The sequence below is a fragment of the Pectobacterium sp. A5351 genome (assembly GCF_028335745.1).
Taxonomy (GTDB): Bacteria; Pseudomonadota; Gammaproteobacteria; order Enterobacterales; family Enterobacteriaceae; genus Pectobacterium.
Genome location: NZ_CP116477.1, coordinates 2,881,436 through 2,939,106, shown reverse-complemented (window position 1 = coordinate 2,939,106; position 57,671 = coordinate 2,881,436). Strand labels below are relative to the sequence as shown.

The window sequence follows — 57,671 nt, the reverse complement described above, 5'->3', positions numbered from 1 at the left end:
CGGATGTTACAGAGTTCTCGGTGCAGGGTAAAAAGCTGTACCTGTCGCCGGTTCTCGATCTGTTTAACCGGGAGATTATCTCCTACAGCCTGTCGGAAAGGCCGGTGATGGAGATGGTTAATACGATGCTGCACGATGCGTTCTCAGCGCTCGGACCGGAGGATACACCGCTGCTGCACACGGATCAGGGCTGGCAATACCGAATGGCAGGCTATCAGGCAAAGTTAAAGGCACAGGGTATGACGCAAAGCATGTCACGCAAGGGAAACTGCCTGGATAACGCGGTGATGGAGAACTTCTTCGGCACACTGAAATCGGAGTGTTTTTACCTGAACAGGTTCAGCGATCTGAATGAACTGAGGAAGGCGATAGAGGACTATATCCATTACTATAACAACGAGCGGATCAGCCTGAAATTAAAAGGCCTGAGTCCGGTAGAATACCGAACCCGGGCCCTGATAGCCGCTTAACATGAACTGTCCAACTTTATGGGGTCAGTCCAGAGGCGGGCATTTGAGACTGTTGAAAAACCTATTTGTCGAACGAAAACGGGAGTAGCGGAATAGAAGAGTAAAGCGTTTGCGCCAGGGATGGCGCAATCCGAGCTTACATGGACGTACTCGCAGCGTCTTTACGATCTATCCGTTACTACCGCACTACGGACTTTGTGAATACAGTGAGATCAAAAGCGAATGAATTATTTCTTCGCTTCTTTCTCTTCCATCTCACGCGCCCAGCGTGGGTGGTGTTTACGTGCCCAGCGTTTAGAGACTTTGCCTTCAATCATGCCTTTGATCGACCCTTTGACCCAGAACGCCATGTACATATGGATCAGGATGGCATGGATAAGGACGATAGCCGCAACTGCATGAAGCAGGATGGCGTAGCGCACGACATCAATCGGGAACAGGTGGGCAAAATAAGGGCGCCACATGATAATCCCGGTGATCAGCAGCACCAGCGTCAACCCCATGATGCTCCAGAACATCATCTTCTGACCCGGGTTGTATTTACCCACTTCAGCGACTTCATGCTCATTGCCTTTTAATACCTCAACAATATTGAGGAACCACGGCAAATCGCGTTTCTTCGGGATGTTATGACTAACGAACCGAAAGAACATCGGAATCAGACAAATGACGATCAACACGCCAAAAAACGGGTGCAGAATACGCCCCATTTGTGGCGTACCAAACGTCTGCGTCAACCATTGCAGGGTTGGGAAAAACAAAGCAATACCCGAGAGTGCGACCAGGAAAAAGCTAATCACCACAATCCAGTGACAGATGCGATCGATAAACTTGGTGCGCAAAATCATTTGTGGTTTACTCATGTTTGTCTCCCCCTTCTTTGTCTTCTCCCTCATGCTCCATTTCCTCGGTGTTAGGACCGACACCGACATAGTGGAACATTAACCCGGCGAACGTGGCGACAAACCCTAACGCGGACAGCGGTTTTAGAATGCCTTTCCACAGATTGACCGGCGTGGAAATCTGCGGGTTGTCTGGCAGATTGTGATAGAGCGATGGCCTGTCTGCGTGGTGCAGAACATACATCACGTGCGTACCGCCCACGCCCTGAGGATCGTAGAGACCCGCGTGCTCATAACCACGGTTTTTCAGATCGGTGATGCGTTCTTCCGCCAGATGCTTCATTTCGTCTTTCGTGCCGAAACGAATGGCACCGGTCGGACAGGTTTTCACGCAGGCCGGTTCTTGCCCAACGCTGACTCTGTCGACGCACAGCGTACATTTATAGACGCGGTTATCTTCTTTGTTCAGACGTGGAATATTGAACGGGCAACCGGCAATGCAATAGCCGCAGCCGATACAATGCTCGGACTGAAAATCGACGATACCGTTGGCGTACTGAATAACCGCGCCGGCGGAAGGGCAAGCTTTCAGGCAGCCCGGATCGCTACAGTGCATACAGCCATCTTTACGGATCAGCCATTCCAGACGATCGTTCTCTTCCACTTCGGAAAAGCGCATCAGCGTCCAGGATTTGGCGCTCAGATCCGCCGGATTATCATAAACCCCGAGGTTATGGCCGACTTCATCGCGGATGTCGTTCCATTCTGAGCAGGCAACCTGACAGGCTTTACAGCCGATACAGGTAGTCACATCAATCAGTTTTGCCACTTCGCTTTTGTCATTACGCACATGCGGAGGCGGTGTAAAGCCGTTGGTGGCCGAACGTTTAATAATATCTTGTGATTGCATTGACATAGTTGGCTACCCTTACACCTTCTCTACATTAACCAAAAACGCTTTGTATTCAGGCGTTTGTGAATTAGCGTCACCGACGCTCGGGGTGAGTGTGTTAGCCAGGAACCCTTTACGTGTGGTTCCCTCAAAGCCCCAGTGGCAAGGGATACCCACGGTTTCCACGCTGCGTCCGGCAATTTCCAGCGTCTTGATACGCTTGGTGACTACCGCTTTGGCTTTGATGTAGCCACGCTGGCAGGAGACTTTGATTTCATCGCCCGCTTTAATGCCTTTGCTCTTCGCCAGATTTTCACCGATCTCAACAAACTGTTCCGGCTGCACAATCGCGTTCAGACGTGCGTGTTTTGTCCAGTGACGGAACAATTCGGTAATCGAGTACGTTGTCGCCACGTAAGGGAAGTCCTTCGCGGTGCCCATGGTTTTCGCATCGCGTTCAAACAAACGCGCTGCCGGACTGGACACCACCGATGGATGCAGCGGGTTGGTGCCGATAGGGGATTCGATCGGTTCGTAGTGCTCAGGGAACGGCCCATCGACCAGCTTGTCTACGGAGAACAGACGTGCCAGACCTTCCGGCAGCATGATGAACGGCCCGGTGTCTTTGCCCGGTGGTACGGTCGCGGCGAAATCAGGCACATCAATGCCTTGCCATTTCTGACCATTCCATTCCAGCAATTTACGTTTGCTGTCCCACGGCTTACCTTGTAGGTCGGCAGAAGCGCGGTTATAGAGGATGCGGCGGTTTTGCGGCCAGCACCATGACCAGTTCGGCGTACAGCCCAAACCGGCATCCGCGTTGTCGCGTCTGTCCATCTGGTTACCCGCTTCCGTCCAGCTACCGGCATAGATCCAGCAGAAGCTGGATGTGGAGCCGTCATCACGCAGCTGCGAGAAGTCAGCAACCTGTTGGCCTTTCTTCAGGATCAGTTTGCCGCTGTCATCGTAGATATCGGCCAGCGCCATGCCGTTGGCTTCACGGGCGATCTCTTCCGGCGTCGGATCTTCCGGGTCTTTATAGTTCCAGTTGATGTTCATCAACGGCTCGGGGTATGCACCGCCTTCTTCTTTATACAGCTCACGCAGGCGCATCAGCAGTTTACCGAGGATCTTGCCGTCGTGATGAGCTTCTCCTGGTGGCTCAGCCGCCGCCCAGTGCCATTGCAGCCAGCGGCCTGAGTTGGCGATAGACCCATTCTCTTCGGCAAAACAGGAAGACGGCAGACGGAAGACTTCAGTCTGGATAGACTTTGTATCCACATCGTTGAATTCGCCATAGTTCTGCCAGAACGTGGACGTCTCGGTGACCAGCGGATCGATGATGACCATATACTTGAGTTTGGAGAGGGCTTCAGTCGCTTTATTCTTGTTGGAAAACGCGGCAACGGGGTTAAAGCCCTGAACGATATAGCCGTTCATTTTGCCTTCCACCATCAGCTCGGTTTGCACCATGACATCGTAGCTACGATCCCACTTCGGCAGCCAGTCATAACCCCAGTTATTCGACGCTTGAGCATTATCGCCGTAGAAACTCTTCATCATGCTGATAAAGAATTTTGGCGTGTTCTTCCAATAGTTAACCTGGTCGGGCAGCAGCGCGGTCGGCGTGATTTGTCCCAGATAGGTTTTCAGATCCGTTTGTTTTTCTGACGGCAGCGGCATATAGCCCGGAAGATTTAATGACAGCAGACCAAGGTCGGTATAACCCTGAATATTTGAGTGGCCGCGCAGCGCGTTGATGCCGCCGCCAGCCATACCGATGTTGCCAAGTAAAAGTTGGATCATCGCCGCTGAACGAATGATTTGTGCACCGTTAGTGTGGTGCGTCCAGCCTAAGGCGTACATAAACGTCGCCGTTTTATTCGGTACACAGGTTTCGGCTAGCGTGCGACAGATCGTTTCATAATCTTTGGCGGATGTACCGCACAGGGATGTCACCATTTCTGGCGTATAGCGGGAAACGTGTTTCTTCAGCAGGTTCCACACACAGCGTGGGTGAGATAGCGTGGTGTCGCGTTTGGCAAAGCCGGATTCATCAAGCTCATACTGCCAGCTGGATTTATCATATTGACGTTTTTGTGCGTCGTAACCGCTGAACAAGCCTTCGTCAAAGCTGAAATCGTCTCGTACGATCAGGCTGGCGCTGGTGTAAGACACCACATACTCATGATGAATTTTATCGTGTGTAATGAGGTAGTTAACGATACCTAACAGAAAGGCGGCGTCTGAACCTGCGCGAATGGGAGCGTAGAGATCGGCAACGGCTGCGGAGCGGTTAAAACGTGGATCGACAACGATCAGTTTCGCATTATTGTGCGTTTTGGCTTCAACGGCCCACTTGAAACCGACCGGGTGCGCTTCTGCCGGGTTGCCGCCCATGACGATGATGACGTTGGCGTTTTTGATATCAACCCAGTTGTTGGTCATGGCGCCACGGCCGAATGTCGGTGCCAGCGCGGCGACAGTTGGCCCATGGCATAGGCGAGCCTGGCAGTCGATGGCGACCATGCCCAGAGAACGGGCAAACTTTTGGTCGAGAATACCGGTTTCGTTGCTGGCGGCAGAAGAGCACAGCATACCGGTCGTCAGCCAGCGGTTGACGGTTTCGCCTTTAGCGTTAGTACGCTGGAAGTTGGCGTCACGATCCGCTTTCATCAGACGCGCGATACGTTCGATCGCATCGTCCCAACTGATTCGCTGCCATTTGTCGGAGCCGGGGGCGCGGTATTCAGGGTAGAGCAGGCGGTTTTCGCTGTGGATGTAGTCGACCAGACCCGCACCTTTCGGGCAAAGGGAGCCGCGGCTGACTGGGTGGTCCGCATCACCTTCGATATGGAAAACGGAAGGTTTTGCATTCTTGGCACCATCGCCCAGGCTGTACATGAGCACACCGCAGCCGACTGAACAGTATGTGCAATTGTTACGTGTCTCTTTCGCGCGTAACAGCTTATATTGACGTACTGATGCCATTGCTTCTGTGGGTGTAAAGCCCAATACCGCGAGAGTGGTTCCAGCCATTCCCCCCGCGCAAACTTTAAAGAAACCTCTTCTATTGAGTTGCATTAGTTTCCCTGTGTAATTATGTGTCATTTTTGTTGCGAGCAATTTAACAACACATAAAATGTGGGTTTTGCGCGAAATCAAAATTTAAGTATTTAACCCCCCATTACACCCATAAAGAGGTATATTTTTTATTCGTTATATATTGTAATGCATAACGATTTTGTTATTTCATGGTTACAAATCATGCGAAGCAGCGAGTCAACCAGAAAGAAATAAGCGGGGATTTGTGGCGAAATTGTTGCAGAAAAAAGCCGGATTAAAATCCGGCTTGATGTGATGATTATTTGACCTGCATACCCGGCTGAGCGCCGCTGTCTGGGCTCAGGAGGAAGATATCTTTTCCGCCCGGCCCTGCAGCCATCACCATCCCTTCCGATATGCCGAAGCGCATTTTACGCGGAGCCAGATTGGCGACCATGACGGTTAAACGGCCTTCCAGCTTAGCCGGATCGGGATAAGCTTCACGAATGCCGGAGAAGACCTGGCGGGTTTCGCCACCGAGATCCAACGTCAAACGTAATAGTTTGTCAGAACCATCAACCAATTCAGCCTGTTTAATCAAGGCGATACGCATATCGACTTTAGCAAAATCGTCAAAGTTAATCGTGTCCTGCACCGGATTGTCCGCCAGCGGACCGGACACGACTTTTTGCGCCGTGACCATGTCTTCTTTGGACGCGTCAACCATCGCGTTGACTTTATCTAGATCGATGCGGTTAAACAGCGCTTTGAATGGGCTCACCTGATGGTTCAGCAGCGGGGCGGTGATAGCGTCCCAGCTCAACTCCGTGTTCAAAAACGCTTCTGTCCGCTGTGCCAGCGATGGCAGTACCGGCTTTAGGTACGTCATCAGCACGCGGAACAGGTTGATGCCCATCGAGCAAATGGCCTGTAGATCGGCATCCCGACCTTCTTCTTTCGCCACAACCCACGGTGCTTGTTCGTCAACATAGCGGTTGGCGATATCCGCCAGTGCCATGATCTCACGAATGGCACGGCCTGATTCACGGCTGCTATAGGCTTCCGCAATGCTGGTGGCAGCGTCAGTAAAGGTTTTGTACAGCTCGGCGTCGGCCAGTTTGTCCGCCAGTTTGCCGTCAAAGCGTTTGTTAATGAAACCAGCATTACGTGATGCCAGGTTCACGACCTTGTTCACGATGTCAGCATTCACGCGTTGCACGAAATCTTCCAGATTAAGATCGATGTCATCAATGCGAGAAGACAGTTTTGCCGCGTAGTAATAACGCAGACAATCAGCATCCAGATGCTGAAGATACGTTCCTGCTTTAATGAAGGTGCCGCGTGATTTAGACATCTTGGCACCGTTGACCGTAACGTAACCGTGCACGAACAGGTTCGTCGGTTTACGGAAACCGCTGCCTTCCAACATCGCCGGCCAGAACAGGCTGTGGAAATAAACGATGTCTTTACCGATGAAGTGATACAAATCTGCGTCTGAGTCTTTCTTCCAGAAATCATCAAAATTCAGATCGCCACGCTTGTCGCACAGATTTTTGAACGACCCCATGTAGCCGATTGGCGCATCCAGCCAGACATAAAAATATTTGCCCGGCGCATCAGGAATTTCAAAACCGAAATACGGTGCGTCGCGGGTAATGTCCCACTGTTGCAGACCAGAGTCGAACCACTCCTGCATCTTGTTGGCGACTTGCTCCTGCAATGCGCCAGAGCGCGTCCAGGCTTGCAGCATCTCGCTGAATGCGGGCAGATCGAAGAAAAAGTGTTCGGTTTCACGCATCTCTGGCGTAGCGCCAGACACCACTGATTTTGGTTCGATCAGTTCTGTCGGGCTGTAAGTCGCGCCGCAGACTTCGCAGTTATCGCCGTATTGATCGGCAGCCTTACATTTCGGGCAGGTGCCTTTAACGAAACGATCCGGCAGGAACATACCTTTCTCTGGATCGTACAGCTGAGAAATCGTGCGATTTTTAATAAAGCCGTTCTCTTTCAGACGGCGATAAATCAGACCAGACAGCTCGCGGTTCTCTTCGCTATGCGTAGAGTGGTAGTTGTCATAGCTGATATTGAAACCGGCAAAGTCTTGTTGATGCTCTTGACTCATTGCCGCAATCATCTGTTCCGGCGCAATCCCCATCTGCTGTGCTTTCAGCATGATAGGCGTGCCGTGGGCGTCGTCCGCACAGATAAAATGAACCTGGTTGCCGCGCATTCGCTGGTAACGAACCCAAATATCGGCCTGAACGTGTTCAAGCATATGACCGAGGTGGATTGAACCATTAGCGTAAGGCAGCGCGCACGTTACCAGGATTTTCTTTGCGACTTGAGTCATGAGGAACTTGCTTTCTTTTGTGAATAGAGGGAAATCGATGTTAACCGATAGCGCCTTGCTGCGTAAACCGCTGGCGTGAGTAAAACGGCAGGAAACACCCTAGCTGATTTTAATTTGCGTAGTGTTTCCACGTTTTTGACGCCGAAGGGCGTCAGGCTTTCCTCGCTCTGGTATGCTATATACGATCTCAACGGTCAACTATGAGAATTTCAAGGAGCCGGAATGAACGCGACAGTCCCCGAACAACGCCCTGAAGCACTACGTGCGATGGTCGCCGGGGTTTTATCTACTTTTCAGCACCCGACACTGAAAAATAATCTGACGACACTCAATGCGCTGCGCCATTGTGCGCTGCTGGATAACGTGTTGCATATTGAACTAACGATGCCGTTTGTCTGGCTGAGCGGTTTGGCTGTATTAAAAGAAACGGTTAGCGATGAGTTATTACGTTTATCTGGCGCAAAGGCGGTCGAATGGCGTTTAACGCATGACATCGCTACGCTGCGCCGGGTTAACGATCAGGCTGGCGTGAAGGGCGTTAAAAACATCATTGCCGTCAGTTCCGGCAAAGGCGGGGTCGGCAAATCGAGCACGGCGGTCAACATGGCGCTGGCGCTGGCGGCTGAAGGCGCGAATGTAGGCATTCTGGATGCCGATATCTATGGTCCTTCTATTCCAACGATGCTGGGTTCAGCGAGCGAGCGCCCAACCTCGCCGGACGGTCAACATATGGCACCGATTACCGCGCACGGTCTGGCAACCAACTCGATTGGTTATCTGGTCACAGACGATAACGCGATGGTGTGGCGTGGGCCGATGGCCAGCAAGGCGTTATTGCAACTGTTGCAGGATACGCTCTGGCCGGATCTGGATTATCTGGTGCTAGATATGCCGCCGGGTACGGGCGATATTCAACTGACACTGGCGCAAAATATTCCTGTCACTGGTGCCGTCGTCGTGACGACCCCGCAGGATATCGCGCTGATGGATGCCATGAAAGGCATCGCGATGTTTGAAAAAGTCAGCGTGCCAGTACTAGGCATCGTTGAGAATATGAGCGTACATATCTGTAGCAACTGTGGACATCTGGAGCCGATTTTTGGTACGGGCGGCGCGCAGAAACTGGCGGAGAAATATCATTGTTCCCTGTTAGGCCAGCTTCCGCTGCACATTTCCCTGCGTGAGGATCTTGACCGCGGTGAGCCGACGGTCGTCAGTCAGCCGGACAGTGAATTCACATCTCTGTACCGTGAACTGGCGGGGCAGGTTGCCGCACAGCTTTATTGGCAAGGTAGCGTTATTCCTGGCGAAATTTCTTTCCGCGCGCTGTAGTCCGCTATAAGGCCGGGCTCTGTCCCGGCTTGACCCTGTGCCAGTCCTCGCTTCTCTGGGCGCAATACGCGGAAAGGGTGGCGTGACGGGGGCTAACTCCCTATAATTGCGGCGTAAAAGCGCCTATTGGCGCATTCCCCTCTCTTTATTTATGTTAATCAGGTCGTTAATACCATGACTGATCAGTCTCACCAGTGCGTCATCATCGGGATCTCAGGAGCATCCGCTTCAGGTAAAAGTCTTATTTCCAGCACCTTGTATCGGGAATTACGCGATCAGGTCGGCGATCAGCATATCGGGGTGATATCTGAAGACAGCTATTATAAAGATCAAAGCCACCTGACGATGGAAGAGCGGGTAAAAACCAACTATGACCACCCAAGTTCAATGGATCACAGCCTGTTGCTGAAACATTTGCAGATGCTAAAAGCGGGTCAGGCGATTGAAGTTCCGCAGTACAGCTATGTTGAGCACACTCGCAAGCAGGAAACGGTGCATATCGAGCTGAAAAAGGTCATTATCCTGGAAGGTATCCTGTTGCTGACGGATGCACGCCTGCGCGATGAGATGAATTTCTCTATTTTTGTCGATACGCCGCTGGATATTTGCCTGTTGCGTCGCATGCGCCGCGATGTGAATGAACGCGGACGTTCCATGGATTCCGTGATGGAACAGTATCAGAAAACCGTGCGTCCGATGTTCCTGCAATTTATTGAGCCATCCAAGCAGTACGCCGATATTATCGTGCCGCGCGGCGGGAAAAACCGTATTGCGATTGATATTTTGAAAGCCAAGATAAGCCAGTTCTTTGAGTAAGATATCCTGAAGTATTCAGGTTGCGTGACCGATGTTGACGTTTGGTACACGCCGCAGCAATGTGATGTATGACGGAGATAGATGAGGTTTATCTGATAGATACCGGTGTCGAATGGAGAATAAGATGAGACTGTGTGACCGTGACATTGAAGCCTGGCTGGATGATGGCCGACTGGTGATTACGCCCCGTCCGCCGACTGAGAGAATCTCTGGCGCGACGGTTGATGTTCGCCTGGGAAATCAGTTTCGCGTCTTCCGCGGACACACTGCGCCTTTCATTGATTTAAGCGGCCCGAAGGATGAGGTCAGTGCGGCGCTCGATCGCGTCATGAGTGATGAAATCAATTTACCGGAAGGCGAAGCGTTCTTCCTGCACCCAGGAGAGTTAGCGCTGGCGGTGACGTTGGAATCAGTGACGCTGCCGGATGATTTGGTCGGCTGGCTGGATGGTCGTTCTTCACTGGCTCGTCTGGGATTGATGGTTCACGTCACCGCGCACCGTATTGATCCAGGTTGGCAAGGAAGAATTGTGTTGGAGTTCTATAATTCAGGTAAGTTGCCGCTGGCGTTACGCCCCGGCATGATGATTGGCGCCCTGAGTTTTGAACCGCTTTCTGGGCCGGCTGCTCGTCCTTACAACCGCCGTCAGGATGCCAAATATAAAGACCAACAGGGTGCGGTAGCGAGCCGGATCGATAAAGACTAAGCACCTTAGGCTAGGTATCTTAGGGCTAGGCATCTGGCGACAGGCTTGCAAGGTAAACAGCAGGTGGCCGTGCGTTTCGCAATGAGGATGGCATGAGAAGATTTCTGACGACGCTGGCAATTCTGCTTGTCGTGCTGATAGCAGGAATGACGGCTTTGGTCGTACTGGTTAATCCTAATGACTTCCGCGCCTACATGGTGAAGCAGGTTGAGGAACGTAGCGGCTATCGCCTCCAGTTGGATGGCGATCTGCGTTGGCATGTGTGGCCGCAACTGAGCATATTATCTGGTGGGATGTCGTTAAGCGCGCCGGGATCCAATGCGCCGATTGTCAGCGCCGAGAACATGCGTCTTGATGTGCAACTGTGGCCGCTGCTGTCACACAAGCTAGCAGTCAAGCAGGTGATGCTGAAAGGTGCCATTATTCGCCTGACGCCGGAAAGCGAAGCCAAACAGGCCAACAATGCGCCTATTGCCCCTGCGGGATCGCAGACTCCATCTGAAGAACGGCGCTGGCGGCTGGATATTGATAAGATCAAAGTCGCTGATAGCCTGTTGATTCTGCAACGCAGCAATAATGAACAGATTAATGTGCGCGACATTAATCTTGCGATGGAGCAGAACAGTGACCGTCAGGTCAGCATCGAATTATCAAGCCGTATCAATCGCGATCAGCGCGATATCGCTTTCTCCCTTGCAGCAGATGTCGATTTGCTGCATTTCCCCCAGCAGGCTAATGCCAACATTACCAGGCTAGATTACCAGCTTCAGGGGGCAGGAATACCAGCAAACGGTATCAGCGGAACGGGGAGTGTTCAGGCCAGTTATCAACAGCAGCCTGAAAGAATCACGTTTAGCCAGCTTTCACTCAATACCAATAATAGCCAACTGTCGGGAGCGGGTAGCGTGACGCTGGGGGACATCCCCCATTACGAATTAGATCTGTTGTCTGAGAGGCTGGATTTGGATTCCCTGCTGGGGATCGCATCGGTGAAAGAGAACAATGCCTCTGTCGTGCCAGCTAAATCATCGGCCCCTGTGATTTCAAATGAAAGTGGGTTAACCAAACCAGAAGACAGCTTACAGACATTCACAGCACGTCTGTCGCTACAGGCCGCGACGGTGATCTATCGTGGGCTCGATGTCCGCCAATTTACACTACGGGCAGACAATCAGCCGGGGCTGCTGGATGTGACGACCTTGAGCGGTGAACTGGGCGGTGGACATTTCTCATTACCTGGTAAAGTTGTGACGAAGTCATCGACCAACATCACGTTACGGCCAGAACTCAAGGATGTTGAGTTATCCCAGTTGATGTCCGCATTTGCGCTGCCCGCTGAGACGGTCAGTGGGAAATTGTCGATGGCAGGACAGTTCAACGGTAACAGTTTTACGCTACCTGCGTTGCTCCAACAGTGGCAGGGAACGGCGACGCTGCAAGGCAATAACGTTCGTCTACAGGGTTTGAATATCCAGCAAATGGTGCAGATGGCCGTTGCGCGTAGCAATGGGAATATCCGAGGACAAGAGCGCTACGAGCGCTATACCGAACTGCAACAGCTGACTGGGAAAGTACAACTGAATGCGGGTAAGTTACGCCTTACCGATCTCAATGGCCGTTCAGAACTGCTATCACTCAGTGGGGGGGGGCAATTCGATCTGCCTGCCCAGACGTGTGACGTCAACTTGAATGTTTCTATCACGCAAGGGTGGCAGGGGGATGAGCAGCTAGTCAGCGTGCTGAAAAATACAGCGATCCCGTTACGTATCTATGGCGAATGGGATAAATTGAATTACCAATTACAGGTAGATCAACTGCTGCGTAAACGCCTGCAGGACGAATTGAAAAAACGCCTGAATGATTGGGCCAGCCAAAATCAGCAAAGCCAGAAGGGTAAAGACCTGAAGCAGCTTCTCGATCGTCTTTAATGTTCTAAATACGGTATTTTCTGAATATTGTATTTTCTGAATGTTGTGCTTTAGCCAGTTTGCTGATTCCTGCCAGCAAACTGGCCGCGTCTCACCACGGTTTCCCTCTGGTTTGTCATCCTCCTCCAGGCCGGCTTTGTGCTCGGTGTCTCTTTTTTAATGCTACATATTAATATTTTTCTCTTTTTTTATTTTCTAAAGCAGTAAACTTCGCTCCCTATTTTCGGTGCGGTGCGGTGCGACTCCGTTGCCGGAGAATGTCTGTCAGATAATTTATTACTCAGGTATCGAAACACACTATGCTCGAACTTTTGATTGGTGTTGCTGTAACGATTCTGGTCGGTCGTTACATTATAAAAGGGTACTCCGCGACTGGCGTGTTGCTGGTAGGAGGCCTCTTACTTTTGGCAATCAGTGCCATGCTGGGGAAAAACGTATTGCCAGCCAGCGCGAAGGCGACAGGCTGGAGCGCAACGGATATTGTTGAATACGTAAAAATTTTGCTGATGAGCCGCGGTGGCGATCTCGGCATGATGATTATGGTGCTGTGTGGTTTTGCCGCTTATATGACGCACATCGGTGCCAATGATGTCGTCGTGAAGCTGGTTTCCCGCCCGCTGAAAATGATTAACTCACCTTACTTACTGATGATCGCGGCCTATTTTGTCGCCTGTCTGATGTCGTTGGCGGTGTCATCGGCCACGGGACTCGGTGTGCTGTTGATGGCAACGCTGTTCCCCGTCATGGTGAACGTCGGTATCAGTCGCGGTGCTGCTGCTGCAATCTGTGCTTCCCCTGTGGCGTTGATCCTGTCGCCGACGTCGGGCGACGTAGTACTTGCTGCACAGGCATCACAGATGAAATTAGTGGATTTTGCCTTTAAGGCCACGCTACCTATTTCCATCATGGCGATCGTGTGTATGGCCGTCGCGCATTTCTTCTGGCAGCGCTATCTGGATAACAAAGCGAATGTTAGCCATGAGATTCTGGATGTCAGCGAGATCACGACCGATGCCCCGCGTTTTTACGCCATTCTGCCGTTTACGCCGATCATGGGTGTGCTGGTGTTTGATGGCAAATGGGGGCCGGAACTCCACATTATCACTGTACTGGTTATCTGTATGGTGCTGGCCGCTGCGCTGGAATTTGTCCGTTCGTTCAGTGCGCAAAAAGTGTTTGATGGGCTTGATGTGGCTTACCGTGGGATGGCCGATGCCTTCTCTAGCGTCGTCATCCTGTTGGTCGCAGCAGGTGTCTTTGCCCAGGGGCTTGGCACTATTGGCTTTATCAGCGGTTTGATTGGCCTTGCGCAGTCATTTGGTAGCGGCGGGCTGGTGATTATGCTGGTTGCGATCACGATGTTGGCTGCGATGACTACGGGCTCGGGTAATGCGCCGTTCTATGCGTTTGTTGAGCTGATTCCAAAGCTGGCGTCACAAATGGGCATCAACCCTGCTTATTTAGCTATTCCGATGCTTCAGGCTTCCAACTTGGGCCGTACCATTTCTCCGGTATCCGGCGTAGTGGTTGCTGTGGCCGGGATGGCGAAAATCTCTCCGTTCGAGGTGGTGAAGCGCACATCGGTTCCGGTTCTGGTTGGGCTGATTGTTGTGGTGGTTGCTACCGAAATTATGGTGCCTGCCTGATAGCAGAAATTAGGTAAACAGCAGCACCTTTAGGCTATGTGCTCTAAAGGTGCTGGCTGTCGCTGTACCGGGCTATTTGTTTGATAAAATGTTCAAAGTCGCTTAAACGATGAGAAATGACGTGGATGACAATATCCAGATTGAGCGCCTGATAGTCATGTACGGCAATATTTCTTAATCCCACCATTTTTTGCAAATTGTCAGACAGATCAACCGTAATAATCTGGTTTGCAGCAAGAAGCGCGAAGCTATCACGGCTACTTTGTGGTATGCCTAGCTGCTTGATACGGATAAGATAATTAGCGATATCAATAGCGGCTTCACAGGCACGCTGTATGTTAAGTATGACGGAATCTTGCTTGGTGAAGTTTTGACGAAACCCTTCCTCAGTATCGAATTCCTCACGAATACGACGTAGGCATCTTTGTATGGTGCTGCTTTTGTTGAGCAAGATATCTGTCATGCTTTTAGATCCTGATTAAAGCTACGAATGATATCCGCACGCTCTTTTTGCAGATGCTGGTACATCGAAAGTGTTGTCATTTCAAATTCCCCCGCTGCTGTTTCCGCATCATAAAGCAGCTTGCCGTTACGAACGATCTCCATTTTTAATACCGTTGAAGCCTGCAATAAATCGATAAGATCGACGTCATGACCCACTTCCTTTGCTAATTGATTAGATAGCTCCCAGCGTTTAACGGGATCCAGTGCTCTTGTAGCCATGATGGCGATATCAATGTCGCTGTCCGCTCTGGCATTGCCTGTAGCCTGGGAGCCAAAGAGATAAATAATTTTGATGTCGGGCATCTGTTTTTTCAGTGTCAAAACGATCTTATCGAACATGTGATAGCCCCCGTTCCTACGATTCTCTTATTGTCTGATAGGATTGCTCGAACATCAATGTATTGCCCGTCAGGGGAGGGGAACAGATAAGTCATCCCCCAGCCCCGATTTCATCACACTTCAAAATCAGTCTGTGGTTCGTCGTTCGGTGTGATACGGACCTCCACAATACGATGACTTTCCACTGCCAGAATGGTGAACTGATAGCCATCGATTGATAGTGTATCGCCCACCTGTGGAACCCGCTGTGCGTGCTCCATTAACAGCCCTGCCAATGTGTAGTATTCGCGCTTTTCATCCAGCGTCAGCGGAACATACATCGTTAAGTCTTCCAGTGGAATATAGCCATTTACGATCCAACTGCCGTCGTCATTCTGCTGAATGCTGTGGCGTGCATCGCGATCTTCTCCTTCGCGCGGCAGGTTGCCCGCGATGGTTTCCATCACGTCGCTTAATGTCACTATCCCTTCCATCGAACCGAATTCATCAACGACAAACGCAAAGTGCGTTCGCGCTTCTCTAAACTGTTCCAAAGCCTGTAAAAGTGAAAGCTGTTCAGGAAAGACCAGCGGCTGACGAATCAGAATACGTGGATTGAACGACTCGCGGTTTAGCTGCTGTTGGAGTAAATCGGCAACATGTACGATACCCAATGGCTCGTCGGAGGTATTGCTGTCGGTTACCACCAGTCGGGAATGCTGGTTGGTCGTTAACAGTTTAGCGAGCGCATCCTGTGTAATATTCAGTTCAACGGAGTCAATGTCATGCCGCGACGTCATAATGCTGCTGATGGTTCGCTGTGCCAGCCCCAATACCCGCTTTATCATCCGGCGTTCCTGAAGGTTGAAGACTTCCTGGCCCGCCCGGGTGTTGTCTGCAATCATCGATGAGGTTTGGTTGTCCAACTCAGCTTCTTCATGGTTACCGCGCAAGATACGCAAAACCACTTCTGCGGTGCGCTGGCGCAGTGGAACCGAGGAAGAAAGAAAGCGCCGGCGGTTGAATAGGGAAACCTGATTCAACATCTCAATCATCACCGAGAAGCCTATCGCAGCATAGAGATAGCCTTTGGGAATATGATAACCAAACGCGTCTGCCACCAGACTGAATCCAATCATCAGTAAGAAGCTGAGACACAGGATAACGATGGTCGGGTGTTCCGCAACAAAACGGGTCAGCGGCTTGCTGGCCAGCAGCATGAGGAAAATAGCGATGGTCACGGCGGACATCATGACCAGCAGATGATCGGTCATGCCAACGGCGGTAATCACGGAGTCCAGTGAGAATATTGCATCCAGTACCACGATCTGTGCCACTACCGGCCAGAAGCGTGCGCCTTTACGTTGAGCTTGCTGCTCCTCATCTTTTCCTTCAAGGCGCTCGTTGAGCTCCATCGTGGCTTTAAAGAGTAGGAATAACCCACCAACCAGCATGATGACATCGCGAGCGCTGAACGTGTGCCCAAGGAACGTGAAGAGCGGGGTAGTCAAAGACACCAGCCATGAAATGGACGCCAGCAGACCCAGGCGCATAAGCAGGGCAAGTAACAGACCGACGACTCTGGCTTTATCGCGTTGTTCTTTTGGTAGTTTCTCAGCCAGAATGGCGATGAAGATAAGATTATCAATGCCCAGAACCAGTTCCAGGACAACCAGCGTGGCCAACCCGGCCCATATTGTTGGATCAGCGATCCACTCCATATCTATTTTTTCACCTTTAAATGAAGATAACTCCGCTAGCGTATCAGGGCTGACACTGATGAACCAGAATTTGCAGGGATATTCTTTATGAGAAGAACAATCTATAAGCCAATTTCGAACAGACGAACAGATAAGTACCTGGGCATGCATTGTCATATTTTTGACATGAAACGGTGTGTAGCTTGTTGGAAAGGTCGGTTGAAAAATCGACAATAAGTAAAATTTTAAGAATGATACGTAGGGTAGCGCACGTTAGTATTTGATTGCATGAGCAGGCAACGCTTAGAATAGCTTGCGGATTTAGCAAGATTTTTACGACAGGGATGCGCGTAGTCTTATTCTGAAAAGCTCCTTTTAGGCCATCTTACCCTTGTGCTCTTTACGTCATCGTCAATACTATGGGGTGAAATTTGGCTTTGTCGATTTAGCTATATTTTTATAAATAAATATATTGATTAGTCACTTTTTGTTAGCGAGATCGGTTGGCTAACAAGGAAATGGAATCTTCACACACAAACAGATGGTTTACGGATCCAGGGTGTAGCCACAGGATGGTGTTCCGTACGTTGTTTGACAGCGCATTGGTAGCTATGAGCCAAGGGCGGTAGCGTGTCTGATGCAAAACATTCACATAACGGGTTGATGATGGTGCAAAAATGCAAGAATTCATGATGGTCTTCCTGAGTGCTTTTATTGCGCTATTCTTGGCAAGAAAAGTAGCAATAAAGGTCGGTCTTGTGGACAAACCTAATGACCGCAAGCGACACAGTGGTCATATTCCACTTGTTGGCGGTGTTTCTATCTATATAGCCCTGTGGGTTATGTATGCATTTGATCCTACATGGCTCCCCAATTTTTCTCTCTATATGGTTTGTGCGACGGCACTACTGGCAGTCGGTGTGCTGGATGATCGATTTGATCTTCCCGTTCTTCCCCGCGTTGGCTTACAAGCATTAGTAGCGGGCCTGATGATGTATGCGGGGCTATATCTTGCGTCCTTAGGCAAGGTATTATTCGGCTATGAGCTGTTTTTAGGTATTTTTGGTTATACAGTCACGCTGTTTGCGGTGTGGGGAGCGATCAATGCTTTCAATATGGTTGACGGTATCGATGGCTTACTGGGCACACTTTCCTGTGTAACATTTGGTGCTCTGGCTGTCGTTTTTTATCTAGATGGGCGACATGAACTTGCGCAGTGGAGTTTGTGCTTATTAGCTGCGACGATACCCTATATTTTGTTGAATCTTGGTATCCCATGGGGAACAAAATTTAAAATCTTTATGGGGGATGCGGGTAGTACACTTATTGGTTTTACTGTTATTTGGCTGTTGATTTTGGCTACGCAAGGTAGTGACGCTGTGATTCGCCCAGTGACGGCGCTATGGTTGATTGCCATTCCCTTGATGGATATGGTAACGATTATGGTGCGCAGGATTCGCCGGGGAGATAGTCCGTTCAAACCTGATCGGGAGCATTTGCATCATATTTTAATGCGTGCAGGCCTTACGCCGAGACAGTCTCTATTGGCGATTGTCGTTGCTGCATTGGTTTTGGCCGCTATCGGTATTATTTGTGAGTTAAGCGGTGTAACTGAGTCAATTATGTTAAGTGCGTTCCTTGTCGTTTTTGTCGGCTACTTCTGGTCAATTACGCGAGTGTGGCGTTTGCTGACATGGATAAGGCGTGCGAATCATGAGACAGTCGTTGTTACGGAGAAAATGGAACAGCGTCGCTAACAGATAAATTAACGGTTTTTTACGCTTCAGACTGTAGGTTTATTTAACTAAACGTCCTCTATAATCATTTGATATTTTGTAGGGATTTGCGCGATTTTTAATCAGAAAACGATGGCATAAACAGGATGATAAAGCATAAATTGAAATTGATACCAATGGTGGTGTCTGTAGCTTTGCTGAGTGGCTGTACGATAATTCCCGGTAGCCATCTTTCTACGAGTGGCAAAGAGGTTATCGAGCAGCAAGATGCTGATTTTAATATTGATAAATTAGTTAATGTTTATCCGCTAACACCTTATTTAGTGGATAAAATGCGGCCTAAACCGTTGATTGCGCAAACTAACCCTGCGCTAGAGCGTGAATTACAACAATATGAATACCGTATTGGCATTGGCGATGTCATTATGGTCACCGTATGGGATCACCCTGAGCTTACGACACCTGCTGGTACATATCGTACTGCGGCTGATACAGGTAACTGGGTGCATTCTGACGGCACAATCTTCTACCCCTATATTGGCAAAGTAAATGTTGTCGGTAAGACGGTAACTGAAGTGCGAGAAGAAGTTACCTCGCGTTTAGCAAAATATATTGAATCTCCTCAGGTTGATGTCAGTATAGCCGCTTTCCGCTCTCAAAAAGCCTATGTTACGGGTGAGGTGAAAACCTCTGGTGAACAATCTATTACTAACGTGCCGTTAACTATCCTGGACGCCATTAACAAGGCGGGGGGGTTAAGTGACAATGCCGACTGGCGCAATATTGTTTTAACCCATAATGGTCAGGAAAAACGCATTTCCCTTCAGGCGCTGATGCAAAACGGTGACCTCTCTCAGAATACCCTGCTGTATCCTGGCGATATCCTCTATATTCCGCGTAATGACGATCTGAAAGTGTTCGTTATGGGTGAGGTGAAAAAACAAACCACACTCAAAATGGATCGCAGCGGCATGACCTTGACTGAAGCGCTTGGTAATGCTGAAGGGATGGATCAAACGTTGGCTGATGCAACGGGCGTGTTTGTTATTCGTCCTCTTAGAGGAACTCAGGGGCCAAAACTAGCGAACATCTATCAACTTAATGCTGCCGATGCAACCTCCCTTGTTATGGGCGCTGAATTCCAATTGCAGCCTTATGATGTCGTTTATGTCACCACTGCGCCAATTGTTCGTTGGAACCGTTTGATTTCGCAGCTTGCACCGACCATCTCCGCCTTTAATGATCTTAGTGAAGGTAGCTTGCGTGTTCGCACCTGGCCATAGAGATAATTATGTTTGATTCAATACTTGTAGTTTGCGTAGGTAATATTTGCCGCTCCCCGACAGGGGAGCGTTTACTAAAGCAGGCATTGCCTACAAAGAAAATTGCGTCTGCAGGATTAGGTGCCCTAGTAGGGAAACCTGCAGATGAGACAGCCAACAATGTTGCAAACCAGCACAATCTTTCTCTGGATGGGCATGAGGCACAGCAACTGACTTCAGCGCTATGTAGGCAATATGATCTCATTCTGGTTATGGAGAAAGAGCATATTGATGGAGTATGCAGCATTGTACCTGAGGTTCGTGGTAAAACGATGCTTTATGGGCATTGGATAAATCAGCAGGAAATTGCTGATCCCTATCGTAAAAGCCGTGAAGCCTTTGAATTCGTCTATTTGCAACTTGAAAAATCAGCGCAGAAATGGGCGCAGGTATTAAGCCGTTAATAAGTCAGGGAACCCCATGGCAGAGAAAATTTCAGGAAAAACGTCCGAAACGAACGCGGATGAGATCGATTTGGGTCGGTTATTAGGAACGTTGTTGGATCATCGTTGGTTAGTTATTGGTGTTACCGCAATTTTTACTATTATTGGTATTCTTTATGCGACTTTTTCGACTCCGATCTATAAAGCTGACGCATTGATTCAGGTTGAACAAAATGCAGGGAATTCTTTGCTGAAAGATATTTCTAGCGTGCTACCTGATGCTAAACCAGAATCGGCTGCTGAAATTGAGTTGATTAAATCGCGCATGGTAGTCGGTAAGACGGTTAACGATCTTTCTTTGGATATTATTGCTCAACAAAAATATTTCCCTGTTTTTGGTAAAGGTTTTTCTCGTTTAATGGGGGAGGAATCTGGCAAAATCGCAGTCTCGAGATTAGAAGTTCCTCAATCATGGGAGGATGAGACAATTAATCTTTATGTTATTGATGACCAAAATTATTTAGTCGAGGCGGGAGATGCTATAAAATTTAATGGAAAAGTTGGGCAGATAGAGAAAAATAATGGTCTTTCTTTGCTGGTTAGTGATATTAACGCGGATGAAGGAACTGTTTTTCGTATTAAGAAGCTAAACACAATTACGGCAATCAATAATATATTGAGTAGCCTAACAGTCGCTGATAAGGGTAAAGATACTGGGGTTCTATCTCTCAGTTATGAAGGTGAAGATCCAGAATTAACTAATAAGGTATTAAATAGTATCAGCCAAAATTATCTGCAGCAAAATGTTGAGCGTAAATCGGAGGAAGCAGGGAAAAGTCTGGAGTTTCTTAAAGAGCAACTTCCAAACGTACGGTTGACGCTTGATGAAGCGGATAATAAATTAAATAACTATAGGCAAAAGAATGAATCGGTTGATTTGTCACTAGAAGCTAAAGCGGTTCTGGATACGATGGTGTCAGTTGAATCTCAGCTTAACGAGTTAACATTTAAAGAAGCCGAAATATCAAAACTATACACCAAAGAGCACCCCGCCTATCGTGCGTTAATGGAAAAAAGAAAAACTCTGGAAGAAGAACGAGAAAAAATTAACAAGCGTGTAGGTGTGATGCCTAAAACACAGCAGGAAATATTGCGTTTAACGCGAGATGTTAATGTAGGGCAAGAAGTTTATATGCAACTGTTGAATAAACAACAGGAGCTCAGCATTAATAAAGCTAGCACTGTGGGCTATGTGCGAATTATTGATGCAGCAGCTTTGCAGCTTAAACCAGTGAAACCTCGAAAATTGGTTGTTATAGTATTCGCAATGATTGCCGGTTTGATAATATCAACGATATTTGTCCTATTGAAAACTTTTCTACACAAAGGAATTGAAAGTCCAGAACAACTGGAAGAACTGGGCATTAATGTTTATGCCAGTGTTCCTTTATCTGAATGGCAGCAGAAGAAAGACAGAGCGTTATTAGGAAAAGGCAAGAAAGGCAATACGCGCTCGACAGAGTTACTGGCTGTGGGAAATCCTGCTGATCTCGCCATTGAAGCTATAAGAAGTCTACGCACCAGTCTGCATTTCGCCATGATGGAAGCCAAAAACAATGTGCTGATGATCTCTGGTGCCAGCCCTGCGATTGGTAAAACATTCGTCAGTGCAAATCTCGGAGCTGTCATCGCTCAGTCTGGGCAGCGAGTACTCATTGTTGACTGTGATATGCGCAAAGGTTACGCCCATGAACTGATGGGTACTCATGGCACGGATGGTTTGTCGGACATTTTGTCTGGGCAGTGTGAAGCAACGAAAAGTGTGCGTAAAACTGCAGTGGAGAATATGGACTTTATCCCTCGTGGGCAAATCCCACCGAATCCTTCTGAACTATTGATGCATAGCCGTTTTGCTGAGTTTATCAAGTGGGCTGGAGAGCATTATGATTTGGTGCTGTTAGATACGCCGCCGATTCTGGCTGTGACAGATGCCGCCATTATTAGCCGCCATGCTGGTACATCTTTACTGGTAGCGCGTTTTGAAGTGAATACGCTGAAAGAAATAGAGGTAAGTGTTCGTCGCTTTGAGCAGAATGGTACGGAAATTAAAGGTGTTATTCTGAATGCGATTGTAAAACGTGCTGCTAGCTATTATGGATATGGAAATTATAATTATTATACTTATGACTATAAATCTGAGAAAAATAGTTAGTATTTCCTAACCTAAGAATTCTAGTCATAGCAAGTATCGAATCTAAGTATTCGATATTTGCTGCATGCCATAAATTCTTTATAAGTTTCTGTTTTGATAAATAATGTTTTCTTCATTTATACCCGTCATACTTCAAGTTGCATGTGCGTTGGCTAGGTTCAGTCATCCGAATCACTTACCTGAGTAAGCTCATCGGGATTCCTTCGCTTGCTGCCTTCCTGAAACTCCAATTATTTAGGGTGTAGATGTGTGTTTAAATGTGGACTAATTCATCATTGTTTAATTAGCTGGATTTTTATTAAATAATAGACAAGTAGATATGATTTTTTAATATATTTTTGTCGTTTAAAACAGCATGCAACGATGATTTTTTATCAATTTCTAACTGAATCCAATTTAATGAATATATCAAATATCCCATCAACGAATTATGGAATTATTTTATGCAAGTAAAAGTCATACAACTGCAAACACACGGTGACGACCGTGGTGCATTAGTTGCGCTAGAGCAAGAAAAAAACATTCCATTTGAAATTAAGCGTGTGTACTACTTGTTTAAAACTAAAGAGGGCGTTCGCAGAGGGTTTCATGCCCATAAAACCTTAAAACAAGTAGCTATTGCTGTTCGTGGTTCATGTCGATTTTTATTAGATGACGGGAATGAAAAAGTTGAATTAGTATTAGACAACCCAGCACAAGGAATAGTTATTGATCCCCATTTTTGGCATGAAATGTATGATTTTTCTGAAGACTGTGTGTTAATGGTATTAGCCGATCAGCCTTATGATGAGTCAGACTATATTCGCGATTATGATGTTTTCTTGGATAGGATAAAATCTAATGATTATTCATCCGTTAAGTGATGTCCAATCAAAAAATATCGGAAGTGAAACTCGAATATGGCAATTTTCTGTAATATTAAAAGGCGCAGTGATCGGTCGGAATTGCAATATATGTGCTCATACATTAATAGAGAATAATGTTATTGTTGGTGATAATGTCACCATAAAGTCTGGTGTTTATTTATGGGATGGTGTCACCATTGAGGATAATGTTTTTATCGGCCCCTGTGTTGCTTTTACTAACGATAAAAAACCTCGTTCAAAAATTTATCCTGAAAATTTTCTAAGAACGACGGTAAAAAAGAATGCTTCTATTGGAGCAAATGCAACGATACTTCCAGGTATTGTGATTGGCGAAAATAGTATGATTGGGGCTGGTGCTGTTGTAACCAAAGATGTTCCTGATAATGCTGTCGTTTTCGGTAATCCAGCGCGAATTATTAAATATATTGGAAATAAAAATGATTAGTTTTCTTGATCTTAAAGAAGTCAATGCGCAATACGAGAGTGAACTGAAAGATAGTTTTTCTAGAGTATTAAAATCAGGATGGTATATTGCTGGAAATGAACTTTCTGCTTTTGAAAAGCAGTTTTCAGTTTATTGCGGGACTAAGCATACAATTGGTGTGGCTAATGGGTTAGATGCTCTAATTCTGACGCTTAGAGCATGGAAAGAGTTAGGGAAATTAAAAGATGGTGATGAAATTATTGTTCAAGCAAATACCTATATCGCATCTGTACTTGCCATCACCGAAAATGATTTAGTTCCTGTGCTAGTTGAACCAAATCCCGTAACCTACAATCTTTTACCTGATACTGTAAGAAAAGCCATTACGCCGAAAACTAAAGCTATTTTACCTGTCCATCTTTATGGTCAAATTAGCCCTATGGATGAAATTATAGCGATTGCTCAAGAACATAAACTTCTTGTTCTTGAGGATTGTGCTCAGGCTCATGGTGCTCTGCTCAATGGTAAGAAAGCGGGGGCGTGGGGTGATGCCGCAGGATTTAGTTTTTATCCTGGTAAGAACCTTGGTGCATTAGGCGATGCTGGCGCTATTACAACTAATGACGATGAATTGGCTGATGCGTTAAAAGCTCTGAGAAATTATGGTTCACATAAAAAATATGAAAATCTTTATCAAGGTGTAAATAGTCGACTTGATGAACTTCAGGCAGCGTTGTTGGCTGTGAAGTTAAAATATTTAGATGAGACTAACTGTAGAAGGCTGAAAATAGCTAAAGCTTACTGTACTGGTATTGCGAATAGCTTTATTTCATTACCTTTTTTTCCAGAGTTTGTTCATGAGCATGTATGGCACCTGTTCGTAATCCAGTGTGACAATCGAGATAAATTACAACAGTACCTTTCAGGGAAAGGAATTCAAACATTAATTCATTATCCCACGCCCCCACACCTTCAACCGGCTTATCGGGAATTAGGCTTCAGAGAAGGTTCTTTGCCCATTACTGAATCTATTCATAGTAAAGTATTAAGTTTGCCTATGGGGCCAACATTGTCTGATGCAGAAGTGCAAACAGTTATTACAGTACTAAATGAGTATCAGGGATGAAAAAGTTACTTTCGGTAACCCTTCTTAGTGGGCTACTGACATTAGCGAGAATGGGAAGTGGATTTGTCATTGCCAAGATAGTTGCTATTTATACTGGTCCGTCTGGTATGGCTATGTTGGGACAGATTCAAAGTATGGTGGCAAGTCTTAATGGTATTGTTAATGCTCCTGTCAGTAGTGGAATTGTGCGCTATACCGCTGAGTTTGAGAAAGAAGGTCTAGATGCATGTGCGCCTTGGTGGAAAGCCAGCTTATGGTGGTTGGTTGTTATACTATGTATCTTGATGCCTACTTGTTTTTTATTGGGACATGAGCTTTCGAATTGGTTGCTCAATGATTCAAATTATGCTTGGATCATTTGGATCATCACGGCGTCATTACCTATTGCGGCTATTGGTACACTAGTTAATTCCGTAATTAATGGATACCAGCAATATCGACGCTTTGTTGCACTAGGCGCAATATCAACGGCCTTCTCATGCATATTAATGATAATGTTTATCGTTAGTTTTGGCATAAAAGGTGCTTTGTTGGCAGCAGCTGTTCAGTCAGGGCTCATTGGATTAATTCTTATTTTTAGTGTTCTACGCCAGCCTTGGATTAAACTAGGCTATTGGTGGGGGAAAACAGATAAAGAACATAAAAAGAAGATCGGTAGCTATGTGTTAATGGCGGCAACTACTGCTTTAACTGCGCCAATAGCTCTAATTGGGATTAGAAATATTCTAATTAGTCATGTTGGTTGGGAAGCTGCGGGGCAATGGCAAGCTGTTTGGCGGATCTCGGAAGTCTATCTTGGTGTTATTACTGTTGCTTTAAGTACTTATTATTTACCTAAATTGTCAACGCTAAAAGGTGTTAAAAATATTCGAAATGAGATTAACCAAACTGCAAAGTTAATAGTTCCTATTGCTGCAGTCATGGCGCTTGGTGTGTATTTTTTTAGGGATCTTGCAATCAGTTTACTTTTTACTGAGGAGTTTAGGACAGCCAGGGAATTATTTGCTATCCAACTTATTGGAGATGTAATAAAAATTACCAGTTGGCTGTATGCATATCCTATGTTATCCCGAGGTGCGACAAAGTGGTTTGTGTCAACTGAGATTGTTTTTTCTATTACCTTAGTTACCTTAGCTTATATACTTGTACCTTTGTATTCTACCGAAGGGGCAAATATCTCTTATGCTATTAACTATTTCTTTTACCTCTTATTTGTCGTGATTTTTTTTGGTCGTTACTCTCGCTAATACGAACTGGTTATAGAGACCTCCTTGTAGAAAATATAGTGATCTGAACAATAGTCTAAAAATAGGTTGTGATGGCGTTATCTCTGCCTACATTTAATTATGGGCTTAATGGTTTTCGAGGAGATGATGTTTGCGATTTTTATTGAGTAACATGGGTGATTTTTTTCAAAAAGTAAATGAATATCTATACTAATAAAAGCAGATATAACTTATATGCTAGCAAGATTCGATTGGAATATTTATGAAATATTAATAATGAAAATCATGGGGCTAATTTTCATATTTCAGTGTGTTACTCTGGAGGGAAATATACGGCTTACGGTTTTTTTAGTGCGTTGAGTAAATTATACTGGAAGTATATGGGAAGTCTAAGAAATGAGAAGAAGTGATATATTAAAAATCCCTGTTATATCTGTATTAATGTTGGTTTTGTCATGTGTCGCTGGAACTAGATTTTTTGGTCCAGATCCTGACTTTTCAAATTATGTTGATATGCTTACTTATCCAAATTACATTGATAGGGTCGTTGATTTATTTTTTCAGTTCATGGTTTTCTTGAATACTAATCTTTTTCCTAATTATTGGGTTGTCTTTTTTATTTATGCAATATTAGGTGTTTCGATAAAAACCATTGCTATATTTAAGTATTCAGAGCATCCAGGTTTGAGCTACTGTGTTTATATAATGATGTTTTACTTGCTTCATGAATATACACAGATTCGCGGTGGTGTAGCTGCTGGTATTTTATTATTCTCTTTTTATTATATTTACATAGGGGATTTTAAAAAATTTATAGCATCAATTTCTATTGCAAGTTTATTCCATTTATCTTCTTTAGTTGTACTTCCTTTTTATTTTTTTGTGCGTAATTACAACCTCCGTTCTTTTTTCTTTGTAGCGATTGTTGCTTTTTTATTTGCTATTTTCTCCTATTTTTCCGGAGACTTTGTAAGATCTATTGTCCATGCTTATATGTCAGCTAATGATAGTGGAATTAATTTAGGAGCGGTTCTTGATTTTAATTTGTTAAATAAAATGAACCTGTCGCATTTTATCATTGCACTGATATGTTACTTCTTTTATGTAAAGGGAATGGTTTTTAAGCAGAGTGAGTTGTCAGTTGTATATATAAAATTATTGTTTGTTGGTGTTGGCTCGTTTTATTTCTTTGGAGCTTTGGGGTTGGTTGCTACAGCATATAGAATCAGTTATATATTCCTGCCTGTGCTTATTTTCATTATTCCGATGCTACTCTATACAATAAAGCCAAGAGTTATACCTTTCGTTTTTATTGTGTTGTATCTTTTAATAAATCTATTATATCTTGTGGATAATGTGATTTGGGTAAATCAATGACGTATGATATTTGTATTATTTGTGTCCTATACTCTAAACGACCAATTGAAACTGCAACTGTTAAGTCTCTATTAAAAAATCAACATTATTTAGAATCAAAAAGGGTTAGTTTATGCTTTTGGGATAATTCACCTCAGGGTTTTAGTGCAGCATCACTACCTGAATTTACTATCCCCATAGAATACTATCACACTGGAGTTAATACGTTTTTATCTAAAGTTTATAATAAAATAATATCTAATATTAATGCAGATAGTTATATTATTTTTGATGATGACTCTGATTTTGACATTGAATATTTTTCTTGTTTGGATGAGTTCTTTCAATCTGATGAGGAAATAGCTTGTCCTACTATATATAGTGGCAATGATTTAATTTCTCCTGGCGTGATCAGAGGAATTAGAGGTGCTAGAATTACTGAGTCTATTCTTAAGACGTCTGCCGGTAACCCTGGGTTGATTTCTCTCATGAGTGGCACTGTTGTGAAGAAAAGCGTATTTGATTTTATAAAATTCGATGAGAGACTTTCTTTATATGGCGTAGATACTAAATTTTATGTTTCTGCTAAAGAAAATGGAATTAATATATATGTTCTGCCTTATCGTATGAACCATAATAGTGCTTTACATGAAATTACTGATGTAGAAAGTCATATAAAACGTTTGGTTGTTCTACAGAAAAGCAAGTGGGTTGTTTTTGAAAATGTTCCTTTTTATAAAATTAAACTAGTATTCTACATTACTGCTCTGAGTATTTACTTGTCTATTAAAAAGGATATAAGATATTTTAAGCTATTAAAATCTATATTTTGACTTTAAAAAATCCACTAGTGCTTTCTACCTTGTTATTCAGGGAGGTATGGTATGGAAGGCTCCATTGCTTTTAATTCTATATGCTATCGGTTTCAATAAGAGTGGGCGCTCCTGCTGTTATTATTATGATTTAATTTGTCCCATGCCAATTAAATTATTCCTTTATTTATTATGAAATAAACTCTGTTTTTCCGTTCTTTTTTATGTATAGGGGCTTTGTTTTGAAAATATTGATTCCAATTCTTGGTTTTGGTAAATCTGGTGGGGAGCGAGTTTTATCCAAGCTAGCAACAGAATTGGTGAATAAAAATCATGATGTTATTTTTATTGTCCCTCAAAATAAAGCCATTCCATATTATCCAACAAAAGCTAAGATAGTTACTATAAAACAGGTAGCCCATAGTAATAAATATATTCAGTTGATACTGTTAATATATCACATGCGAAAATGTTGCAAAAAATTGAATCCCGATATTATCATAGCTAATTTTAATATTACAGCCTACATAGTTGCCTTTTTACCCAAGAAAATAAAAAAATTTTACTATGTGCAAGCATATGAAGTTGTTTTTTTTAAAAATAAACTTCTTAAGTTTGTTGCTTATATGTCATACTTATTGCCATTAAAGAAAATTGTTAATAATGGTTTTATTTTACCAAAAAGAGTAAATAATTATTTATCTATAGTTCCTGCTGGTATTGATACAGATATTTTTTATCCCAATGCAAAAAAACAGCATAGAAAAAAAAATACAATAGGCATTATAGGCAGACAGGAAAAACATAAAGGAACATCAGATATTATTTCTGCATTGCTCAAGTGGGATGGGCGGAAAAATATTCATTTGAATGTGGCTGTATATTTAAGCGATGTAGATAAAAGGAAATTGGAAAGTAGTGGTGTCGAATTTTCTTTTTTCCCTATATCTAATGATGAAGAATTAGGAACGTTCTATCGCAAAAATGATCTGATGTTGGCTGTTGGTCTTGTTGAAGATGGAGCATTCCACTATCCATGTGCTGAGTCGATGGCCTGTGGATGTATTGTTATATCTAACTATTCGCCTTTGGTATATACGAAAAGTAGATTTAAAATAGATACCTTCAACGAAAATATGATAATCGATAAGTTAAATGAATTTAATCAGTTGACCATTTCAGAAATTGAAAATGAAGTTAAAATGAATTCTTTTGAAATAAATAAGATTTCTTGGGAAAAGATAGGGAGGAAATTCAATGATGCATTACTCGATTAGAATTGTTAAGCAAGTTGCAATTGCGATTCTGCAACCATATTTTTAATTATAACCATCTTCATTAATTTTTCTCATTGTCTAAGACATATTGAACTGATATCGGCATGATTTCGGACTTAGTTATGACTTACTTAACTGTATCGCACTAGTATTGAAAAGAATTTTACATGACAACAATTTTCTTTGTACATTTATTCAATGATTATAGTGGTAGCCCCAGAGTATTGCGAGATGCAATCGATGCGGTACAAGATGAATGCGAAAGTGACGTCCATATTATCAGCAGCGCAACGCCTGGTTTTTTGACTGAAGCTGGCCGTTATCATGTGGTGCCATATCGTCCACATGATAATAAGTATATACAACTAGCTCGGTATATAGTTTCACAGGCTATTATGTTTGTATTACTCTCATATTTGCTGATAAAAGAACGTTTAAAAGGTAACAGTACTATTGTACTAGTTAACACGTTACTGCCGTTTGGTGGTACTATCGCGGCAAAATTATTAGCGCATCGAACTATAGTTTACATCCATGAAACACATATTCGTCCTCGCGTATTAATGTCATTTTTATCAATGATAGCTGATTGGTGCGCAGATCAAGCTTTGTATGTATCTCGTTATGTGCAGCAGAAGGTAAACCTAAAAAAACCACTAAGTCATATAGTCTACAATGGACTAAGATGCGATTTTAAAGTGCCTAATCTACAACCGATGACAAAGTTTGAGGGAAAAAAAGTTCTATTTGTAGGTTCGCTTAAGACTTATAAAGGTATTTTTACTTTTGTTTCATTAGCTAGGCGTTTACCTACTGTAAATTTTATTGCGTTGTTAAATACTTCTGAGATGGATTTTAAACGATTCCAAGGTGAAATAATAGATATACCCAATTTCTCTGCTTATCGCTCGCCTGAGAATATAAATGACTTTTTTGCTAATGCATTTATGGTTGTGAACTTGAGTAATCCAACCCAATGGGTTGAAACTTTTGGACTCACTTTACTTGAAGGAATGAGTTTCGGGGCTCCAGTAATCGCTCCGCCGTATGGTGGACCAGTTGAGTTTGTGAATGATGAGGTTGGACGCTTGATTGATCCTGGCAATTTGGATGAAATCACTACTTTTATTTCAGAGTTGTCGATTGATTTTCAACGTTGGAATACATTATCAAAAAACTGTTTTCGCCATGCTGCTGAATTCTCATCAGATAGCTATAAAAAAAATATTCTCAATATTATTCGACAGGCTTCAAAATAACATGGGATTAAAATTGAAAACTAAAAAGTTACATATTGCTGTTGTTGGCACTGTGGGCTTACCTGCCTGTTATGGTGGTTTTGAGTCTTTAGTTGAGAATTTAGTGAATAACTGTTCTCAAGATATTTCCTATACGGTTTTTTCATCATCTAAGGCCTATGATAAGAAAATAATAACTTATAACGGCGCAAATATTTGTTACGTACCATTTCATGCAAATGGTGTTCAAAGTATTCCCTATGACGTACTGTCGCTGTTGAAGACGTTGTTTATTCAACCTGATGTGACGCTTATTCTTGGAGTGTCAGGTTGTCTTTTTCTTCCTATCTTCCGTTTATTTTATCGCGGGAGAATAATTACTAATATTGATGGTTTGGAATGGAAGAGAGAAAAATGGCGAGGATGGGTTAAACGATTTTTACAACTAAGTGAACGCTGCGCTATACGTTTTTCCGATGTAGTAATTGCGGATAATCAGGCGATTACTGATTATGTGGACGATAAGTATAAAGTCAAAACACTAACTATTGCTTATGGTGGTGATCATGCGTTAGCGGTTAAAGATAAGGATAGTAAAACTAATGTTGTTCCTTATTTTTTATCAATCTGCCGGATAGAGCCAGAAAATAATATCGAAATGGTGTTGGATAGCTTTTCTCAATGCCCTCAGCATCGGATGAAATTTATCGGAAATTGGGATAAAAGTGAATATGGCCGTAGATTGAAGAGTAAGTTTAGTAAATATACTAATATTGAAATAATCGATCCCATTTATGATGTCGATGTCTTATATGAACTACGCAGCCAATGCATTGGTTACATTCATGGGCATTCGGCTGGAGGGACTAACCCTTCATTAGTGGAAGCAATGCATTTTTCGAAAATTATTTTCGCTTATGATTGTAGTTTTAATCGCTTTACAACTGAAGATAGCTGTTACTATTTTTCAAATTCAGAGAATCTGGCTCAACAAATTGCAGATATTAATAATAGCCACCATTATGCAATGACCGAAAAAATGAAAAACATTGCTATGCGTCGTTATACGTGGAACGTAGTGCGAGAACAGTATGAATCCACTTATACTCTTAATAAAATAAGTATGAAAGATGTGAGTGAAAAAAATAAAGAAGCAATTTGATTATTAGATGATGGACATTTAAATATTTTTCTATTCAGGAGTTAAGTTGTATTGCGTCTTCCCGGATGAACGGGAAGACGGGTAAAATAGGTCTCCATATTAAGACGATAACGCAACAGAAAGAGCCTTATCCCAATCAGATAACTTGATGCCTAAACATTGAATTTTTTCACACTTCAACGTGGAGTTGGTTGGTCGATGGGCGGGAGTAGGATATTGTTCGGTAGAAATTGACGTCAACTCTGGTGCCTTGTTTAATATCGATTCACGCGTGGCTGTATAAAAAATAGCCTGCGCAAATTCGTACCAGCTGACTTCTTGAGCGCCGCTGTAGTGATAGATACCCCCTGTCGCGTTTTGCTGCAATAAGGCAATAATTGCCTGAGCTAGATCGCCTGCGTAAGTGGGGCAACCTCGTTGATCGCCCACGATGCTTAACCTATCCCGTTCTTTGCCAAGTCTCAGCATAGTTTTCACGAAATTATTACCGTATTCACTAAATACCCAAGCGGTACGAACAATGATTGCCTCGGGAGAGGCTTTTGTTACAGCCTGTTCGCCCCCTAACTTGGTTTTTCCGTAAACGCTTAATGGGTTTGTAGGGCTGTTTTCAGAGTAAGGTTCTGTTGAATTGCCATCAAAGACGTAGTCTGTAGAGACATGAACGAGCCGCACATTGTATTTAGTTGCTACAGTTGCTAGGTTATGGGGGCCGCGTACGTTGATGTTTTCTGCAATCTTAGGTTCTGATTCTGCTTTATCCACTGCTGTATAGGCTGCGGCATTAACGATAGCATCTGGTTGAAAATTTTTTACTACCTCTTCAACACGCTCTAAATCCGTAATATCGAGTTCATTAGAATCGGTTGCCAAAATTTTCCATTCTTCTGGTAAACGATCCTGAAAACAGCGACCCAATTGCCCGTTTGCTCCGGTCAACAATACTTTCATTTTGCTAGATCCTTGAATAATTTCCCTAACTTATCTTTTTCGGATAACAGCGGGGCTGATATTGGCCATTCAATGCCAACCTCAGGATCGTTCCATAACAGGCAACCTTCATCGCTGGGATTATAATAATCCGTACACTTATATTCAAAATCTGCGATATCAGAAAGTACAACAAAGCCATGTGCTAGCCCCGGCGGCAGCCAAAATTGTGCTTTGTTTTCCTCCGATAGGATCAGTCCATACCATTTTCCGTAGGTAGGGGAGTCCTGGCGAATATCCACGGCGACATCAAATACCTCGCCACGTACAACGCGGACGAGTTTTCCTTGCGGTTTGGTTTTCTGGAAATGCAGGCCTCGTAAGACGCCTTTACTTGAACGAGAGTGATTATCCTGGACAAAGTCTACATCGATATCCAACATCTCCTGATAACGTCTCTTTTCAAACGTTTCCAGAAAAAAACCTCTTGCATCACCGAATACTTTCGGCTGAACGATTTTTGCGCCGTGAATAGTAGTATCAATGACTTGCATGTTATTTCTCTGCGATGAGTTGGGTTAAATACTGTCCATAGGACGTTTTGCTCATTACTTTTGCTTCGTCAGCAACTTGCTGTTTAGATAGCCAGCCTTTGCGGAATGCAATCTCTTCCAGACAAGCGACTTTAAACCCTTGGCGTTTCTCAATGGTATGGATAAATTGTGATGCTTCAATCAGGCTGTCATGCGTGCCTGTATCCAGCCAAGCGAAACCACGTCCTAATAATTCAACGTCTAGATTGCCTTGCTCTAGATACATCTGATTCAGCGTGGTGATTTCTAACTCGCCGCGGTGTGACGGTTTGACCTGCTTCGCCATTTCTACAATATTCTTATCGTAGAAATAGAGTCCAGTGACAGCCCAGTTAGATTTCGGTTTTACCGGTTTTTCTTCTATCGACAGCGCTTTGAAATCCTGATCAAATTCGACGACGCCAAAACGCTCAGGATCGGTGACCTGATAGCCGAAGATTGTTGCGCCTTCTTCTTTTGTCGCCACGGCTTCAAGTTTCTTGCCAAAGCTTTGACCGAAATAAATATTATCGCCGAGTACCAGCGCGCAGCGTTCCCCATTGATAAATTCTTCACCGATGATAAAAGCTTGGGCCAATCCATCAGGGCTGGGTTGAATCGCGTAGCTAAGCTCAATGCCAAAACGGCTTCCGTCGCCTAAAAGGCGTTGAAATGCTGGCATATCCTCGGGCGTAGTGATAATCAGTATTTCACGGATACCCGCGAGCATGAGAACCGAAATAGGATAATAAACCATCGGTTTGTCATAAATCGGCAGCAACTGCTTAGAAACTCCGCGAGTAATCGGATATAGCCGAGTACCACTTCCCCCTGCGAGCACGATCCCTTTCATCAATAACTCCACCTTTTTCATTAAAGATTGTCTTTAAATAGCTGCTTTAGTATATCACTCTACTTCACCAGAATTGTCTGATGTATCAGAAAAAGTCGATACCTAGGATCGCTTTGTGACTGATTGGGTGTAATCTTAGTGTTATGCGTGGCGCGTGATATCAGGCTGCGAAGTGAAAATGATCGGTTTGATCAAAATAGATGTTTAAATAAAGACCATTAGATTGAAGAGAGTCAATCCATGACATCATTGAAAGCTATTATCCCCGTAGCAGGTTTAGGGATGAATTTGTTACCAGTGACCAAGGCAATTCCTAAGGAAATGTTGCCATTGGTTGACCGCCCGGTGATTGAGAAAATCGTCAACGAGTGTGTGAGGGCGGGGATTAAAGAAATTGTTCTGGTGACGCATGCGTCGAAAAATGCGATTGAAAACCACTTCGACACCTCGTTTGAGCTTGAGTCTCTGCTGGAAGAACGTGCCAAGCGTCAACTGCTGGCCGAAGTACAGTCAATTTGCCCGAAAGGCGTGACGATCATGAACGTTCGTCAGGGTGAAACGCTGGGGCTTGGGCATGCTGTCTCCTGTGCGCGTCCAATCGTTGGTGATAATCCGTTTGTGGTGGTGTTGCCCGATGTCGTGTTGGATGAAAATACCGCTGACCAAACGAAAGAAAATCTGGCGCTGTTGATCTCTCGTTTTGAAGAAACAGGCCGCAGCCAGGTGTTGGTGAAGCATCGTCCTTATGAGGTGTTGCCTGAGTACTCTGTTGTTGATTGTGAGAGACCGCTGGTGAACCCCGGCGATGCCGCAGCGATTACGTCTATGATTGAAAAACCTGAGGCACCCTCTGAAACGGGGTCTGATCTATCTGCCGTCGGGCGTTATGTATTAACTGCCGATGCCTGGCCACTGCTGGATAAAGCACTCCCTGGTGCATGGGGACGTATTCAGTTAACGGATGTGATTGCCGATATGATCGCGACTCAGCAGGTGGATGCTGTGCAAATGTCAGGCAAGAACTTTAACTGTGGTCGTAAACTGGGCTATGCACAGGCGTTTGTCTCTTATGGATTACGCAACCCTGAGTTTGGTGCCGAATTTAAAGAAAGCATTAAGGCGCTGCTGAAAAAGTAATATTGACTGTAAAATACAATTAAACCGCAGGCGTATTCACCTGCGGTTTTGAAATTCAGACATTGAGAAAACCGTACCCTACTTCCTTGGTTAGTCGTTCAATGAGCTTTTTTTCGTGAGCAGTTAGTTCATTTTGCTCAATATATTTCCAGTTACGTTCGTAGAAATCTAATGCTTCACGATCGTTAAATTGGGTCTCTGGGGCTAGATACCAAGCACACGCTTTCATTTGTGGGTAATCGGTGATTTTTATCATATGCCCTCCATCTGATATGTTCATTATACAACCACTCCAATGAGCCTTCAAATTACAGGGAGAGCCCTGAAGAGGAACCCGTGCAGATAGATCGCGCTATCGAAGAAGAGAGTTGTCTTGAATGTTGCAAATTTACTATCGAAACTATTCAAACCACGGCAGCGCTCGGTCGCGAGACCATTTAGCGTATTGAAATAATTCGCTATTAATCAGGTTTTCATCGAAATGGAGCAGGAATTCAGGAGCCAGTGCGCGGAATTCATCCGGTATGCCAAGCCACGCCAACGTCTCTTCATGTTCTTCGTGCTCAGGATCGTTAAGAATTTCACATAGCCGAAAATAACCATGAATTCCCCCGCAGTCCTCTGGAGGGCAACCGCCTTCACCGTCGAGGCAATGGACGAAGCCTGATTCGTCATCATCAGAGTAAGCGCTGTTTTCCAACTCAATGACGTGTTCCCAGCTATCGCCGAAATCATAAATATAGCGTAGTGAGTTGCCTTTGCGTTTCAGCAGTGTGTCAAGACGATGCAGGCTCTCTTCCTTAACAACATGGTCACTGTGGTTAAGATCGTTGAAAGTATAGGTGAATAGCTGTTTTTTGAAAATAAACTCATGCAGGTGGTGGTCTTCCCATCCCATAGTGATTTGCAGTACATCATGTAGTCGGTCAAGCGTGATGTTGGCAGGAACGACAACGCGTCGCCAGATAGTCGGTTGTGAATCCAGTAGTGAAATTTTTAGCTGGTAGCGTTTTAGTGACATCATGAATCCTCTTTCGATCAGGAGACAATTACCGATGCTAAATGAAGCAGAATATGTTGTATAACACCGTGTGCTGCCGAATAAATTGCATTTTGATGAATTTTGTTGTGTCTGTAGGGATTTTTACTATCAAACCAATCACTATCCACTCACGCAAAGCTGAGTTACCATGTTGGCCTGTTTTTAAATTGCCTGCGGGGTCGCCATGCGAGTCGTTGTCGTCGTTGCAGGCAGGTTATCCTTCAGACTGGAGTTGCTTTAATGTCCAAACAGCAAATTGGCGTTGTCGGTATGGCGGTGATGGGGCGCAATCTAGCGCTGAACATTGAGAGCCGTGGCTATAGCGTTTCCATCTTTAACCGTTCTTCCGATAAAACCGATGAAGTGATCGCGGAAAATCCGGGTAAAAAACTGGTGCCTTCTTACACCGTTGAAGAGTTTGTCGAATCCCTGGAAAAACCCCGCCGTATTCTGCTGATGGTGAAGGCCGGTGAAGCAACTGATAAAACGATTGAATCGCTGAAACCTTACCTGGAAAAGGGCGATATTCTGATCGATGGCGGTAACACCTTCTATAAAGATACGATTCGCCGTAACCGCGAGCTGTCCGCTGAAGGGTTTAATTTCATCGGTACAGGTGTATCCGGCGGGGAAGAAGGTGCCCTGAAAGGGCCTTCCATCATGCCGGGTGGCCAGAAAGAAGCTTACGAATTGGTTGCGCCGATTCTGGAACAGATTGCCGCGCATGCTGATGGTGAAGCCTGTGTGACCTATATTGGCGCTGATGGTGCAGGTCACTATGTCAAGATGGTGCATAACGGCATTGAATACGGCGACATGCAGTTGATTGCTGAAGCCTATGCGCTGCTCAAACAGGCTCTGAATCTGGGCAATGAAGAACTGGCCTCAACGTTCTCTGAATGGAACAAAGGCGAGTTAAGCAGCTACCTGATTGAAATCACTGCTGACATCTTCACGAAAAAAGATGAAGAAGGTAAATATCTGGTTGACGTGATTCTGGATGAAGCGGCTAATAAAGGCACCGGTAAATGGACCAGCCAAAGCTCTCTGGATCTGGGTGAGCCGCTGTCTCTGATCACCGAATCCGTTTTTGCTCGTTATCTTTCTTCACTGAAAGATCAGCGCGTTGCTGCCTCTAAAGTGCTGACTGGCCCAACGGCTCAGGCATTCGGTGGCGATAAAGCCGAGTTTGTTGAGAAAGTGCGCCGTGCGCTGTATCTGGGTAAAATCGTTTCTTACGCTCAAGGCTTCTCACAGCTGAAAGCCGCATCCGACGAGAACAACTGGGATCTGAACTACGGTGAAATCGCCAAGATTTTCCGCGCTGGCTGCATCATTCGTGCACAGTTCCTGCAGAAAATCACCGATGCGTACGAGCAGAAAGCAGATATCGCTAACCTGCTGTTGGCCCCTTACTTCAAGAAAGTGGCTGACGAATACCAGCAGGCGCTGCGCGACGTCGTCTCTTACGCGGTTCAGCAAGGTATCCCGACGCCAACCTTCTCAGCGGCCATTGCTTATTACGACAGCTACCGTTCAGCCGTATTGCCTGCTAACCTGATTCAGGCTCAGCGTGACTATTTCGGTGCACATACTTATAAGCGTACGGATAAAGAAGGCGTATTCCATACCGAGTGGCTGGAATAATCGTTTCTTATGCTTAGATAGCGCCGTTTGTTAATAAAACGCCAGATTAGGAAATATCTGGCGTTTTTTGTATTGATGAATCAGTGGATAGATATCGTTAGGATATCTATGACTTTTTTTCTGGAATACTGTAAATTTCATTAAAGAAATCTGCTTTTTTACCGAGATCATTGCTGTTTATTACATCGGGATCTTGCTATTTTTAACGGTGTTGCAAAAATTGAGTTGTAGTTTTGCTTTCTGGTGTTGTTTGTCAGAGGTGGTTTTATCCCATAGATGGTTCCATCGCCATTGAACTGTAACTCATTACTGGGAGGATCCCGGTAACGGTCGGTAACGATGCAAAACTCAACTGGTTTGCCGTTGTGCTGGCTGAAATGAAGGACGGGGTATGGTCTTTTCGACGGTACCCCACCCTGAAGTACTTCATGTTAAAAAGGAAATCGTAATGAAGAAAACGTTAATCACGCTGGCTGCGGTACTGGCCATGTCGTCAAACGCGTTTGCTGTTGATGGCGTCTCTAGCAGCACTGCTGCTGGTACCTCTACCACCACCACGACCGCTGGCGCTACCGCTGCTGGTGCCGCTGGTGCTGGTGGTGCTGGCTTTGCTGTTGGTACTACTGCTCTGATTGCTGTCGGTACTGCTGCGGCGATCGGTGTTGCTGTTGCAGTTGCTGTTTCCAGCAACGATAACAGCACTCCAGCGACGACGACGACTCGTACTTAAGTTCGTTGTAACACTAAGGCCACTTCGGTGGCCTTTCTTTTTCCAGGCTGCGCTGTTCAACGAGAACTGCATTTCATGATAAAAATAAAACGAATGGCAAAGGTGAGTGCGCTGATTGCCATACCTCTTTTATCGGTTGTGCTGACAGGCTGTTCCCAAAATGTGGAGCAGGTGGGGAAAACGTTTAAATTGGCGTTTTTCGGTCAGGATGATACCCATGTGACGGCCAAACAGGTTGCCAATACGCCCTATGCCTCGGCCTATCTGAAAATGGGTAAAGCGCCGCAGGCGTTTGTTGTGCTCGCTTTTGCCGAGCAGAATCAGTTGAAATGGATCGGGGCCGATAAAAATATAGTCTCGACCCAACATGGTCGTTTAGTGAAAACACAGGGATTTGGTGAAGACATTACTTATGTGGATAACCTGCAACAAGATCCCCTGACGTTAGGTCTATTGAAGACATCGACGCCAATGACATGGCAGAGCCGGGTTGAGTGGTCTCAAGTCTTCCGCGGTGGTTATGAGACCACGTCCGTTTTTCAGGTTCGTGGCAAAGAAACGATAAAAATTCTGGATATCCCGCGTGAGCTGCTGCGTTTTGATGAACGAGTGACCGTTCCAACCTTGAATGAATCTTATACCAATAGCTACTGGCTCGATCCGGTTAACGGAAGTGTGGTGCAAAGCCAGCAGTATATGGGGCCGGGTATGGCATTGGCCACATTCACCGTATTAAAACCCTACGTACAATAAGGGGCTGCAATGTTGGCACTTAATCGTATCGCTACCTTGTTGCTGCTGGTTTCCGGTGTCGCGACCGCCGCACAACTGACGGTGAAATCGCCTCAAGAGACGATCGCCGTTGTTAAACTGGACGATGGTACGCGTCTTGAAAAATTTTACGAACAGGTTCCCTGGCCACAGAATATAAACTGGCAAACGGCGTTTATTTCTGATTTCGCGACGACGCAAAAGGTGCGAGAACAAGGGGATGTGTTACTGCAAAAGCTGGCTGAGCTGGAAACGCGCTGGCGTAACTCGGGTGATGGCGATCTGGCGATCTCCGCCTGGCTTCTGAGAAAAACCCTGACTCCAATTAATGTTGCTGGCCGTATCCGTACCGAGCTGGATCCTGACCGCGTACGTGTTTATATAGAAAATAATCGCCCTCTGGTGGGGGACTATGCACTGTATGTGGCGCTTCATGATGACAGACTGTCGCTGATCGGGCTGGTGAACACCTCCGCTGATGTGGGGGAACTGGAGACATCGGGAAAAGTGGCGCTGCGTGCCGGGTGGTCGATCGAGAATTATCTCTCCGGACGGCGGCTTCTCGCGGGAGCAGATAACAGTTACGGCTATCTGATTGGGGGAAATGGCAAGTGGCGCAAAGTGCCGCTGGCGCTGTGGAACCGTCAGCACATTGAACCTGCAGCGGGCGAAACGATCTTTATCGGTTTCAATCCTTCTGTTTTACCACAGGATATGTCATCACTTAACGATCAGCTTGCTGACTATCTTGCTAACCGGATCCCACTCGAATGACAAAGAACAGAAACGTCAAATTAAGTTGTCTGTCGTTGGCGATTGGCGGCATCTTGAGTGCGCAGGCAATGGCGGCTGAGACAGAAAACAGCCGTGCAGTCACGAACCAGAACACGCGTTTTCAGCCCGTAGGTGTATCACAGTCTGATTTTGGTGGAGTAGGTCTGTTGCAGATGCCGACCGCACGCATGGCAGAAACGGGCGAGTTTAGCCTCAATTACCGCGATAACGAAGAATATCGGCGTTATTCCATATCCCTCCAGCTCTTCGACTGGCTGGAAACGACGGTACGTTATACCGATACTCGTACTGCTCCGTATAGTTTCGTCTCTGATTTTAGTGGCGCTCAAACCCATAAAGATAAAGGTTTTGATGTTAAAGCCAGATTATGGCGGGAAAGTTATTGGTTGCCACAGGTTTCTTTGGGATTACGTGATATCGCAGGGACTGGATTGTTTGATAGCGAATATCTGGTGGCCAGTAAGCGTTTTGGTCCTTTTGATTTCACCTTGGGTATGGGGTGGGGCAATATGGCCGAGAGTAGCAATATTAAAAACCCTGCGTGTTCATTGAAAGCCAGTTTTTGCCAGCGTAGTGAAGGTTATTCTGGTACAGGTGGACAGTTTGAAGTTGGGAATTTTTTTCACGGCCCGGCTGCGCTGTTTGGTGGCATTGAGTACCAGACTCCATGGGATCCGCTGCGCTTAAAGCTTGAATTCGATGGCAATGACTATAGCCGTGAGTTTGCTGATCGTTATCGTAGTGAAAAAATCAAGCAGGATTCTCCTTTCAATATCGGTGCTGTCTATCGAGTAGGGGATGTGCTGGATACCACGCTGTCGTGGCAGCGTGGCAATACCCTGATGTGGGGCTTTACCCTGCGCACCAACTTTAACAGCCTGAAACCTAACTATTTAGACGATGCGCCACCGGTCTATGCGCCAGTGCAGGATGGCAAAGGGACAAACTGGCAGCTCGTCTCGAAAGAGCTGAATGATAAGGCTGGCTTTAAAGACGCTGATATCTACGCGGATCAAAAGCAGGTCACCATTGTTGCCGATCAGACAAAGTATCGTGATAGCGAAGAGGCAACGCAGCGTGCCGCGACGGTATTGGCGAACTATGTACCGGGCAACATTGATGAATACCACCTTGTTCAGCGCAGCCAGCGTTTACCGATTACCAGCACGGAAGTGGATGCCAAAGCCTTCCATCAGGTTAAACAGGCTGCTGTTCCGCTTGGTCAACCGGAACCTGAAACGCATCGTAAAGAGCCGATATCCGATGTGCGTGGCCAGCAGGTACTGCTTGCGGAACCCGATCGTCTGACGTATTCATTAGATCCGACGCTAATACAGTCTTTCGGTGGCCCTGAATCCTTCTACATGTACCAGATTGCGCTGAAAGGCAACGTGGACTACCGTCTGAGCGATCACTGGAGCGTAGGCGGAACCGCGACGCTGAATCTGGTGAATAACTACGACAAGTTCAATTTTAAAGCACCACCAGCGGATGGCGCAGCGCTGCCGCGTGTCAGAACCTGGGTGCGTGAATATGTCACCTCTTCGGATCTGTTATTGACCAACCTGCAATTAACCCGCATGGATAATCCGGCGCAGGACTGGTATACCCAGGTCTACGGCGGCTATCTGGAAATGATGTACGCGGGTGTCGGATCTGAAGTGCTGTATCGTCCGTTTGGTAAAAGCTGGGCGCTGGGGATGGATGTGAACTATGTCAAACAGCGTGACTGGAACGACATCATGCGTATGGCCGATTACGATGTGGTGACAGGCCACCTGACCGCCTACTGGGAACTGCCGTTTATCGAAGGTGCGGTAGCGAAGGTAAGCGTGGGTCGTTATCTGGCAGGGGACAAAGGGGTAACCCTCGATCTGTCTCGCCGCTTTGACAGCGGAATCATTGCGGGTGCCTTTGCGACCAAAACCAATGTCAGTGCCGCTGAATATGGTGAAGGGAGCTTTACTAAAGGCTTCTACATTTCTATACCGTTTGACCTGCTGTTCACTGAACCGACGGTGAAACGTGGTGCCATTGGTTGGGTACCGTTGACGCGCGATGGTGGACAGATGCTACAGCGCCGCAGTTCTCTGTATGGTGTCACCGAACACTAATCATCCATTTCAGTTCGTTTAGGGTGAATCAAGCCCGTCATGGTCGAGTGCCGCGACGGGCTTTTTTGTGTATTTGCTTTACAGGATAAAACTATTTGATAACTGATTTGAACTATTTCATTTGGTTATTGTTTGTATCTTAATCATGTCGAATCAGTCGGAAAGATTCTGTACTGCTATTCCTGATTTGCTTGTAATTTAACAGCTTAATCGCGGCTATCGCGATGGGGCGGGACATTGTTGAGAATAAATGTGTCCCATGGGTAATGATTGAAATAGTTTCGTCATGGAAGATTCATAGAGCCAAACCTATTATCTCCTGTCGCAATGGCGAAATAAATATATAGCTTGGATCTTAATGGTCGTACTGACAGGAGAGTGCAATCCGATGAATTTACCTATTTCTGCTGTTATCTCGCTAGTGATGAGTTCTGCCTGGTGTCTCCCTCTGCATGCGTCTGTGCAGAATAACCCTCTTGGCATCTATCAACTGATTCAGGAGAGGATGGTGCTGATGAAGGATGTCGCAGGGTATAAGGCCCGTCAGCACCTGCCAGTTGAGGATCTGAAGCAAGAAGAGCGTATTTTGAGTAAGGCGCGGGAGCAATCCACTGCCGTTGGTTTATCTCCCCAGAGTACACAACTGTTTTTTACGTCATTAATGAATGCCAGCAAAGCTATTCAGTATCGCTACATGGCTGATTGGCTTGCGACACCGGAAAACGATTGGACGCCGCTCTCGCTGAATAACACGGTCAGACCCACGTTACTCACGATTGATGACCAGCTCTTGATTAGCATTAAACGTTACCTTACGAATGGCGGGCATTTTGCACCTCAGCAAGAGGCCGCATTTCTTTCTTCTATTAATGTTGAGCATCTGTCACAGAACGACAAACGCCAGATTTATGTGGCATTGAGTCAAATTGAACCAGACGGTAAATAGCTGAGTGGGAGAGAAGACGATGACTTACCAACTATTGAAAGGGAGTGAGCGTGGAAATATCGCTGACGCAGCGTATCGTGAACGTTGTGATGTGAATGAAAGCGTTAGAGTTATGCTGGTGCTGCGTTTTACTACGCCAGATGAAGTGTATTACACCGAACTGCACGATAGCATCGATCCGCAGTTTGGCGGTATCAACGCCAACAGACCATTATCACGTGCCGACTATGCCAGGAAGTTCAGCGCTGATGAGGCCGATATCGAGCATGTTCGTGCGTTTGCGCGGCATCATCAGCTCGCTATCGAACGTGAGCACGTCGCCAGCCGCGCCGTTTTCTTAACGGGGACAGCGGGGCAAATGGAGCAGGCGTTTCGCGTGAGCTTAGCCCGGTATGACCACAAACACGGCGCATTTCGTGGGCGAGCGGGAGGGATTTACCTGCCGGAATATCTACAGGGTGTGGTGATTGCCGTATTAGGCCTTGATGAACGTCTGGCAACGAATTGTTGCCTGCGTATTAATGACGCGTTTTCCAACGCGGAAAAGCGCTTGTCGGGCTACACACCACTCGAACTGGCAGAGATCTACCACTTCCCGGAACATGACGGTGCGGGGCAGTGCATTGGCATTATTGAATTAGGGGGCGGATATCGCCTGCCGCAGTTGGAGCACTATTTTAAACGCATGGGTGTTAATCCTCCTCAGGTCGTCGATGTCTGTGTGGGTGGCGGCAGGAATGCCCTCGCATCGTCAGAAGGCGATAAAGAGGTGAGCCCGATTGATATCGAAGTGCAGATGGATATCGAAATCGCTGGTGCGCTGGCACCAGCCGCAAAAATTGTGGTGTATTTTGCTCCGAATACCGATGCCGGGTTTTTAGAAGCGATCAATGCGGCGATTTATGATGAGAAAAATGCGCCGTCGGTGATTTCGATTAGCTGGGGATCCAGCGAGTCGCAATGGACGGCGCAATCATTACAGGTTTACAACCAGGCCTTTCAGACCGCGGCTGCGTTAGGAATTACGGTATGTGTGGCTTCTGGAGACCGCGGTTCAAAAGATGGTGAACCCCATGGTTTGCACGTCGATTTCCCCGCATCCAGCCCTTATGTTTTAGCGTGCGGTGGCACTCGCTTGCAAAAAACGATGGAAGAAACCACCTGGCATAGCCGGGATGGTAGCGCGACGGGCGGTGGCGTCAGCCAATATTTTGCGCTGCCCGGCTGGCAATTAGGGTTATGCCTAGTAGATAAATACGGCGGCCATCACCCCTTACAGCACCGTGGTGTGCCTGATGTCAGCGGCAATGCCGATCCAGAAACCGGTTACTTGGTTGAGGTTAACGGACGGGAAGGGGTTGTCGGTGGAACCAGTGCCGTCGCGCCGCTGTGGGCTGCTTTACTGGCACGGATGTTAGGGTTGACCCAGTTTGCATCGCTGTTCCTTCCCCCGTTGCTATACCGAAATCGTAATAGCTGCAAGGATATCGTGCGGGGAAATAATGGATCATTTGTGGCCTCTGAAGGTTGGGACGCTTGTACAGGGCTGGGGTCGCCGGATGGCATGAAGCTGCTAGAGCTGTTGAAACGACTTGTGAGGCTCAATGGAACACGGAAACATGATGATGGGCACGAACAGTGAGTAAGTATTTCTGGGATAGCGGGTGCAGGGAACAAATCCTACTCAGATGAGGAAATTACCGGTGATATTCATTACATAGCTGACTTCGGTTTGAGCCTACGGCGGTTAGTGGATATAACCCGATAATAGGGACGTGATTGGGTCAAGGCTCGAGCGGAACCTGATGCGGTGCATGTTATCCATACATGTTCGTATCAGGTTTTTTTGATTCATCACGCCTACTGGGGAACGCGTGCTTAACCAAAGAAAAGCACATGCTGGTATATTATGTCATTAAAAACACTATGATTAATGAAAATACCTCATGCTGATCTAGGGTAAAATACGGTGATGATTCCATCTGTATCCTAAGTCATTCGAGTTGGGTGGCGGCGGTAACCGCGCGCATCCCCGGAAGTTTACTTAGGTAAGTGGCTGGGGGGTAAGGGCAGCTAATGCACAAACAGCTTGAAGTATATCAGAGCATTACCGAACGGATGCCTAAGGTTTATGCCTGTGCGATGAAGGGGTATAACGATGTGGAAAAAAATTACGGCTGCCAGCTAACCATCGATGAAATCATGTTTCTTACTATTCATATCAACAGGTTACATCCCTCCTCATCTTGAACACGTAGACTATCGTGGTAGATACACCTGCGGGAATGAACAGCACAGTTCGAACCTCACGGGTAAGACCACCGTGAGTTAACATTTGTGTTACTCTGTTCTGCCTTTATAGTATCCGTCCGTTATGTAATAAAATAAATTAAAAAACGGCTCACTGTTGCTGACAGGCTTTCAGTCATAATGTTCTTTTTTCTTGCTATGTGTTAGTGAACCGCATGGGGGTCGTTATGTCAGCCTCGCCGCCGACGTTTTTGACGGTAGATGTACGTCGCTCAGGGCTACGCTTTTCCCAGCGAGTCTATATTCCACGCATTGTCGGTACGATACTGTGTTCTTTTTTTATTTCCTCGGTGCTGATTACTAAACCAACGCCTGTACTACTGTGGGGGGGGCTCTTTCTTAATACTTTTGCCTGGCCTCACATTGGCTATCTGCTATCTCTACGAGCACGCGACCCTATGCGGTGCGAGAAACGTAATTTGCTGTTTGATGTGGCGTTTGGTGGTATCTGGATAGGGTTCATGGGCCTGAATCTTTTGCCGAGCGCACTGATTGTCGCAATGGTAGGGATGAACTGCACGGCAGGCGGTGGGATCAAGCTGTTTGTTAAGGGCATCGCATTACAAAGTGTCGTTTGTGTGCTGGTGCTGGTACTGTTTGCGGTGCCGGTTTCGTTGGATACGACATCGATACAGATTTATGCCTGTCTGCCAATGTTGCTGGTCTACCCCATTTTTCTCGGCTATGTGACTTACACTACCGCGCTAAAACTGGCGGAGCACAAACGGATGCTGATGGAAGTCAGTATTCATGACGGCATGACCAGCCTTTATAACCGCCACCACTGGGAACGGTTGCTGAAACACGAATATGACATTTGTCAGTATTATAAGCGTACGGCGACGCTAGTCCTGTTTGATATCGACCATTTTAAAGCCTTTAACGATAACTTTGGGCATAACGTTGGCGATCAGGCGATATTGCTGCTGGCGCGCGAGCTGACATCTGGGTTTCGTGAAACGGATGTGATTGGACGATTTGGCGGAGATGAATTTGCCGTTATTTTACCGCAGACCAGCGCGGGGGAGGCCTTGGATGCTGTGAATCACATTCGGGAGAGTTTATCGCTGAAGTTCCTGAACCAGACGCCACGACTTGCGGTGTTTGTCAGCGTCGGTATCGCAGAGATTTCGCCGGAAATGGGACAATATATTGACTGGTTAAAGGCCGCAGATATGGCGCTCTATCGGGCAAAAAATAAAGGTCGCCGCCGAACTGAAGTTGCCTGAATACACCAAGCTACAGCCGATATGGCGTGTATTTTCTTGCTGATAAACAGTATTTTCCTTGATATCAGCAGGTGTTAAGCATGTTATCTGAGTTAATAGGATTGTTAATAAAATTGAATTTATTATTCAAAATAAATGAATAATAAGGATGAGAAAAAAATGGAGTATGCTGACAATCGGGTTAGGCCGCATTGCGGCCATAACGTAGCGTTGGTTTAAACGGCAGAAATAGCGTGGTCAAACGGGTCCATTAGCAGGAAAGTGCACTCGGCGCGCTGGTGGCTATTGATTATGGGAACCAGCCGCTGGAAGTGTTCGGTCTGGCAGTGAATATCCAGTGCGGCTCTATCCGGCCAGGTTTCGATAAAGGTGAAGTGCCCCGGATCTTTCTGATTGATAAACAGCTCATAGGAGAGGCATAACGGCTCCTGTCGGGTTTTCTCCACTAATTCACGGTACAGCGGCATGACGGTCTCAATGTACTCCGGCTTAATAAAATCCTGCGCGATGACTTTAAGCATAAACGGCTCTCCCTATAGGTGTCTTGTTGATTAAGCGGTTCTGACTAGCCGCGCTGCTGTTTTTCGCTCTGCTCTGCGCCGTTTCCCTGTCGGTAAGCCAGCGATACCATCAGCGATTGCACCAGACACAGCGTGGCGGACTGTGAACGGAACGCATCAACCTGCGCCTCCTTCACCACAAAGCAGACGTCGCTGAGCGTCGCCAGCGGGCTGATCTGGCTGTCGGTAATGACAATTTGCCGCGCGCCGGCTTTCGCGGCCATCTCACTGACCATCACGGTTTCCTGTGAATAGGGCGAGAAGCTGATGGAAACGACCACATCGCGCGCGCTGACTCGACTGAGCTGTTCACGAAACATGCCTCCCAACCCGTTGACTAGGATCGGGCTGCTTTCCAGATGGCTAAGCGCGTAGGTGAGGTAAGTGGCGACGCTGAACGAGCGCCGCAGCCCGACGATATAGATGGTTTCCGCCTGTGCCAGCAGATCGACGGCTTTTTGCAGATCCTCTTGCGGGGTACGTGCCGCTAGCTGCTGCATCGCCTGTGCGTTTGAACGGGCAAATTCGTGCAGAATATCCAACGGCGTTTCTGGCACGGCATCCGCCTCCATCGCCCGAAACAACCGCGCCCGGTCGGTATAGCTGGCCGTTTCTTCTACCAGATTCATACGGAACAATTGTTTCATTTCGTTGAAGCCGCTGAAATCAAAGGCGTTGGCGAAGCGAATCAGCGTTGAGGGGGGGACGTCGGCGCGTTCGGCGATCACGGCGACGGTATCGAAAGCGATACTGTTAGTATTATCCAGCACATAGTGCGCTACCTGCTGTAACCGCTTGCTGAGCGAATCATAACGCTCGCGGATCTGTTCCTGTAACTCTCTCAGGCTGGCTGCCATGGGCATAGCGGGTTATCTCCCAAAGACGTATAAGAACCTATCCCATTAGGGCGATTTCATGACTGGCGCCTGAAACGGAACAGAAAATTCATTTCTGGATACGGTTGTTTTATCTGTACGACATTGTTGGCGGTACACCTTTTATCGATACGGCTATTTTCAGAGGCTGCTCGCCTAATTCTGGTGACTTAAGCCCGTTATTAGAGGAAACACTGGGGGAGGTTCCCGTAGGGAGGCCTCACCCCTGTGGTCGCCCCGTGTATCTCGATCGGAGTTAGGCTTCTCACCTGTCTGTATGGACCGCTGTCTTCAAGTTTACATAAAAATTCGCAGCGGATCACAATAATCAATATTTATTTTATTTTTCCATTAAATGGAATATTCATTTCATATACTGTAATCCGATATCAGCCGTTTGTCTCCTCAAAACCCACAAAGGTGTAAACATGGAAACCGTATCTAACTTCATTCAGGGGGCGATTGCCTCCAGCAACAGCCAACGCTACGCCGCGGTGTATAACCCAGCGACGGGCGAGCAGATTCGCCAGGTTGTGATGTCTGATAAGGCGGAGGTCGAGCAGGCGATTGCCAGCGCGGCAGCAGCATTCCCTGCGTGGTCAAAACACTCTCCGCTACGCCGTGCGCGTGTATTGTTTCGCTTCAAAGCGCTGCTGGAAGAACGAATGGATACGCTGGCCCGGCTGATTTCACAGGAGCACGGCAAGGTCTATTCCGATGCCGTGGGGGAGGTGACGCGCGGTCTGGAAGTGGTTGAGTTTGCCTGTGGGATTCCACATCTGCAAAAAGGCGAACACTCGGCGAATGTTGGCACCGGGGTGGATAGCCATTCGCTCATGCAGCCGCTTGGTGTATGCGTCGGGATTACGCCATTCAACTTCCCGGCGATGGTGCCGATGTGGATGTTCCCGATTGCGCTGGCGACTGGCAATACCTTTGTGCTGAAACCCTCGGAAAAAGATCCGTCGCTCTCGCTGCTGCTGGCGCAACTGCTGAAAGAAGCGGGCCTGTCGGACGGTGTATTTAACGTCGTTCAGGGTGACAAAGAAGCGGTGGATGTGCTGTTGACCGATCCACGCGTGCAGGCGGTGAGCTTTGTGGGATCGACGCCAGTAGCGGAATACATTTATCAGACGGCATCGGCGCACGGCAAACGCTGTCAGGCGCTGGGCGGGGCGAAAAACCACTGTATTCTGATGCCGGATGCTGACATGGACATGGCCGCCAGCGCGATTATGGGCGCGGCGTTTGGCGCCGCGGGCGAGCGCTGTATGGCGCTGTCTGTGGTGGTGGCCGTTGGCGATGACACGGCGGAAGCGCTGAATCAACGCCTGAATGCGCAGATCAACGCGATGCGAGTTGGCCCTGGTCTGGTGGACGGGCAGGAAAATGAGATGGGGCCGGTGATCAGCGCAGCGCACCGGACGAAGATTGCCGACTATATTCAAAGCGGCGTCGATCAGGGCGCGACGCTGCGTATCAATGGCCGCACGCTGTCTGTTCAAGGGCACCCGCAAGGCTACTTTATTGGGCCGACGCTGTTCGACAACGTCACGCCAGAGATGAAGATCTATCAGGAAGAGATTTTTGGCCCGGTGCTGTCCGTGGTACGTGTGCCGGATTACCAAACGGCGGTAACGCTGATCAATAACCATGAATATGGCAACGGCACCGCTATTTTTACCCGCGATGGTGAAACGGCGCGCCAGTTCTGCGAAGAGGTGCAGGCGGGTATGGTCGGCGTGAACGTCCCGATTCCGGTACCGATGGCGTTCCACAGCTTCGGCGGCTGGAAACGCTCCATTTTCGGGCCGCTTAATGTCCACGGCAACGACGGCGTACGCTTCTACACCCGTATGAAAACCGTCACCAGCCGCTGGCCTGCCAGCGTCCGTCTGGAACACCACACCAGCAGCTTCGTCATGCCCACACTGGAGTGAGGTTTTGACTGCTAACAAGTGATGAATAGAGTGCATCGGTTTTGCGCTTCTGGCGTTAAAAATTATGCTGAGGTAGGGGACACCGCCGAAAGAGTGACAGGGATGTCGCGAAAGCCAGTGCCGCGGAGGGACCGCGTCACTGGCGGTTCGGATGACGGTGACACATACCGAAGGGTCCGCGTAGCGGCATAATTTATCGCCATAAGCCTGGGTTCTCAGGGCGGCGGCGATTGAGCGCCCTGAGTCGGGCGCGTGCTACAACGTAGCATAAGAATGGCTAAATTTTCGCGCACGAAATGCTCGCTGAATATACATAGTTCATTATAGAAATCAGATCCTTATTTAAGGAGTAGATCAATGGATACGTGTCGCATCACCATGGCGCAAGCGCTGGTCCGTTTTCTCAACCAGCAATACCTCAGCGTAGACGGTGAAGAATCCCCCTTTGTGCAGGGCGTAATGACCATTTTCGGTCACGGCAATGTGCTGGGCATTGGCCAGGCGCTGGAGCAGGAGGCAAACCGTCTCACCGTGCATCAGGGGTGCAACGAACAGGGAATGGCGCATATCGCCGTTGGGTTCGCTAAACAGCACAAGCGGCGGAAAATCTATGCGGTGACCTCATCGGTGGGGCCGGGCGCAGCAAATATGGTAACTGCCGCGGCGACCGCGACCGCTAACCGCATTCCGGTACTGCTGTTGCCCGGCGATCTCTTCGCCTGCCGCCAGCCGGATCCGGTGTTACAGCAGGTTGAGCAATATCACGATCTGTCGATCAGCACCAATGACTGCTTTAAACCGGTGTCCCGCTACTGGGATCGTATTAATCGCCCTGAACAACTGATGAGCGCGCTGATTAACGCCATGCGCGTGCTGACCGATCCGGCCGATACCGGCGCGGTAACGCTGTGTTTACCGCAGGATGTGCAGGCAGAAGTCTGGGATTATCCGGCCTCATTTTTCCGCAAACGCGTCCATCACCTCGAACGCCGTCCGCCGGATGCGGCACGGCTGGATGAGGCGGCGGCGCTGATTGCGAGCAAGCGTCGCCCGATGCTGATTTGCGGCGGCGGTGTTCGTTATTCCGGCGCGCATGATGCACTGGCGCAGTTTGCCGAACAATTTGCTATTCCGTTTGGCGAAACGCAGGCGGGCAAGGGCGCGATTGTATCTTCACATCCGCTGAACTGTGGTGGCATCGGCGTAACGGGCGGGCTGGCGGCGAATCGGCTGGCGCAAGAGGCGGATCTGGTGATCGGCGTCGGGACACGTTTAACCGATTTTACCACGGGTTCCAAGTCGCTATTTCAGAACCCGAACGTCGAATTTTTACTGCTCAACGTGGCCGAATTTGATGCGCTAAAACTGGATGCGCTTCCCTTAATCGCTGACGCGCACGTTGGGCTGGAAGCGCTGGCCGAACGGCTGGCGACGGCATCCTATCGCAGCGGCTGGCAGCAGGCCGTTGAACAGGCTCGCGCGGAATGGGAACGCGAGCTACAGCGGCTATTTACCGTGCAGGACAAGGGCGAGCTGGTGCCGGAAGTGGTGGACGGTCTGGAAGACAAGCTGGATGAATATCGCCAGATGCTGAATACCCATCTGACGCAAACGCGCGTGCTGGGCATACTGAATGAAGAGTTGGAAGACAACGCGGTTGTGGTGGGCGCAGCGGGATCGTTGCCGGGCGATCTACAGCGCGTGTGGCAGGTGAAGACGCCGGACAGCTACCATTTGGAATATGGCTATTCCTGCATGGGATACGAGATTGCGGCGGCGATTGGCGCACGCCTTGCGGCACCGCAACAGCCCGTCTATGCGATGGTCGGTGACGGTTCCTATCTGATGCTCCACACCGAACTGCAAACGGCGGTACAGGAAGGCATCAAAATCACCGTGCTGCTGTTCGACAACGCGGGTTTCGGCTGCATCAACAACCTACAAATGAGTCAGGGAATGGGGAGCTTCTGTACGGAAAACCGCTACCGGGATGCTGAATCGGGGCAACTGCGCGGTGCACTTATTCCGGTCGATTTTGCCAAGAACGCGGAAAGCTACGGCTGTAAAGCATGGCGAGTGCATGATGAAGCCTCGCTTAAGCAGGCACTGGCGGAATCACGTCAGCATCCGGGGCCGGTATTGCTCGACATCAAGGTACTGCCGAAGACCATGACACACGGCTATGAATCCTGGTGGCGCACCGGCACGGCGCAGGTTGCGGATAATCCAGAGATCGAGTCTGCCGCCAATAGCGTGAAAGCCGCGCTTTCCCGCGCCCGCCAGTATTAGATTATTTCTCTTGGCGGTGGTTTCTGAGTCACACTTTTTATGCCGACTAAGAGATAGTTTCGTGCGCTATGATAACGTTATTTTCATGCTACGTCGTAGCACGCGCCCGACATAGGGGGCTACGCCAGCCCCCTATGAACCCCGGCTTTTGGCGGGAATTATGCCGCTGACGCGGTGCCTTCGTCGGTATCACGCTTAACGGACCGCTTGCGACACGTTCCCTACGTGGCGCAAGCTTTCGCCGCGTCCTGCGGCTCATCCTAAGCCTGCTATCTCCTCAGCATAATTTTTTACGCCGAATAAAGGCAAAAACCGTGATAACTCCCTGTATTTTTGTCTCCGAGAGTGGGGAATGTGGAGGGAGATTAAATTGAAACATTCATTTCATTTTCAAACCACGGTTTCATTTTCCCTCCCGCGGTGCACCAGCGTCTGACCGATCCTCTAACATTCCTGTACACCGCCACAAACGTACTCACTCGATGTGTGATTGGGGTTGCAGAAAACAGCGAAGATGTCATGAAAATGTTAACTGACACGCAAAAACATAATTTTCAATTTATACAAAACTGAAATAAATGTTTTATTTTAGCTATCAGGATTTGCGGTAAAAAGCGGGTGATGGGGCTGGGGAAGAATGCGACTAGCCGTTATCCGTCACTTTTTCAGTCTGGCATTACACGCCACTCAGGCAGCAAGGGAGCATCTATGTTTAACATCGCTTTACTGGGCGCAGGCCGCATCGGGCAGGTCCATGCAGTCAACATCGCGGCACACAAAGAAACCAATCTGTACGCGGTCGTCGATCCCAACCCAACCAATGCCGCGACGCTGACCGAACGCTACCATACCAAAGTGCAAACCGTGGATGAAGTCATGAACGATCCGGCGGTGCATGCCGTTCTGATTGCCTCCGCGACCGACACGCACGCCGACTTGATTGAGCTGGCCGCCAAACATGGCAAAGCCATTTTCTGTGAAAAACCGGTGCATCTGGATATTGCCCGCGTTCGCGATTGCCTGACCGTCGTCAAACAGCAGAACGTGCCGCTGTTTGTGGGTTTCAACCGCCGCTACGACCCGCAATTCCGCCGCGTCAAAACGCTGGCTGGCGAGGGGCGCATCGGCAAGCCGGAATCTCTCCTGATTATCTCCCGCGATCCGTCGCCGCCGCCTGCTGAGTATGTTCGCGTTTCCGGCGGTATGTTCCGCGACATGACGATTCATGACTTCGATATGGCGCGTTTCATTATGGGCGAAGAGCCAGTGTCGGTCTTTGCGCAAGGCAGCAATCTGGTCGATCCGGCCATTGGTGAGGCGGGCGACATTGATACCGCGTTTATCGTGTTGAAATTTGCCTCTGGCGCGATGGCGACCATCGTCAACAGTCGCCGCTCCGGCTACGGCTACGATCAGCGTCTTGAATTGCATGGCGCGAAAGGCGTGCTCAGCGCGGGCAATATCCGCGAGAACGTGGTCGAGCAGTGGACCGACGACGGCTGCCTCGCAGCGAAACCCGAATACTTCTTCCTGCAACGCTATCACGCGGCCTACGCGGCAGAGTGGCAGCATTTTGTCGATGTGCTGAATGGCCGCACCCAGCCGGAGTGCTCCGGTCTGGACGGTGAGCGTGCGCTGAATCTGGCGGATAAAGCCTTTGAATCCCTGGCCCAAGGCAAGGAGGTCGCCGTGTAACCGTATCGGCACATCGTGTTTTACCTGCTTTCAACCCTACACCCATACCCATAACAGAAGCAGATGAAGAGAAAAGACATATGAAAAAGATCATCAGCGTTACCGCAATCGCCATCGCACTGGGTCTGTCTGGTCTTGCTCAGGCCCAAAATGAACAAATCGTTTTCAGTACGCCGAATCTCGCTATGCCGTTTGAAGTTCACATGCAGCGCACCGCCGTTAAAGCCGCCAAAGAACTGGGCGTGAATTTGCAGGTGCTGGATGGGCAGGGTAGCTCACCGAAGCAGACCGCCGATTTAGAAAATGCCATTACTCGCGGAGCGCAGGGCTTCGTGGTGTCACCGAATGACGTCAACGCCGTTTCCAGCGCCGTGACCGAAATTCAGGATGCCAAACTGCCGGTGGTGACGCTGGATCGTTCGGTGAAAACGGAAAAAGCGGTGCCGCACTTTGGTGCAAACAACTATAAAGGCGGTCAGGCGATTGCCGACTATGTCAAAACCCAATTCCCGAATGGCGCAGAGATCATCTTGCTGACCGGTCAGCCGGGCTCTTCTTCGAACATCGAACGCACGCAGGGGATTCGCGACAGCCTGAAAGCAGGCGGCAGCAAATACCGTATCGTGGCTGATCAAACGGGGAACTGGATGCGTTCCGAAGGGATGCGCATCGTGGAAAGTGTTTTTCCTTCTCTGCCTAAACGTCCGCAGGTCATTCTCTCCGCGAATGACGACATGGCGCTGGGCGCGATTGAAGCATTGCAGGGGCAGGGTTTGAAACCCGGCGACGTGATGGTCACCGGCTTTGACGCCGTGCCGGAAGCGCTGGCTCGCGTACGCGACGGCTGGCTGGCCGTGACTGCCGATCAACGTCCGGGCTATGCGGTAACCACGGCATTGACGCAGTTGACCAATAACATCCGCAGTAAAGCGCCTATCACTGGGGCAGACTACCAACCGACCATGATTACCAAAGATAACCTGAACGATGCCGAACGCATTGGCGAAGCGGGTAAATAAGTCGCGCTCTACATCACAGGCATTCAGCAGGCCGCGTCCGCGCGGCCTTGCGGGAGGAAGGTAAACATGACGGAACCCCTACTGAACATCACCAATTTGGCAAAGAGCTTCTCCGGCGTGTGGGCGCTGAGCAACGCACAGTTGACCGTACAGCCGGGAGAAATTCATGCGCTATTGGGAGAGAACGGCGCGGGCAAATCGACGCTGTTGAAGGCGCTGGCAGGGGCGCAGCCGCAGACCAGCGGCGACATCTGGCTTGGCGGCGAGAAACTGTTACCGCTTGAATCGCCGGTTGAACGGCAGAGACGGGGAATTATTACCATTTATCAGGAATTTAATCTGCTGCCCAATATGAGCGTAGCGGAGAACATGTTCCTGGGGCGTGAGCCGCAGCGCAGCGGCATGTTTGTGGATGCGCTGGCGGTCAATCGCGAGGCGAAAGCGGTACTGGATTACCTGAAACTGAACATGGCACCGACGACGCAGGTGGCACGGTTGAGCGTGGCGCAGCAGCAAATGGTGGAGATCGCCAGAGCACTGACGCTGAATGCCAAACTGATTGTGATGGATGAACCGTCGGCGGCGCTGAGCGACAGCGAAGTCGACAGCCTGCACCGCGTGGTGCGCGAGCTGAAAGGACGCGGCGTGAGCGTGGTATATGTCACGCACCGGTTGCACGAAGTCTTCCAACTGTGCGATCGATTTACCGTGTTTCAGGACGGCCGCTACACCGGTTCGGGGGACGTCGCCAGCACCAATGTGCAGGAGATTATTCGCCTGATGGTCGGCCGTGACGTGGTGTTTAACCGCCGTCCGCCTTCAGAAACGCATCATCAGGATAAGCCGGTACGGCTGGCGGTGAAGGGCTTAAGCCGGGAAAAACCGCCGCTGGATGCGCACGGCATCGCGCTAAAAGACATCAATTTCCATGTACATGCGGGCGAAGTGCTCGGTATTGCCGGGCTGGTAGGCGCGGGACGTACGGAAATCGCACGCTGCCTGTTTGGTGCCGATGCGTTCTCAACCGGTGAATTTGTGCTGGATGATGAACCCTATTATCCCTCCACGCCGCTGCATGCGCTGTCGCAAGGCATTGCGCTGGTGCCGGAAGACCGTAAGAAAGAAGGCGCGGTGCTGGGGTTATCGATCAGAGAAAACATTTCACTCTCCAACCTCTCATCGCTCATGCGCTGGCGCTGGTTTGTGAACACCCGCAAGGAAGACGATCTGATTGAAGCCTACCGTCAGGCGCTGCACATCAAAATGGTGAACAGCGAGCAGGAAGTGCGCAAGCTGTCAGGCGGCAACCAGCAAAAGGTGATTCTTGCCCGCTGTATGGCGCTGAACCCCAAAGTATTGATCGTGGATGAGCCCACGCGCGGCATCGATGTTGGCACCAAGTCCGAAGTGCATCAGGTGCTGTTCGATATGGCGAAACGGGGCGTCGCCGTGATTGTGATTTCCTCCGACCTTCCGGAGATCATGGCGATTTCCGACCGCATTATCACGCTCAGTGAAGGGCGGATTAGCGGGGAAATTCATGGCGATGACGCCACAGAAGAAAAACTGATGACGATGATGGCCATTTGCCACGACGCATTACACGCAGCATAACGGAGGTGACGCATGTCCCAGCAGCCGCTTTCTAAGAGCATTACGCCGTCCACGACGCGTGGACGTTTTGACCCGATTGCCTTTTTTGAACGCTTTGGCGTGTTTATTTTCATGATTTTGCTGCTGATTTTCTTTCAGTCGCAGAACAGCAACTTTCTGTCTGAACGCAACATCACCAACATTCTGACCGAAGTCTCCATCTACGGCATCATGGCGGTAGGGATGACGTTTGTCATTCTGACTGCCGGGATCGACCTGTCCGTCGGCTCCATTCTGGCGGTGTGTGCCATCACCGCCGCGTCGGTGATTAAAGGCGACAACTTCACCACCGTCGATCCCGATGCCTGGTACGGCCTGAGCTGGCTGGTTGCGTTGGGCGTCTGTCTGGCGATGGGCACCTTCATCGGTTTCCTGCATGGCTTGGGGGTGACCAAGCTGCGTCTGCCGCCGTTTATCGTCACGCTGGGCGGGATGACGATCTGGCGCGGGTTAACGCTGGTGATGAACGACGGCGCGCCGATTGCTGGTTTTGACCCCGGCTATCGCTGGTGGGGGCGGGGCGAGATTCTCGGTATTTCGGTGCCGATCTGGATCTTCGCACTGGTCGCCTTGCTGGGTTATCTCGCGCTGCATAAAACCCGCTGGGGTCGCTTCGTCTACGCCATCGGCGGCAACACCGAAGCGGCACGGCTGGCAGGGGTGAATGTGCAGCGCGTACTGGTTAGCGTCTACGTGGTGATTGGCTGTCTGGCCGGGCTGGCAGGCTTTATTCTCAGCGCCCGCCTCGGCAGCGCCGAAGCGGTTGCGGGAATCACCTTTGAGCTGCGTGTTATCGCCTCGGTGGTCATTGGCGGCACCTCGCTGATGGGCGGCTACGGCCGGATTAGCGGCACGATCATCGGCTCGATCATCAT

49 protein-coding genes (2 of these 49 running past the window's edge) are annotated in these 57,671 nt (G+C 47.7%); 35 read left to right on the top strand and 14 right to left on the bottom strand.

Translation table 11 applies throughout. The features are described from left to right. Positions 1-470 (top strand): IS3 family transposase gene (locus tag O1Q74_RS13610; RefSeq protein ID WP_271873361.1); it begins 894 nt to the left of the window's first position. Within the gene, positions 1-470 belong to an annotated coding region that runs on past the window's edge; the region does not span the whole gene. Positions 471-697: 227 nt separating this feature from the next. On the opposite strand, the gene fdnI is transcribed toward O1Q74_RS13610, so the two are convergent. The 4 genes from fdnI to metG form a co-directional block, all read right to left on the bottom strand. Then, the gene (fdnI, locus tag O1Q74_RS13605; RefSeq protein ID WP_271873818.1) at positions 698-1,333 is read right to left on the bottom strand and encodes a formate dehydrogenase-N subunit gamma; all 636 of its coding nucleotides are present in this window, start codon (positions 1,331-1,333) and stop codon (positions 698-700) included. After that, on the bottom strand, positions 1,326-2,228 hold the full coding sequence (gene fdxH, locus O1Q74_RS13600) for a formate dehydrogenase subunit beta (protein WP_271873816.1): 903 nt from the start codon (positions 2,226-2,228) through the stop codon (positions 1,326-1,328). Before fdxH ends, fdnI begins: the two co-directional genes overlap by 8 nt. A gap of 12 nt (positions 2,229-2,240) precedes the next feature. Then, positions 2,241-5,288, bottom strand: a complete 3,048-nt coding sequence (gene fdnG, locus O1Q74_RS13595) for a formate dehydrogenase-N subunit alpha (RefSeq protein WP_271873814.1) — start codon at positions 5,286-5,288, stop codon at positions 2,241-2,243. Positions 5,289-5,568: 280 nt separating this feature from the next. Then, on the bottom strand, positions 5,569-7,599 hold the full coding sequence (metG, locus tag O1Q74_RS13590) for a methionine--tRNA ligase (RefSeq protein ID WP_271873812.1): 2,031 nt from the start codon (positions 7,597-7,599) through the stop codon (positions 5,569-5,571). A 222-nt stretch (positions 7,600-7,821) separates the two neighbouring features. Between metG and apbC the strand changes: the two genes are divergently transcribed. The 5 genes from apbC (at position 7,822) to dcuC (ending at position 14,027) form a co-directional block, all read left to right on the top strand. Next, on the top strand, positions 7,822-8,931 hold the full coding sequence (gene apbC, locus O1Q74_RS13585; protein ID WP_271873810.1) for an iron-sulfur cluster carrier protein ApbC: 1,110 nt from the start codon (positions 7,822-7,824) through the stop codon (positions 8,929-8,931). A gap of 174 nt (positions 8,932-9,105) precedes the next feature. Then, positions 9,106-9,747 (top strand): uridine kinase, encoded by a 642-nt coding sequence (gene udk, locus O1Q74_RS13580; RefSeq protein ID WP_015839564.1) that lies wholly within the window; start codon positions 9,106-9,108, stop codon positions 9,745-9,747. A gap of 124 nt (positions 9,748-9,871) precedes the next feature. After that, a complete protein-coding gene (gene dcd, locus O1Q74_RS13575; RefSeq protein ID WP_015839565.1) occupies positions 9,872-10,453 on the top strand; it encodes a dCTP deaminase in 582 nt (193 codons plus the stop codon). A gap of 92 nt (positions 10,454-10,545) precedes the next feature. After that, positions 10,546-12,381 (top strand): outer membrane assembly protein AsmA, encoded by a 1,836-nt coding sequence (gene asmA / locus O1Q74_RS13570; protein ID WP_271873808.1) that lies wholly within the window; start codon positions 10,546-10,548, stop codon positions 12,379-12,381. 299 nt (positions 12,382-12,680) lie between these two features. Continuing rightward, positions 12,681-14,027: an anaerobic C4-dicarboxylate transporter DcuC gene (gene dcuC / locus O1Q74_RS13565; protein WP_271873807.1), complete on the top strand. Its 1,347-nt coding sequence runs from the start codon at positions 12,681-12,683 to the stop codon at positions 14,025-14,027. A 43-nt stretch (positions 14,028-14,070) separates the two neighbouring features. Here dcuC and hepT read toward each other — a convergent pair whose 3' ends face one another. The 3 genes from hepT to O1Q74_RS13550 form a co-directional block, all read right to left on the bottom strand. Beyond that, entirely contained in the window at positions 14,071-14,490 is a 420-nt protein-coding gene (gene hepT / locus O1Q74_RS13560) for a type VII toxin-antitoxin system HepT family RNase toxin (protein WP_039535340.1), read from the bottom strand. After that, entirely contained in the window at positions 14,487-14,870 is a 384-nt protein-coding gene (gene mntA, locus O1Q74_RS13555; protein WP_271873805.1) for a type VII toxin-antitoxin system MntA family adenylyltransferase antitoxin, read from the bottom strand. The genes hepT and mntA overlap by 4 nt, the downstream gene beginning before the upstream one ends. Before the next feature lie 113 nt (positions 14,871-14,983). Then, on the bottom strand, positions 14,984-16,570 hold the full coding sequence (locus O1Q74_RS13550) for a TerC family protein (RefSeq protein WP_271873803.1): 1,587 nt from the start codon (positions 16,568-16,570) through the stop codon (positions 14,984-14,986). Positions 16,571-17,226: 656 nt separating this feature from the next. Here O1Q74_RS13550 and wecA point away from each other — a divergent pair. The 13 genes from wecA (at position 17,227) to O1Q74_RS13485 (ending at position 31,689) form a co-directional block, all read left to right on the top strand. After that, positions 17,227-18,306, top strand: a complete 1,080-nt coding sequence (wecA, locus tag O1Q74_RS13545; RefSeq protein ID WP_271873802.1) for a UDP-N-acetylglucosamine--undecaprenyl-phosphate N-acetylglucosaminephosphotransferase — start codon at positions 17,227-17,229, stop codon at positions 18,304-18,306. A gap of 125 nt (positions 18,307-18,431) precedes the next feature. Next, on the top strand, positions 18,432-19,568 hold the full coding sequence (locus tag O1Q74_RS13540; protein ID WP_271873801.1) for a polysaccharide export protein: 1,137 nt from the start codon (positions 18,432-18,434) through the stop codon (positions 19,566-19,568). Between the two features lie 8 nt (positions 19,569-19,576). Next, positions 19,577-20,011, top strand: a complete 435-nt coding sequence (locus O1Q74_RS13535) for an arsenate reductase/protein-tyrosine-phosphatase family protein (protein ID WP_271873800.1) — start codon at positions 19,577-19,579, stop codon at positions 20,009-20,011. A 16-nt stretch (positions 20,012-20,027) separates the two neighbouring features. Continuing rightward, positions 20,028-22,202 carry a tyrosine-protein kinase Wzc gene (gene wzc / locus O1Q74_RS13530; RefSeq protein ID WP_271873799.1) on the top strand — a complete coding sequence of 725 codons (2,175 nt, stop codon included), beginning with the start codon at positions 20,028-20,030 and terminating at the stop codon, positions 22,200-22,202. A gap of 443 nt (positions 22,203-22,645) precedes the next feature. Then, the gene (locus O1Q74_RS13525; protein ID WP_271873798.1) at positions 22,646-23,065 is read left to right on the top strand and encodes a sugar 3,4-ketoisomerase; all 420 of its coding nucleotides are present in this window, start codon (positions 22,646-22,648) and stop codon (positions 23,063-23,065) included. Then, positions 23,043-23,513: an acyltransferase gene (locus O1Q74_RS13520; protein ID WP_271873797.1), complete on the top strand. Its 471-nt coding sequence runs from the start codon at positions 23,043-23,045 to the stop codon at positions 23,511-23,513. The genes O1Q74_RS13525 and O1Q74_RS13520 overlap by 23 nt, the downstream gene beginning before the upstream one ends. Next, the gene (locus O1Q74_RS13515; RefSeq protein ID WP_271873795.1) at positions 23,506-24,618 is read left to right on the top strand and encodes a DegT/DnrJ/EryC1/StrS family aminotransferase; all 1,113 of its coding nucleotides are present in this window, start codon (positions 23,506-23,508) and stop codon (positions 24,616-24,618) included. The genes O1Q74_RS13520 and O1Q74_RS13515 overlap by 8 nt, the downstream gene beginning before the upstream one ends. After that, positions 24,615-25,865, top strand: coding sequence for an O-antigen translocase (locus O1Q74_RS13510; RefSeq protein WP_271873794.1), 1,251 nt, complete (start codon positions 24,615-24,617; stop codon positions 25,863-25,865). Before O1Q74_RS13515 ends, O1Q74_RS13510 begins: the two co-directional genes overlap by 4 nt. Positions 25,866-26,240: 375 nt before the next feature. Next, positions 26,241-27,221: an EpsG family protein gene (locus tag O1Q74_RS13505; RefSeq protein ID WP_271873793.1), complete on the top strand. Its 981-nt coding sequence runs from the start codon at positions 26,241-26,243 to the stop codon at positions 27,219-27,221. Further along, positions 27,218-28,033 (top strand): hypothetical protein, encoded by an 816-nt coding sequence (locus O1Q74_RS13500; RefSeq protein WP_271873792.1) that lies wholly within the window; start codon positions 27,218-27,220, stop codon positions 28,031-28,033. The genes O1Q74_RS13505 and O1Q74_RS13500 overlap by 4 nt, the downstream gene beginning before the upstream one ends. A 221-nt stretch (positions 28,034-28,254) precedes the next feature. Further along, positions 28,255-29,289: a glycosyltransferase family 4 protein gene (locus O1Q74_RS13495; protein ID WP_271873791.1), complete on the top strand. Its 1,035-nt coding sequence runs from the start codon at positions 28,255-28,257 to the stop codon at positions 29,287-29,289. 167 nt (positions 29,290-29,456) lie between these two features. After that, the gene (locus tag O1Q74_RS13490) at positions 29,457-30,548 is read left to right on the top strand and encodes a glycosyltransferase family 4 protein (RefSeq protein ID WP_271873790.1); all 1,092 of its coding nucleotides are present in this window, start codon (positions 29,457-29,459) and stop codon (positions 30,546-30,548) included. A gap of 1 nt (position 30,549) precedes the next feature. Then, positions 30,550-31,689, top strand: a complete 1,140-nt coding sequence (locus O1Q74_RS13485; RefSeq protein ID WP_271873789.1) for a DUF1972 domain-containing protein — start codon at positions 30,550-30,552, stop codon at positions 31,687-31,689. Between the two features lie 99 nt (positions 31,690-31,788). Here the strand turns inward: O1Q74_RS13485 and rfbD are convergent, their stop codons facing one another. From rfbD to rfbA, 3 genes are read right to left on the bottom strand one after another with little or no spacing between them, the layout of a single operon-like run. Further along, positions 31,789-32,640 (bottom strand): dTDP-4-dehydrorhamnose reductase, encoded by an 852-nt coding sequence (rfbD, locus tag O1Q74_RS13480; RefSeq protein ID WP_271873787.1) that lies wholly within the window; start codon positions 32,638-32,640, stop codon positions 31,789-31,791. Then, complete coding sequence (rfbC, locus tag O1Q74_RS13475) at positions 32,637-33,173, bottom strand: dTDP-4-dehydrorhamnose 3,5-epimerase (protein ID WP_271873785.1); 537 nt, start codon at positions 33,171-33,173, stop codon at positions 32,637-32,639. The genes rfbD and rfbC overlap by 4 nt, the downstream gene beginning before the upstream one ends. Position 33,174: 1 nt before the next feature. Continuing rightward, the gene (rfbA, locus tag O1Q74_RS13470; RefSeq protein ID WP_116186107.1) at positions 33,175-34,044 is read right to left on the bottom strand and encodes a glucose-1-phosphate thymidylyltransferase RfbA; all 870 of its coding nucleotides are present in this window, start codon (positions 34,042-34,044) and stop codon (positions 33,175-33,177) included. 240 nt (positions 34,045-34,284) lie between these two features. On the opposite strand from rfbA, the gene O1Q74_RS13465 reads away from it, so the two are divergent. After that, positions 34,285-35,181, top strand: coding sequence for a sugar phosphate nucleotidyltransferase (locus tag O1Q74_RS13465; protein WP_271873782.1), 897 nt, complete (start codon positions 34,285-34,287; stop codon positions 35,179-35,181). A gap of 55 nt (positions 35,182-35,236) precedes the next feature. On the opposite strand, the gene O1Q74_RS13460 is transcribed toward O1Q74_RS13465, so the two are convergent. Both O1Q74_RS13460 and O1Q74_RS13455 read right to left on the bottom strand, forming a co-directional pair. Then, a complete protein-coding gene (locus O1Q74_RS13460) occupies positions 35,237-35,437 on the bottom strand; it encodes a hypothetical protein (protein ID WP_271873780.1) in 201 nt (66 codons plus the stop codon). Between the two features lie 144 nt (positions 35,438-35,581). Then, entirely contained in the window at positions 35,582-36,205 is a 624-nt protein-coding gene (locus O1Q74_RS13455; RefSeq protein ID WP_271873779.1) for a plasmid pRiA4b ORF-3 family protein, read from the bottom strand. A 258-nt stretch (positions 36,206-36,463) separates the two neighbouring features. On the opposite strand from O1Q74_RS13455, the gene gndA reads away from it, so the two are divergent. From gndA to O1Q74_RS13410, 9 genes are all read left to right on the top strand, one after another. After that, complete coding sequence (gene gndA, locus O1Q74_RS13450) at positions 36,464-37,870, top strand: NADP-dependent phosphogluconate dehydrogenase (RefSeq protein ID WP_271873777.1); 1,407 nt, start codon at positions 36,464-36,466, stop codon at positions 37,868-37,870. 448 nt (positions 37,871-38,318) lie between these two features. Beyond that, entirely contained in the window at positions 38,319-38,600 is a 282-nt protein-coding gene (locus O1Q74_RS13445) for a hypothetical protein (RefSeq protein ID WP_271873775.1), read from the top strand. A gap of 75 nt (positions 38,601-38,675) precedes the next feature. Further along, complete coding sequence (locus tag O1Q74_RS13440) at positions 38,676-39,353, top strand: YjbF family lipoprotein (protein ID WP_271873774.1); 678 nt, start codon at positions 38,676-38,678, stop codon at positions 39,351-39,353. 9 nt (positions 39,354-39,362) lie between these two features. Continuing rightward, the gene (locus O1Q74_RS13435; RefSeq protein ID WP_271873773.1) at positions 39,363-40,145 is read left to right on the top strand and encodes a capsule biosynthesis GfcC family protein; all 783 of its coding nucleotides are present in this window, start codon (positions 39,363-39,365) and stop codon (positions 40,143-40,145) included. Next, on the top strand, positions 40,142-42,280 hold the full coding sequence (locus O1Q74_RS13430) for a YjbH domain-containing protein (protein ID WP_271873772.1): 2,139 nt from the start codon (positions 40,142-40,144) through the stop codon (positions 42,278-42,280). The genes O1Q74_RS13435 and O1Q74_RS13430 overlap by 4 nt, the downstream gene beginning before the upstream one ends. 388 nt (positions 42,281-42,668) lie before the next feature. After that, complete coding sequence (locus O1Q74_RS13425; protein WP_271873770.1) at positions 42,669-43,226, top strand: chorismate mutase; 558 nt, start codon at positions 42,669-42,671, stop codon at positions 43,224-43,226. A gap of 19 nt (positions 43,227-43,245) precedes the next feature. Beyond that, positions 43,246-44,868, top strand: a complete 1,623-nt coding sequence (locus tag O1Q74_RS13420) for a S53 family peptidase (RefSeq protein ID WP_271873769.1) — start codon at positions 43,246-43,248, stop codon at positions 44,866-44,868. A gap of 434 nt (positions 44,869-45,302) precedes the next feature. Continuing rightward, positions 45,303-45,476, top strand: coding sequence for a PRD domain-containing protein (locus O1Q74_RS13415; RefSeq protein ID WP_442953091.1), 174 nt, complete (start codon positions 45,303-45,305; stop codon positions 45,474-45,476). A gap of 227 nt (positions 45,477-45,703) precedes the next feature. Beyond that, positions 45,704-46,765: a diguanylate cyclase gene (locus O1Q74_RS13410; RefSeq protein ID WP_271873768.1), complete on the top strand. Its 1,062-nt coding sequence runs from the start codon at positions 45,704-45,706 to the stop codon at positions 46,763-46,765. Positions 46,766-46,980: 215 nt separating this feature from the next. Here O1Q74_RS13410 and O1Q74_RS13405 read toward each other — a convergent pair whose 3' ends face one another. Continuing rightward, positions 46,981-47,286 (bottom strand): putative quinol monooxygenase, encoded by a 306-nt coding sequence (locus tag O1Q74_RS13405; protein WP_271873767.1) that lies wholly within the window; start codon positions 47,284-47,286, stop codon positions 46,981-46,983. A gap of 44 nt (positions 47,287-47,330) precedes the next feature. Next, complete coding sequence (locus O1Q74_RS13400) at positions 47,331-48,188, bottom strand: MurR/RpiR family transcriptional regulator (protein ID WP_271873766.1); 858 nt, start codon at positions 48,186-48,188, stop codon at positions 47,331-47,333. Positions 48,189-48,628: 440 nt separating this feature from the next. Between O1Q74_RS13400 and O1Q74_RS13395 the strand changes: the two genes are divergently transcribed. From O1Q74_RS13395 to O1Q74_RS13370, 6 genes are all read left to right on the top strand, one after another. Next, positions 48,629-50,140: a CoA-acylating methylmalonate-semialdehyde dehydrogenase gene (locus O1Q74_RS13395; RefSeq protein ID WP_271873765.1), complete on the top strand. Its 1,512-nt coding sequence runs from the start codon at positions 48,629-48,631 to the stop codon at positions 50,138-50,140. A 357-nt stretch (positions 50,141-50,497) separates the two neighbouring features. Further along, on the top strand, positions 50,498-52,429 hold the full coding sequence (gene iolD, locus O1Q74_RS13390) for a 3D-(3,5/4)-trihydroxycyclohexane-1,2-dione acylhydrolase (decyclizing) (RefSeq protein ID WP_271873763.1): 1,932 nt from the start codon (positions 50,498-50,500) through the stop codon (positions 52,427-52,429). A 708-nt stretch (positions 52,430-53,137) separates the two neighbouring features. Then, positions 53,138-54,124 carry an inositol 2-dehydrogenase gene (gene iolG / locus O1Q74_RS13385; protein WP_271873761.1) on the top strand — a complete coding sequence of 329 codons (987 nt, stop codon included), beginning with the start codon at positions 53,138-53,140 and terminating at the stop codon, positions 54,122-54,124. 80 nt (positions 54,125-54,204) lie between these two features. Further along, the gene (locus tag O1Q74_RS13380) at positions 54,205-55,143 is read left to right on the top strand and encodes a substrate-binding domain-containing protein (protein WP_271873759.1); all 939 of its coding nucleotides are present in this window, start codon (positions 54,205-54,207) and stop codon (positions 55,141-55,143) included. Positions 55,144-55,209: 66 nt separating this feature from the next. Beyond that, positions 55,210-56,757 carry a sugar ABC transporter ATP-binding protein gene (locus tag O1Q74_RS13375; protein WP_271873758.1) on the top strand — a complete coding sequence of 516 codons (1,548 nt, stop codon included), beginning with the start codon at positions 55,210-55,212 and terminating at the stop codon, positions 56,755-56,757. Between the two features lie 12 nt (positions 56,758-56,769). Beyond that, positions 56,770-57,671 carry the 5' portion of an ABC transporter permease gene (locus tag O1Q74_RS13370; RefSeq protein WP_180742471.1) on the top strand. The gene runs 130 nt beyond the window's last position, so 902 of the gene's 1,032 nt are visible here — the first part of the coding sequence; its start codon is at positions 56,770-56,772; the stop codon falls past the right edge of the window.

Excerpts from the sequence above, each read along its gene's own strand:
- O1Q74_RS13465 (WP_271873782.1), top strand. The coding sequence starts at position 34,285 with ATGACATCATTGAAAGCTATTATCCCCGTAGCAGGTTTAGGGATGAAT.
- O1Q74_RS13410 (WP_271873768.1), top strand. The coding sequence starts at position 45,704 with ATGTCAGCCTCGCCGCCGACGTTTTTGACGGTAGATGTACGTCGCTCA.
- rfbA (WP_116186107.1), bottom strand. The coding sequence starts at position 34,044 with ATGAAAGGGATCGTGCTCGCAGGGGGAAGTGGTACTCGGCTATATCCG.
- O1Q74_RS13460 (WP_271873780.1), bottom strand. The coding sequence starts at position 35,437 with ATGATAAAAATCACCGATTACCCACAAATGAAAGCGTGTGCTTGGTAT.
- O1Q74_RS13510 (WP_271873794.1), top strand. The coding sequence starts at position 24,615 with ATGAAAAAGTTACTTTCGGTAACCCTTCTTAGTGGGCTACTGACATTA.
- mntA (WP_271873805.1), bottom strand. The coding sequence starts at position 14,870 with ATGTTCGATAAGATCGTTTTGACACTGAAAAAACAGATGCCCGACATC.
- fdxH (WP_271873816.1), bottom strand. The coding sequence starts at position 2,228 with ATGTCAATGCAATCACAAGATATTATTAAACGTTCGGCCACCAACGGC.
- O1Q74_RS13375 (WP_271873758.1), top strand. The coding sequence starts at position 55,210 with ATGACGGAACCCCTACTGAACATCACCAATTTGGCAAAGAGCTTCTCC.
- rfbC (WP_271873785.1), bottom strand. The coding sequence starts at position 33,173 with ATGCAAGTCATTGATACTACTATTCACGGCGCAAAAATCGTTCAGCCG.
- O1Q74_RS13535 (WP_271873800.1), top strand. The coding sequence starts at position 19,577 with ATGTTTGATTCAATACTTGTAGTTTGCGTAGGTAATATTTGCCGCTCC.
- O1Q74_RS13500 (WP_271873792.1), top strand. The coding sequence starts at position 27,218 with ATGACGTATGATATTTGTATTATTTGTGTCCTATACTCTAAACGACCA.
- O1Q74_RS13440 (WP_271873774.1), top strand. The coding sequence starts at position 38,676 with ATGATAAAAATAAAACGAATGGCAAAGGTGAGTGCGCTGATTGCCATA.
- O1Q74_RS13520 (WP_271873797.1), top strand. The coding sequence starts at position 23,043 with ATGATTATTCATCCGTTAAGTGATGTCCAATCAAAAAATATCGGAAGT.
- hepT (WP_039535340.1), bottom strand. The coding sequence starts at position 14,490 with ATGACAGATATCTTGCTCAACAAAAGCAGCACCATACAAAGATGCCTA.
- O1Q74_RS13380 (WP_271873759.1), top strand. The coding sequence starts at position 54,205 with ATGAAAAAGATCATCAGCGTTACCGCAATCGCCATCGCACTGGGTCTG.
- O1Q74_RS13395 (WP_271873765.1), top strand. The coding sequence starts at position 48,629 with ATGGAAACCGTATCTAACTTCATTCAGGGGGCGATTGCCTCCAGCAAC.
- O1Q74_RS13485 (WP_271873789.1), top strand. The coding sequence starts at position 30,550 with ATGGGATTAAAATTGAAAACTAAAAAGTTACATATTGCTGTTGTTGGC.
- udk (WP_015839564.1), top strand. The coding sequence starts at position 9,106 with ATGACTGATCAGTCTCACCAGTGCGTCATCATCGGGATCTCAGGAGCA.
- O1Q74_RS13445 (WP_271873775.1), top strand. The coding sequence starts at position 38,319 with ATGAAGAAAACGTTAATCACGCTGGCTGCGGTACTGGCCATGTCGTCA.
- dcuC (WP_271873807.1), top strand. The coding sequence starts at position 12,681 with ATGCTCGAACTTTTGATTGGTGTTGCTGTAACGATTCTGGTCGGTCGT.
- iolG (WP_271873761.1), top strand. The coding sequence starts at position 53,138 with ATGTTTAACATCGCTTTACTGGGCGCAGGCCGCATCGGGCAGGTCCAT.
- O1Q74_RS13490 (WP_271873790.1), top strand. The coding sequence starts at position 29,457 with ATGACAACAATTTTCTTTGTACATTTATTCAATGATTATAGTGGTAGC.
- O1Q74_RS13420 (WP_271873769.1), top strand. The coding sequence starts at position 43,246 with ATGACTTACCAACTATTGAAAGGGAGTGAGCGTGGAAATATCGCTGAC.
- wecA (WP_271873802.1), top strand. The coding sequence starts at position 17,227 with ATGCAAGAATTCATGATGGTCTTCCTGAGTGCTTTTATTGCGCTATTC.
- iolD (WP_271873763.1), top strand. The coding sequence starts at position 50,498 with ATGGATACGTGTCGCATCACCATGGCGCAAGCGCTGGTCCGTTTTCTC.
- O1Q74_RS13430 (WP_271873772.1), top strand. The coding sequence starts at position 40,142 with ATGACAAAGAACAGAAACGTCAAATTAAGTTGTCTGTCGTTGGCGATT.
- O1Q74_RS13435 (WP_271873773.1), top strand. The coding sequence starts at position 39,363 with ATGTTGGCACTTAATCGTATCGCTACCTTGTTGCTGCTGGTTTCCGGT.
- apbC (WP_271873810.1), top strand. The coding sequence starts at position 7,822 with ATGAACGCGACAGTCCCCGAACAACGCCCTGAAGCACTACGTGCGATG.
- O1Q74_RS13540 (WP_271873801.1), top strand. The coding sequence starts at position 18,432 with ATGATAAAGCATAAATTGAAATTGATACCAATGGTGGTGTCTGTAGCT.
- rfbD (WP_271873787.1), bottom strand. The coding sequence starts at position 32,640 with ATGAAAGTATTGTTGACCGGAGCAAACGGGCAATTGGGTCGCTGTTTT.
- O1Q74_RS13425 (WP_271873770.1), top strand. The coding sequence starts at position 42,669 with ATGAATTTACCTATTTCTGCTGTTATCTCGCTAGTGATGAGTTCTGCC.
- fdnG (WP_271873814.1), bottom strand. The coding sequence starts at position 5,288 with ATGCAACTCAATAGAAGAGGTTTCTTTAAAGTTTGCGCGGGGGGAATG.
- gndA (WP_271873777.1), top strand. The coding sequence starts at position 36,464 with ATGTCCAAACAGCAAATTGGCGTTGTCGGTATGGCGGTGATGGGGCGC.
- O1Q74_RS13405 (WP_271873767.1), bottom strand. The coding sequence starts at position 47,286 with ATGCTTAAAGTCATCGCGCAGGATTTTATTAAGCCGGAGTACATTGAG.
- wzc (WP_271873799.1), top strand. The coding sequence starts at position 20,028 with ATGGCAGAGAAAATTTCAGGAAAAACGTCCGAAACGAACGCGGATGAG.
- asmA (WP_271873808.1), top strand. The coding sequence starts at position 10,546 with ATGAGAAGATTTCTGACGACGCTGGCAATTCTGCTTGTCGTGCTGATA.
- O1Q74_RS13515 (WP_271873795.1), top strand. The coding sequence starts at position 23,506 with ATGATTAGTTTTCTTGATCTTAAAGAAGTCAATGCGCAATACGAGAGT.
- O1Q74_RS13525 (WP_271873798.1), top strand. The coding sequence starts at position 22,646 with ATGCAAGTAAAAGTCATACAACTGCAAACACACGGTGACGACCGTGGT.
- O1Q74_RS13400 (WP_271873766.1), bottom strand. The coding sequence starts at position 48,188 with ATGCCCATGGCAGCCAGCCTGAGAGAGTTACAGGAACAGATCCGCGAG.
- O1Q74_RS13455 (WP_271873779.1), bottom strand. The coding sequence starts at position 36,205 with ATGATGTCACTAAAACGCTACCAGCTAAAAATTTCACTACTGGATTCA.
- O1Q74_RS13415 (WP_442953091.1), top strand. The coding sequence starts at position 45,303 with ATGCACAAACAGCTTGAAGTATATCAGAGCATTACCGAACGGATGCCT.
- dcd (WP_015839565.1), top strand. The coding sequence starts at position 9,872 with ATGAGACTGTGTGACCGTGACATTGAAGCCTGGCTGGATGATGGCCGA.
- metG (WP_271873812.1), bottom strand. The coding sequence starts at position 7,599 with ATGACTCAAGTCGCAAAGAAAATCCTGGTAACGTGCGCGCTGCCTTAC.
- O1Q74_RS13505 (WP_271873793.1), top strand. The coding sequence starts at position 26,241 with ATGAGAAGAAGTGATATATTAAAAATCCCTGTTATATCTGTATTAATG.
- O1Q74_RS13550 (WP_271873803.1), bottom strand. The coding sequence starts at position 16,570 with ATGGAGTGGATCGCTGATCCAACAATATGGGCCGGGTTGGCCACGCTG.
- fdnI (WP_271873818.1), bottom strand. The coding sequence starts at position 1,333 with ATGAGTAAACCACAAATGATTTTGCGCACCAAGTTTATCGATCGCATC.